General features: G+C 65.2%; 53 protein-coding genes and 3 pseudogenes (1 of these 56 cut by a window edge). 20 read left to right on the top strand and 36 right to left on the bottom strand.

The genetic code is table 11. The annotated features are described in order from the left end of the window. Positions 1-418: the 5' portion of a ferric reductase-like transmembrane domain-containing protein gene (locus JF66_RS01040; RefSeq protein WP_035873968.1), read on the bottom strand. It extends 191 nt beyond the left edge of the window; 418 of the gene's 609 nt are visible here — the first part of the coding sequence; it begins with the start codon at positions 416-418; its stop codon lies beyond the left edge, outside the window. Then, positions 415-1,398 (bottom strand): FAD:protein FMN transferase, encoded by a 984-nt coding sequence (locus JF66_RS01035; protein ID WP_081882058.1) that lies wholly within the window; start codon positions 1,396-1,398, stop codon positions 415-417. Before JF66_RS01035 ends, JF66_RS01040 begins: the two co-directional genes overlap by 4 nt. Before the next feature lie 164 nt (positions 1,399-1,562). On the opposite strand from JF66_RS01035, the gene JF66_RS24120 reads away from it, so the two are divergent. Beyond that, on the top strand, positions 1,563-1,751 hold the full coding sequence (locus JF66_RS24120; protein WP_035873965.1) for a hypothetical protein: 189 nt from the start codon (positions 1,563-1,565) through the stop codon (positions 1,749-1,751). Positions 1,752-2,029: 278 nt separating this feature from the next. Here JF66_RS24120 and rpsO read toward each other — a convergent pair whose 3' ends face one another. Beyond that, complete coding sequence (gene rpsO, locus JF66_RS01025) at positions 2,030-2,299, bottom strand: 30S ribosomal protein S15 (protein WP_035873964.1); 270 nt, start codon at positions 2,297-2,299, stop codon at positions 2,030-2,032. Positions 2,300-2,847: 548 nt separating this feature from the next. On the opposite strand from rpsO, the gene JF66_RS01020 reads away from it, so the two are divergent. Next, positions 2,848-3,903, top strand: coding sequence for a 2,3-butanediol dehydrogenase (locus JF66_RS01020; protein ID WP_035873963.1), 1,056 nt, complete (start codon positions 2,848-2,850; stop codon positions 3,901-3,903). 61 nt (positions 3,904-3,964) lie between these two features. Here JF66_RS01020 and JF66_RS01015 read toward each other — a convergent pair whose 3' ends face one another. Together JF66_RS01015 and JF66_RS01010 are read right to left on the bottom strand one after the other, a co-directional pair. Beyond that, entirely contained in the window at positions 3,965-5,113 is a 1,149-nt protein-coding gene (locus JF66_RS01015; RefSeq protein WP_035873962.1) for an AI-2E family transporter, read from the bottom strand. Between the two features lie 57 nt (positions 5,114-5,170). Then, positions 5,171-6,055 carry an LLM class flavin-dependent oxidoreductase gene (locus JF66_RS01010; RefSeq protein WP_035873958.1) on the bottom strand — a complete coding sequence of 295 codons (885 nt, stop codon included), beginning with the start codon at positions 6,053-6,055 and terminating at the stop codon, positions 5,171-5,173. Between the two features lie 54 nt (positions 6,056-6,109). Here JF66_RS01010 and JF66_RS01005 point away from each other — a divergent pair, with 54 nt between their 5' ends. Further along, positions 6,110-6,379 carry a hypothetical protein gene (locus JF66_RS01005; protein ID WP_051972955.1) on the top strand — a complete coding sequence of 90 codons (270 nt, stop codon included), beginning with the start codon at positions 6,110-6,112 and terminating at the stop codon, positions 6,377-6,379. A gap of 36 nt (positions 6,380-6,415) precedes the next feature. On the opposite strand, the gene JF66_RS01000 is transcribed toward JF66_RS01005, so the two are convergent. Further along, positions 6,416-8,164, bottom strand: coding sequence for a BCCT family transporter (locus tag JF66_RS01000; RefSeq protein WP_051972954.1), 1,749 nt, complete (start codon positions 8,162-8,164; stop codon positions 6,416-6,418). 143 nt (positions 8,165-8,307) lie between these two features. Here JF66_RS01000 and JF66_RS00995 point away from each other — a divergent pair, with 143 nt between their 5' ends. Further along, positions 8,308-8,733, top strand: a complete 426-nt coding sequence (locus tag JF66_RS00995; protein WP_035873956.1) for a pyridoxamine 5'-phosphate oxidase family protein — start codon at positions 8,308-8,310, stop codon at positions 8,731-8,733. 8 nt (positions 8,734-8,741) lie between these two features. Here JF66_RS00995 and JF66_RS00990 read toward each other — a convergent pair whose 3' ends face one another. The 3 genes and pseudogenes from JF66_RS00990 to JF66_RS00980 form a co-directional block, all read right to left on the bottom strand. Next, the gene (locus tag JF66_RS00990) at positions 8,742-9,152 is read right to left on the bottom strand and encodes a hypothetical protein (protein ID WP_035873954.1); all 411 of its coding nucleotides are present in this window, start codon (positions 9,150-9,152) and stop codon (positions 8,742-8,744) included. Between the two features lie 159 nt (positions 9,153-9,311). Further along, a pseudogene (locus JF66_RS00985) lies at positions 9,312-9,682 on the bottom strand (FKBP-type peptidyl-prolyl cis-trans isomerase). Between the two features lie 246 nt (positions 9,683-9,928). Further along, entirely contained in the window at positions 9,929-11,323 is a 1,395-nt protein-coding gene (locus JF66_RS00980; RefSeq protein WP_035873952.1) for an FAD-binding oxidoreductase, read from the bottom strand. Between the two features lie 77 nt (positions 11,324-11,400). Here JF66_RS00980 and JF66_RS00975 point away from each other — a divergent pair, with 77 nt between their 5' ends. Both JF66_RS00975 and JF66_RS00970 read left to right on the top strand, forming a co-directional pair. Further along, complete coding sequence (locus JF66_RS00975; RefSeq protein WP_231556248.1) at positions 11,401-13,035, top strand: AlkA N-terminal domain-containing protein; 1,635 nt, start codon at positions 11,401-11,403, stop codon at positions 13,033-13,035. 67 nt (positions 13,036-13,102) lie between these two features. Next, a complete protein-coding gene (locus JF66_RS00970; RefSeq protein ID WP_035873946.1) occupies positions 13,103-13,978 on the top strand; it encodes a fumarylacetoacetate hydrolase family protein in 876 nt (291 codons plus the stop codon). Positions 13,979-14,010: 32 nt separating this feature from the next. Here the strand turns inward: JF66_RS00970 and JF66_RS00965 are convergent, their stop codons facing one another. Further along, complete coding sequence (locus JF66_RS00965) at positions 14,011-15,555, bottom strand: amino acid permease (RefSeq protein WP_035873944.1); 1,545 nt, start codon at positions 15,553-15,555, stop codon at positions 14,011-14,013. 179 nt (positions 15,556-15,734) lie between these two features. Between JF66_RS00965 and JF66_RS22780 the strand changes: the two genes are divergently transcribed. From JF66_RS22780 to JF66_RS00940, 5 genes are read left to right on the top strand one after another with little or no spacing between them, the layout of a single operon-like run. After that, positions 15,735-17,102, top strand: a complete 1,368-nt coding sequence (locus JF66_RS22780; protein ID WP_035873943.1) for a glutamine synthetase family protein — start codon at positions 15,735-15,737, stop codon at positions 17,100-17,102. Then, on the top strand, positions 17,089-17,895 hold the full coding sequence (locus JF66_RS00955; RefSeq protein WP_197059276.1) for a gamma-glutamyl-gamma-aminobutyrate hydrolase family protein: 807 nt from the start codon (positions 17,089-17,091) through the stop codon (positions 17,893-17,895). Before JF66_RS22780 ends, JF66_RS00955 begins: the two co-directional genes overlap by 14 nt. Further along, complete coding sequence (locus JF66_RS00950) at positions 17,892-19,253, top strand: aldehyde dehydrogenase (RefSeq protein ID WP_035873942.1); 1,362 nt, start codon at positions 17,892-17,894, stop codon at positions 19,251-19,253. The genes JF66_RS00955 and JF66_RS00950 overlap by 4 nt, the downstream gene beginning before the upstream one ends. A gap of 31 nt (positions 19,254-19,284) precedes the next feature. Continuing rightward, positions 19,285-20,076, top strand: a complete 792-nt coding sequence (locus tag JF66_RS00945) for a 3-oxoacyl-ACP reductase (protein WP_035873941.1) — start codon at positions 19,285-19,287, stop codon at positions 20,074-20,076. A 30-nt stretch (positions 20,077-20,106) separates the two neighbouring features. Continuing rightward, the gene (locus tag JF66_RS00940) at positions 20,107-20,844 is read left to right on the top strand and encodes a FadR/GntR family transcriptional regulator (RefSeq protein ID WP_035873940.1); all 738 of its coding nucleotides are present in this window, start codon (positions 20,107-20,109) and stop codon (positions 20,842-20,844) included. Positions 20,845-20,853: 9 nt separating this feature from the next. On the opposite strand, the gene JF66_RS00935 is transcribed toward JF66_RS00940, so the two are convergent. Together JF66_RS00935 and JF66_RS00930 are read right to left on the bottom strand one after the other, a co-directional pair. After that, on the bottom strand, positions 20,854-22,362 hold the full coding sequence (locus tag JF66_RS00935; protein ID WP_081882054.1) for an NCS2 family permease: 1,509 nt from the start codon (positions 22,360-22,362) through the stop codon (positions 20,854-20,856). Positions 22,363-22,423: 61 nt separating this feature from the next. Continuing rightward, complete coding sequence (locus JF66_RS00930) at positions 22,424-23,983, bottom strand: carboxylesterase/lipase family protein (protein WP_081882053.1); 1,560 nt, start codon at positions 23,981-23,983, stop codon at positions 22,424-22,426. Positions 23,984-24,043: 60 nt separating this feature from the next. Between JF66_RS00930 and JF66_RS00925 the strand changes: the two genes are divergently transcribed. Beyond that, positions 24,044-25,321: a uracil-xanthine permease family protein gene (locus JF66_RS00925; RefSeq protein ID WP_035873936.1), complete on the top strand. Its 1,278-nt coding sequence runs from the start codon at positions 24,044-24,046 to the stop codon at positions 25,319-25,321. 95 nt (positions 25,322-25,416) lie between these two features. On the opposite strand, the gene JF66_RS00920 is transcribed toward JF66_RS00925, so the two are convergent. The 3 genes and pseudogenes from JF66_RS00920 to JF66_RS00910 all read right to left on the bottom strand — a co-directional run bounded on the left by JF66_RS00920 (position 25,417) and on the right by JF66_RS00910 (position 27,407). After that, positions 25,417-25,749 carry a hypothetical protein gene (locus JF66_RS00920; RefSeq protein WP_035873934.1) on the bottom strand — a complete coding sequence of 111 codons (333 nt, stop codon included), beginning with the start codon at positions 25,747-25,749 and terminating at the stop codon, positions 25,417-25,419. Next, positions 25,746-26,941, bottom strand: a pseudogene (locus JF66_RS00915) (anion permease). Before JF66_RS00915 ends, JF66_RS00920 begins: the two are co-directional and overlap by 4 nt. Continuing rightward, positions 26,934-27,407 carry an 8-oxo-dGTP diphosphatase gene (locus JF66_RS00910; RefSeq protein WP_081882052.1) on the bottom strand — a complete coding sequence of 158 codons (474 nt, stop codon included), beginning with the start codon at positions 27,405-27,407 and terminating at the stop codon, positions 26,934-26,936. Before JF66_RS00910 ends, JF66_RS00915 begins: the two are co-directional and overlap by 8 nt. A 56-nt stretch (positions 27,408-27,463) precedes the next feature. Between JF66_RS00910 and JF66_RS00905 the strand changes: the two genes are divergently transcribed. The 3 genes from JF66_RS00905 to JF66_RS00895 all read left to right on the top strand — a co-directional run bounded on the left by JF66_RS00905 (position 27,464) and on the right by JF66_RS00895 (position 30,068). Then, a complete protein-coding gene (locus JF66_RS00905; protein ID WP_035873933.1) occupies positions 27,464-27,718 on the top strand; it encodes a mycoredoxin in 255 nt (84 codons plus the stop codon). 80 nt (positions 27,719-27,798) lie between these two features. Next, on the top strand, positions 27,799-28,671 hold the full coding sequence (locus JF66_RS00900; RefSeq protein WP_369797926.1) for an alpha/beta fold hydrolase: 873 nt from the start codon (positions 27,799-27,801) through the stop codon (positions 28,669-28,671). After that, positions 28,668-30,068, top strand: coding sequence for a diguanylate cyclase (locus JF66_RS00895; RefSeq protein WP_035873931.1), 1,401 nt, complete (start codon positions 28,668-28,670; stop codon positions 30,066-30,068). The genes JF66_RS00900 and JF66_RS00895 overlap by 4 nt, the downstream gene beginning before the upstream one ends. Positions 30,069-30,220: 152 nt before the next feature. Here JF66_RS00895 and JF66_RS00890 read toward each other — a convergent pair whose 3' ends face one another. The 7 genes and pseudogenes from JF66_RS00890 to JF66_RS00860 form a co-directional block, all read right to left on the bottom strand. Then, positions 30,221-30,445, bottom strand: a complete 225-nt coding sequence (locus JF66_RS00890; RefSeq protein WP_035873930.1) for a hypothetical protein — start codon at positions 30,443-30,445, stop codon at positions 30,221-30,223. A gap of 47 nt (positions 30,446-30,492) precedes the next feature. Beyond that, positions 30,493-31,520, bottom strand: a pseudogene (locus JF66_RS00885) (6-phosphofructokinase). Between the two features lie 94 nt (positions 31,521-31,614). Further along, positions 31,615-33,783 (bottom strand): DEAD/DEAH box helicase, encoded by a 2,169-nt coding sequence (locus tag JF66_RS00880; RefSeq protein WP_081882051.1) that lies wholly within the window; start codon positions 33,781-33,783, stop codon positions 31,615-31,617. 252 nt (positions 33,784-34,035) lie between these two features. Continuing rightward, complete coding sequence (locus tag JF66_RS00875) at positions 34,036-34,371, bottom strand: DUF6804 family protein (protein WP_035873929.1); 336 nt, start codon at positions 34,369-34,371, stop codon at positions 34,036-34,038. After that, positions 34,371-36,239, bottom strand: coding sequence for a DUF2207 domain-containing protein (locus JF66_RS00870; protein ID WP_035873928.1), 1,869 nt, complete (start codon positions 36,237-36,239; stop codon positions 34,371-34,373). Before JF66_RS00870 ends, JF66_RS00875 begins: the two co-directional genes overlap by 1 nt. A gap of 9 nt (positions 36,240-36,248) precedes the next feature. Further along, positions 36,249-36,821, bottom strand: a complete 573-nt coding sequence (locus JF66_RS00865) for a GDSL-type esterase/lipase family protein (RefSeq protein WP_156109597.1) — start codon at positions 36,819-36,821, stop codon at positions 36,249-36,251. 65 nt (positions 36,822-36,886) lie between these two features. Next, positions 36,887-38,326 (bottom strand): SDR family oxidoreductase, encoded by a 1,440-nt coding sequence (locus JF66_RS00860; RefSeq protein ID WP_369797925.1) that lies wholly within the window; start codon positions 38,324-38,326, stop codon positions 36,887-36,889. A 202-nt stretch (positions 38,327-38,528) separates the two neighbouring features. On the opposite strand from JF66_RS00860, the gene JF66_RS00855 reads away from it, so the two are divergent. Continuing rightward, positions 38,529-38,945, top strand: coding sequence for an SHOCT domain-containing protein (locus JF66_RS00855; RefSeq protein WP_035873927.1), 417 nt, complete (start codon positions 38,529-38,531; stop codon positions 38,943-38,945). A gap of 118 nt (positions 38,946-39,063) precedes the next feature. Here the strand turns inward: JF66_RS00855 and JF66_RS00850 are convergent, their stop codons facing one another. Genes JF66_RS00850 through deoC form a run of 3 tightly spaced genes read right to left on the bottom strand, consistent with a single transcriptional unit; the run spans position 39,064 to position 42,366 of the window. Next, positions 39,064-39,927, bottom strand: a complete 864-nt coding sequence (locus JF66_RS00850; RefSeq protein ID WP_035873926.1) for an aldehyde dehydrogenase family protein — start codon at positions 39,925-39,927, stop codon at positions 39,064-39,066. Further along, complete coding sequence (locus JF66_RS00845) at positions 39,924-41,444, bottom strand: aldehyde dehydrogenase family protein (protein ID WP_035873925.1); 1,521 nt, start codon at positions 41,442-41,444, stop codon at positions 39,924-39,926. The genes JF66_RS00850 and JF66_RS00845 overlap by 4 nt, the downstream gene beginning before the upstream one ends. Positions 41,445-41,454: 10 nt before the next feature. Beyond that, positions 41,455-42,366, bottom strand: a complete 912-nt coding sequence (gene deoC, locus JF66_RS00840; protein WP_369797927.1) for a deoxyribose-phosphate aldolase — start codon at positions 42,364-42,366, stop codon at positions 41,455-41,457. Between the two features lie 3 nt (positions 42,367-42,369). Here deoC and JF66_RS25185 point away from each other — a divergent pair, with 3 nt between their 5' ends. Further along, positions 42,370-42,486 (top strand): hypothetical protein, encoded by a 117-nt coding sequence (locus tag JF66_RS25185; RefSeq protein WP_369797924.1) that lies wholly within the window; start codon positions 42,370-42,372, stop codon positions 42,484-42,486. A 64-nt stretch (positions 42,487-42,550) separates the two neighbouring features. Here JF66_RS25185 and JF66_RS00835 read toward each other — a convergent pair whose 3' ends face one another. Then, the gene (locus JF66_RS00835) at positions 42,551-43,501 is read right to left on the bottom strand and encodes a sugar-binding transcriptional regulator (RefSeq protein ID WP_035873921.1); all 951 of its coding nucleotides are present in this window, start codon (positions 43,499-43,501) and stop codon (positions 42,551-42,553) included. A 137-nt stretch (positions 43,502-43,638) separates the two neighbouring features. Between JF66_RS00835 and JF66_RS00830 the strand changes: the two genes are divergently transcribed. Continuing rightward, positions 43,639-44,580 carry an ROK family protein gene (locus JF66_RS00830; protein WP_035873920.1) on the top strand — a complete coding sequence of 314 codons (942 nt, stop codon included), beginning with the start codon at positions 43,639-43,641 and terminating at the stop codon, positions 44,578-44,580. Positions 44,581-44,596: 16 nt separating this feature from the next. On the opposite strand, the gene JF66_RS00825 is transcribed toward JF66_RS00830, so the two are convergent. The 7 genes from JF66_RS00825 to truB all read right to left on the bottom strand — a co-directional run bounded on the left by JF66_RS00825 (position 44,597) and on the right by truB (position 51,939). Then, a complete protein-coding gene (locus JF66_RS00825; RefSeq protein WP_035873919.1) occupies positions 44,597-45,814 on the bottom strand; it encodes an MFS transporter in 1,218 nt (405 codons plus the stop codon). A 37-nt stretch (positions 45,815-45,851) separates the two neighbouring features. After that, complete coding sequence (locus JF66_RS00820; RefSeq protein ID WP_035873918.1) at positions 45,852-46,499, bottom strand: ScbR family autoregulator-binding transcription factor; 648 nt, start codon at positions 46,497-46,499, stop codon at positions 45,852-45,854. 68 nt (positions 46,500-46,567) lie between these two features. Further along, positions 46,568-49,036, bottom strand: a complete 2,469-nt coding sequence (locus JF66_RS00815; RefSeq protein WP_051972951.1) for a transglycosylase domain-containing protein — start codon at positions 49,034-49,036, stop codon at positions 46,568-46,570. A gap of 168 nt (positions 49,037-49,204) precedes the next feature. Next, complete coding sequence (locus JF66_RS00810) at positions 49,205-50,155, bottom strand: bifunctional riboflavin kinase/FAD synthetase (protein ID WP_035873917.1); 951 nt, start codon at positions 50,153-50,155, stop codon at positions 49,205-49,207. Next, positions 50,152-50,595 (bottom strand): hypothetical protein, encoded by a 444-nt coding sequence (locus JF66_RS00805; protein ID WP_035873916.1) that lies wholly within the window; start codon positions 50,593-50,595, stop codon positions 50,152-50,154. The genes JF66_RS00810 and JF66_RS00805 overlap by 4 nt, the downstream gene beginning before the upstream one ends. Positions 50,596-50,638: 43 nt before the next feature. After that, positions 50,639-51,007, bottom strand: coding sequence for a hypothetical protein (locus JF66_RS00800; RefSeq protein WP_035873915.1), 369 nt, complete (start codon positions 51,005-51,007; stop codon positions 50,639-50,641). Further along, positions 51,004-51,939, bottom strand: a complete 936-nt coding sequence (truB, locus tag JF66_RS00795) for a tRNA pseudouridine(55) synthase TruB (RefSeq protein ID WP_051972950.1) — start codon at positions 51,937-51,939, stop codon at positions 51,004-51,006. The genes JF66_RS00800 and truB overlap by 4 nt, the downstream gene beginning before the upstream one ends. 94 nt (positions 51,940-52,033) lie before the next feature. Between truB and JF66_RS00790 the strand changes: the two genes are divergently transcribed. Beyond that, a complete protein-coding gene (locus JF66_RS00790; RefSeq protein ID WP_035873913.1) occupies positions 52,034-53,032 on the top strand; it encodes a ketopantoate reductase family protein in 999 nt (332 codons plus the stop codon). A 24-nt stretch (positions 53,033-53,056) separates the two neighbouring features. On the opposite strand, the gene JF66_RS00785 is transcribed toward JF66_RS00790, so the two are convergent. Then, positions 53,057-53,692, bottom strand: a complete 636-nt coding sequence (locus tag JF66_RS00785; RefSeq protein WP_051972949.1) for a hypothetical protein — start codon at positions 53,690-53,692, stop codon at positions 53,057-53,059. Positions 53,693-53,715: 23 nt separating this feature from the next. Between JF66_RS00785 and JF66_RS00780 the strand changes: the two genes are divergently transcribed. After that, entirely contained in the window at positions 53,716-54,609 is an 894-nt protein-coding gene (locus tag JF66_RS00780) for an A/G-specific adenine glycosylase (protein ID WP_051972948.1), read from the top strand. 45 nt (positions 54,610-54,654) lie between these two features. Here the strand turns inward: JF66_RS00780 and rbfA are convergent, their stop codons facing one another. Together rbfA and infB are read right to left on the bottom strand one after the other, a co-directional pair. Next, positions 54,655-55,128, bottom strand: a complete 474-nt coding sequence (gene rbfA / locus JF66_RS00775; RefSeq protein WP_035873911.1) for a 30S ribosome-binding factor RbfA — start codon at positions 55,126-55,128, stop codon at positions 54,655-54,657. A 147-nt stretch (positions 55,129-55,275) separates the two neighbouring features. Further along, positions 55,276-57,304 (bottom strand): translation initiation factor IF-2 (gene infB / locus JF66_RS00770; protein WP_035873910.1); only part of this gene is annotated, 2,029 nt, incomplete at its 5' end.

Genomic DNA, 57,304 nt, shown 5'->3' with positions numbered 1-57,304 from the left:
CGAGCGAATGCACAAGGGCGATCGGCCACAGGGCATACGTGAGCCAGTGCACGGCCCGGAACACCCGGCGACCCACCACGCGACGCAGCAGGCTCGTCAGGATCACAGCGAGCAGCAGGTCTACGCCCAGGGTGCCGAGACCGAGCCAGAACGGCTTGTACGCGCCGAGGAACGGAACGAGGACGTCGACGACGCGCAGCTGGGCGTACGAATCTCCGAGCAGCGACAGCAGATGAATGAGCAGGAATGCCGAGGCCAGCAGGGCGAGGTTTCGATGCACGAGCGCGAGGGAGAACCGGGGAACGGTGAACAGGGCCCGGCCGGACCGATTAATGATGCCGAGCAGCACCGAGGCGGTGAACAACCCGAGGGCGACAACGCCCGTGCCTCTGCCCAGGGCCCACAGCGCCTCGTTCACGATGCCACCGCCGGGGCCCCTGCTCTGACACCTGCTCTGACACCTGCTGTGACACCCACTGCGACACTTACTGCGACAGGGTGCTCGGCGGGCCAGCCACCGAGCACGGTGATGTCTCCATCCGAATGAACGAGTCGAGCGCACGCGCCGCGAGCCCTTAGCCACTGCACGGCGCCGGATCCGCACACGATGGCCGCGGTCGAGAGGGTGTTCGCGTCGAGGCAACTCGTCGCGGCGATGGTGACGGTGCGCCAGACCGGTTCCACCGGAACTCCCGTCCGCGGGTTGAGAATGTGATGCTGGGCACGCCCGTTCTTGAGCCAGCGACGCCCCTGGGTGCTGGACGTGGCGACGGCCATGCCCTCCCGGAGCGTCACGCGGGCAGCGGGGTCGGCTTCGCTGTCGCGCACGAGCACCTGCCAGCCGCCTTCCGGCGCCGGCCCAGCGGTCGCAATGTCTCCGCCGAGGCTCACCAGCACTCCGCAACCCAATTCGCGCCGCACCGTCGCGGCGATCGTATCGGCGGCCACAGCCTTCGCTGTCGCACCCAGGTCGAGTTCGCGGTGCCGCGGTACGCGGAGGGTGTTACCGACCACAGATACGCTCTTCCATCCGGGACGCGCTGAAGAGACCGCCCGGAAAACCGTGTGGTCGTCTTCGATCAGCCTGATGTCACGGTCGTACCCGGCCGCCGACACCGCCCGGCCGAGAGTGGGATCAACGAGCCCATCGGTGCTGGCGGCCGCACCCAGGGCGTGGCGCACCAGACCGGCGAGGGTATCGCTCACCTCGACTCCCCTGGTCAGCTCGCCGGTCACCCGGCGGAGCTCGGAATCGGCGTTGAACCGGCTCGACGCCCCCTCGATGTCGGCCAGCACGACGTCCGCCAGGGATCGTGCAGCCCCGAGCAGTGCCGCGTCGGTGACGACCAGCCGCGCGGTCGTGCTCCACAGCTCCCAGTCCTGTGCGGCGACAGCCATGTCACGAACCGTTCGTTGTGGCGTGGCTCGTGCGCCCGTTTCCCGGAAGAACGGGCGATGCGCCCCGTGACGGTAGGCCCTGTGACGGTAGGCCCTGTGACGGTAGGCCCTGTGACGATAGGCCCTGTGACGATGTGCCGCCTGATGAGAATGGCGAGTTCTGCGTGGGAGAAGACGGCGCAGGATTCGTGCTGCTCGCGGCGGCACTCGTGGCACTCGTGTCCGCCCAGTCGTGGATGCCGATCACGGACGCGGCGATGACCGCGAGAACACCGACCACGCCGGTGATCATCGTGCTGAGCCGCTTTCCCCGTTCGTGCAGGTTCATGTGGAGCCGCCCTTCGTCTGATTGAACGACTGTGCCACCGGTCCCTATGAGCTGATTATGAGGAGGCCACGAGCACGCCGCGTGTTACGCAGCAGGGTACGGCGAGCCACCGACACCCATGGGCGAGCGCGGCAGGGGCGGGGACGGGGACGGGGACGGGGACGGCCAGAACACACGTCAAAACACACACAGGGCACAACACACACAGGGCAAAACAAACGAGCCGCCACCTAAAAGGTGACGGCTCGTGTGTAAGAAGTTCGCGTTGTCAACGCTGCATGCAACTAGTGCGACAAAGTCTGACTAGCGACGCAGGCCGAGGCTGCCGATCAGTGTGCGGTATCGCGTGATGTCGATATCGGACAGGTAACCGAGCAGACGACGACGCTGACCAACCATAAGAAGCAGGCCACGACGTGAGTGGTGGTCGTGCTTGTGCTCTTTCAGGTGCTCCGTCAGGTCGAGAATGCGCTGCGTGAGCATTGCAATCTGAACTTCGGGGGACCCTGTGTCGCCTGGGTGGGTAGCGTACTTATCGATGATCGCCTTCTTTGCATCGGCTTCGAGTGCCATAGATGGGATCCCCTTTCTCTCACTGCGCGGTGCCCCTGGCAGGATGCCTGGGCTCTCTTTATCCGCGGCCGTTGAACGGCAACCTACATACTTTAGCAGAGTCCGGGCGCGAGCACCGCTCGTCTCCGGGCACCACCCGAATTGGGGTGACACTCTGGTCGCCGTGGCTCACCCATATTCGTAAAATCGAGGCATACTCACTTGACTACGTGACGTCGCCAGCTGTGCGCGCCGCGCGCCACATCAACCACATCTCAGGAGTTCATCGTGCAAATGACGTGCCCATACTGCGGTTCAGTGGCCAGGCTCGCGCCCAACCCCGATCGGGTGGCGCCATCACCGCTGCCCCGTTATGTGCTCAAATGCACCGGCTGCAACCGTACGAGCGTGCGCGACGAAGCGACGAAGCTCACGGCCCTCGTCAAGAGTGCGCCTCGACCGGCCCGGGTGCGTCCCGCAGAGTAAGGTAGTAGTGCAACGAAACGCCCCGCGGGGTACCATTCGGGCACCGTCGCGCCTCACGTTTCGTGCGAGGAGAAGTGTCCACAATGAAGGCAGCCCAGTTCCACGGCCCCCACGACATCCGCATTGAAGACATCCCTGAACCGCAGCTGCGACCGGGGGCCGTTGCGATCGACGTGGCCTGGTGCGGAATCTGCGGATCAGATCTGCACGAGTATCTCGACGGCCCGATCTTCGTTCCCCCGGTTGGTCACCCGCATCCGCTTTCGCACGAAGAGGCCCCCGTGACCATGGGTCACGAGTTCTCCGGAACGATCACCGCCCTCGGAGACGGCGTCACCGGCCTGACTGTCGGCGAGAACGTTGTGGTGGAACCGTACTTCGTCTGCGACGAGTGCGCACCATGTCTGGCCGGCAACTATCATCTCTGCGTGAAAATGGGGTTCATCGGCCTCTCCGGCGGCGGCGGCGGGCTCAGCGAGAAGGTCGTTGTCGACCAGCGCTGGGTTCACGCGATCGGCGACATCCCTCTGGATCAGGCCGCCCTCATCGAGCCGCTTTCGGTGGCCCACCACGCGTTCGTGCGCAGTGGCGCACAGGCAGGCGACACCGCACTCATCGGCGGCGCCGGCCCGATCGGACTCCTCGTCGCCGCCGTGCTCAAGGCACACGGGGTCACCGTGATCATGAGCGAGCTCAGTGAGGCCCGCAAGGAGAAGGCGCTCTCAACCGGAGTCGCCGACCACGTCATCGACCCGGGCAGCGAAGACCTCATTGCGCGAGTTCGGGAGCTGACCGGCGGCAACGGCGCCGACGTGTGCTTCGAGTGCACGAGCGTGAACGTCGTTCTCAACCAGCTCTTCGATGCGGTTCGCCCCGCCGGTGTGATCGTGAACGTATCCATCTGGGGCAAGCCTGCGAGCATCGACATGCAGAAACTGGTTCTCAAGGAGATCGACCTGCGAGGCACGATCGCCTACGTGCGCGACCACCCCACCACGATCAAACTCGTGCAGGACGGCAAGATCGACCTCGCCCCGTTCATCACCAGCCGCATCGGTCTCGATGATCTGCTGGCCGAGGGCTTCGACACCCTGATCAACCGCAACGAGACCGCGGTGAAGATCATCGTTCACCCGTAACCTCGCTTCGGCAGACAGAGAGGCCATCCCGGCTCGGCGGGGATGGCCTCTCTGCGTATGATCAGCGCTTGCGGGCGCTCCGCTTCGGTCGCGACGGCACTCCGGGCGACACGGGCGGTGCCGAGCGGGAGGCCACAGGATCGTTCCAGACCTTTGCGATCGACCAGGCGACGGCGGCAATCGGCACGGCGAGCACCGCACCGACGATGCCGGCCACGATCGTTCCTGCGGTCAAGGCAAACAGGATCACCAGCGGATGCAGCTTGAGCGATTGCGCCATCACCACGGGCTGAAGGAGGTTACCCTCAAGCTGGTTGACCGCGATCACGATGATGATGACGATCAGGGCAATCACGGGTCCGTTCGCCACCAGAGCGACGAGAGCGGCGAGTACCCCGGCCAGGGTGGCACCGATCAACGGAATGAAGGCGCCCAGGAAAACGATCACAGCGAGGGGCAGGGCGAGGGGCACCTGCAGGATCGCCAGGCCGATGCCGATGGCCGAGGCATCGACCAGAGCGACGATGGCCGTTCCGCGAACATAACCGCCCAGCACACGCGGAGCCGTGCTGCCGATACGGCGGCCGCGCTCAGCGCGACCACCGTTCAGCGGCGTGAGGAAGAACGCCCAGATGCGGTCGCCATCCTTGAGAAAGAAGAACAGGATCACCAGAAGGAGGACGGTGCCCGTCAGGAGCTCGGCCACCACGCCCGCCCCGGCAAGCGCCCCCGTACCGAATTGGCTGCTCGTGAAGAAATCGACGACGGCCGCACGGGCATCATCGATCTGCGTCGCCTCGATCTCGAACGGTCCCTGCGTCACGAAGAGCTGGAGCCGGTCCACACCTTCCGACGCGGAACTGAACAGTTCGTCCCATTGGTCTCGTACCGCGAAGACAATCAGGGTGATGATGGCGCCGAAGGCGGCGATACTCGCCAGCAGAGTGGTCCAGGTTGCCAGAAGGGCGGGCATCCCCCGGCGGCGCTGCCACATCACGATCGGGCTCAGCGCCGATGCCAGAATAATGGCGATAAGCACCGGGATCACCACAAGCTTGAGCTGCACGAGACCGAAAATCACCACCGCGGCCAGCGCGATGACGAGCAGGATCTGGCCACTGCGCAAGCCGAGCCAGCCGAGCCGGTCGTTCAACGGTGTGCGGGCAGGCGTGCGGGCAGGCGTCGGAGCCGGGGCGTCTTTTTCTCGCATGCCCTCCAGCCTAGACAGGTCCGCTGCCGCACCCGTCGCAGTCTGGTGACTCATCGCTCACCGGAGGCCGTCCAGGCGCCCCGCTATCTCATCCAGAATGCGGCGATCTCCGGCATAAATGCCCTGCGAACGAGGCCAATGGCTGATCACATCCGTGAAACCGAGCTCGGACGCCCGGCCGACCATCGTTTCGAACGCCCCGACACTCTGCAGGGAATAGCACCCACCGCTGTCCAGGGACAGCGATCGGTCGATGGAGAGCGGGTCTCGCCCTGCCTCGTGCGCGGCGTCGTCGAGGCGGGTCGCGAGATCGCGTACGCTCGACCACCACGCTTCACCGTCGGCACCGTCTTTCCCGGTCGTCACCCAGCCATCGCCGAACCGGGTCACCAGGCTCAGCCCCTTCGGACCGTTCGCGGCGATCAGGAAGGGCACGCGCGGGTGCTGGGCGGGCACTCCCACCATGCGTGCGTTCACCGCCGTGAACCACTCACCGGTGAAACTAATGCCACCCGCGTCCGTCTCGTGCCGCAGGAGCACGTCGAGGTCCGTCACGAATTCGGCGAAGCGCTCGTGCCGCTGCCCGGGCGTGTAATTCTCCTGGCCGAGGGTGAATGCGTCGAAGCCGGTTCCGCCGGACCCCACGCCCAGCACGAAGCGCCCGCCCGCAATGTCGTCGACCGTGGCTATTTCCTTGGCGAACGGCACCGGATGCCGAAAATTCGGCGACGAGACGAAGGTGCCGAGGCCAATCCGTGAGGTGACGCCGGCGGCCGCGGTCAGGGTCGGCATCGTCGCATGCCAGGGCTCATCCGCGAGCGATCGCCACGACAGATGGTCGTAGGTCCACGCGTGCTCGAACCCGTAGTCTTCCGCGCTGATCCAGTCGGCCCGAGCAACCCGCCACGAGCGTTGCGGGAGAATCACGATTCCGAAGCGCATGATCCGAGTTTACGGATGCTGGCACAGGTTCCCACTCGGTGGCAGAATTAAGTGATGAAAGTCATTGTGTCGCGGAGCGGCGGATTGGCGGACATCCGTCTCACGTGGGAAGTTCGCATCGACGAACAGCCCGATGCGACGAGCTGGGCGGATTTTCTCTTGTCACTGCCCTGGTCCGAAGTGACCGACAGCGAGCCCGTCACCGGCAGCTATCTGTACCGCATCAGGTGCGCGCCGTTCGAGGTCGTGCTCGTCGATGCGCGGATCACGGGCGAGTGGCGCGAGCTCGTCGACCGGGTTCAGGCTGCCAACGGCAGCGTCTGACCCAGCCGACGAACCGACGCGATCACGACACTCTCGCTACTCCTTGGGTCGACGACCCAGAATTCCTCGGCGACGACGGGTGCCCTCTTCGGTCATCGCGGCCTCCACATGGGCGTCCACCTGGTCACCGAAGTGATCGTCGAAGTTCTCCTCAAGGTGCTCCGTCACCGTCTTTCCGATGCGACGAGCGAGTTCTTCGCGGCGCTGGCGACGTTCGGCGCTGACCAGAATCTCGTGCTCCGCGCGGAACGCCTTGTAGGTCGCGATACACATACCGATCATCACCAGGCTCACCGGGATGGCCGTGAGGATGGCGCCGGTCTGCAGTGCGGCGAGCCCGCCAGCCAGGAGCAGGGCGATGGCCACAATTCCGCCGAGCGCGGCCCACATGATGCGGCTCCACTTGGGCGGGTTGGTGTCGCCGCCCGATGCGAGCATGTCGATGACGAGCGAACCCGAGTCGGCCGACGTGATGAAGAAGATCGCGATGACCAGAACTGCGATGACCGACAACACTCCCCCGAGCGGAAGACCACTCAAGAAGTCGAAGAGCACGTTTTCGGGAATGATGCCGACCTTTGGATCGAAGAGTCCACCGCCGTCGCCAGCCCATGCCTGCTTGATGACACTGCCGCCCATGACGGCGAACCAGACGAAGGTCACGAGGGTGGGCACCAGGAGCACACCGGCGATGAACTCGCGCACCGTGCGACCGCGGGAAATACGCGCGATGAAGACGCCCACGAACGGCGCCCACGAGATCCACCAGCCCCAGTAAAAGATGGTCCAGGCACCCTGCCAGTCGATGCCGGCCTGCCCGGTGAACGAGCCAGCGTCGAAGGTGAGGCCGACGACGTTCTGGAAGTATCCGCCGATCGACTCAACGAGCACACGCAGCAGGTACAGCGTTGGTCCCAGCAGGAGGACGGCCACCAAGAGCAGCCCTGCCATGCCGAGGTTGATGTTGGAGAGCCACTTGATGCCCTTGCCCACGCCACTGACGACAGACAGGGTGGCGACCGCAGTAATGACGATGATCAGGACCACGAGCAGAGTGTTGTTGACCTCGCCCACGACGCCGAGGTGGCTGAGCCCCGCAGCAATCTGCTTGACTCCGAGACCGAGCGAGGTGGCAACGCCGAAGAGGGTTCCAACGATGGCGATCACGTCGATCGCGTCACCGAGGCGACCACGAACCCGGTCGCCCAGCAGAGGCTCCAGCGCCCACCGGATTGATACCGGACGGCCCTTGCGGTGGATCGAGTAGGCCAGCGCCAGGCCGACGACGGCGTAGATCGCCCAGGCGTGGAATCCCCAGTGCAGGAACGTCTGGTTCATGGCGGCGGCAGCGAGTTCCTGCGGGCTTCCGCTCACACCCGGTTTCGGGTTCGTGAAGAACGTCAGGGGCTCCGACATGCCCCAGAAAACCAGACCGATGCCCATACCCGCGGCGAAAAGCATGGAGAACCATGACATCAGCCCGAACTCGGGGGTGTCATCGTCTTTCCCCAGCTTGATGTCACCGAAGCGGCTCACGCCCATCCAGACGGCGAAAACCACGAAGGCGGCAACCAGCACGATGTAATACGGGCCGAGGCCGGCCACGACCCAGCCTTGCAGCGTCTGGAGCGTCGTGCCTGTTCGCGTCGGAAAGACGATCGCGACGATCACGACGACGAGGATGATGCCCAGCGCCGGGAAGAACACTCGGGGCGCGGGAACGACGAAACGGCGGGTCGGGCTCTTCTCCCGTCGCTGGGGAGGGGTTTCGGACGGTGCGCTCACGGTGAACTTCTTCCAAACAATTCTCGGTCACCAGCGGGCAACACATTAGTTTACATCATATCGACCCCCGAATTGGGGCCAGTATCCGCAGGCGACCAGCGGGTCACGTTCCCACCTACGGTTCGGTCATGCCACGATGAGATATGGACATCGATGATGTAAAACCGATTCGTATTCTCACTGAAGACGAGAGTTGGAACGCTTTGCTCTCATCCAGCCTCGGTCGCCTGGCCGTGAGCGTCGGTGGCGTTCCCGATATCTTCCCGGTGAACTTCGTGGCCACCGACCGGCGGCTCCTCTTCCGAACCGCGGAGGGCACGAAGCTGCTTGAGCTCACGATCAACAACCAGGTTGCCTTCGAAACGGATGGCGTGGGCCGCGACGAGGCCTGGAGCGTCGTCGTCAAAGGTACCGCCAGCGTGCTGGAGAAACAGGCTGACATCGACACAGCGGACCAGCTGCCGCTGCATCCGCTGATCCCGACGCTGAAATACATCTACGTGGAAATCATCCCCACCGAGATGCAGGGACGACGCTTCCAGCTCGGGCCGGAGCCCGACCGGTACTAACGCACCCGTCATCGGGGTCGAGCCCCGCGCAGCACGGCGAGCACCGCAGCGGCATAGGCATCCGCTGCCTCGGCGGCGTCGAAATGCGTGGGGCCTTCTCCGAGGTCGACCTTGACCCGGAAGAGACCCGATGTGCGCTCGAGGGCGCTGAATCTCTCGCCCAGCATCTCGCGAAGCTGGTCCTCCCGAGGCAACCAGAGGGCGTTCTCAAGTGCAAGTGAATCGAGTGCCCATTCCGTCGTGCCGTTGAAGCCGAGGATGGTGCCGGTATCGAATTCGTGGGGTTCGATGGCCATACTGCTGACCGTGAAGATGTCGTGCTCAAACCCCGGTCGTTCGATTCCGAAGGCATCCCCGAAGGCAGGGCGCCACACCAGGCCGGCCTTCTGCAGAAAACGGGCGATGTCGGTGGAGATCATGCAACATTATGCAGCGCACCAGGGCGACAGCGACAGGCCCACAGCGAAACTGCGGGCGGCCTTGTCACCAGAACGGGCCACCAGGGCGACGCGAATGACGCCCTCGTGGCCCTAATGGCATTGCGCCTCGCCCCGCACGAGCGTGCGGGGCGACCGCTCCTAGCTCACGCCGAGCAGGTCGATTACGAAGATCAGGGTCTGACCTGACAGTCGGTGGCCTGAACCCGCTGGTCCATAGGCCAGGTGGGGCGGCACGACGAGCTTGCGACGCCCGCCGACCTTCATTCCGGGGATACCCTGCTGCCAGCCGGCAATGAGCGAGCGCAGCGGGAAGTTGATGGACTGGCCGCGGTTCCACGATGAGTCGAACTCGTCACCGGACGCGAACTCGACGCCGAGGTAGTGCACGTCGACCGTGGCACCGGGCGTCGCCTCAGCGCCGTCGCCCACGACGATGTCGTCGATCTCAAGCTGTTCGGGCGCTGCGCCTCCGGGAAGTCGATTTCGGGCTTGGAATTCAAATCTGTCATGGACCTATCCAACCGGATACAGGGGCAGTTCACCTAGCCAGAAATTCATCCTTGCGCGAACGCCGACAAAGTTGGACGATATAGATACATTAACTCGTCGCATCGGGAGAGTCGTCGGCATCGCCACACCACCGAAGCGGCGAGTTTCTGTTGAACGGCTCGCTTTCGAAAGCACGAGACCTGCTCGGGCCGCTCAGTTCGCTCCGAGGCCTCAACATTCTCCGAGTACCACGACCTGGCTCCCGTTCACTGTTCGAACATCGTGCCGGGGTTCAGGATGCCGAGCGGGTCGAAGACTGCCTTCAGCCGTCGCTGCAGGTCGAAACTCGTATCGCCGAGTTCGTCGGCCAGCCAGCGCCGCTTGAGCACGCCCACACCGTGTTCTCCGGTCAGGGTGCCGCCGAGAGCCAGCGCCGCACGGAACATCTCGTCGGCAGCGGCCCATACGTTGTCGGGCACGAGCGGATCCTCGGCGCGCCGGTGGGGATCCGGCGGGATCACGAAGTTGGGGTGCAGATTGCCGTCGCCCGCATGGGCGATCACGGGAATGGCCACCCCGGTGCGCGCACTGATCCGGGCGATTTCCTCGAACATCTCCTTCATCCGGGACCGCGGCACCGACACGTCTTCGATCAGCACCGTGCCGTGCTGTTCCAGGGCCGGATGCATCATGCGTCGAATGGCCAGCAATCGCTCGCCCGATTCCTGATCGGTCGAGAGCCGCACGTCTCCCCCATGCGCCCTCATCACGTCAGCCACCTGCTCGGCCTCGCCCAGGGCGTCTGGACCGTCGGTTTGCACGAGCAGGAACGCACCATCCCCCAGGTCGAGCCCAGCCGATCCGTTCGGGCCGAGGTACCGAGCGACGATGCCGAGGGCGACCGGGTCGATGAGTTCCATGACGGCCGGACGCAGCCGGGCTGCTGTGATGGCAGCGGATGCGCCGGCAGCCACCGTCACGTCCGGAAAGACGGCCGCCACGGTCACGACCGTGCCCAGCGGAATCGCGCGCACCCGCACGGTGGCTTCGACGATGACACCGAGCGTGCCTTCCGACCCCGTGAGCAGTGCCGTCAGGTCGTAGCCGGTGACTCCCTTGACCGTGCGATGCCCCGTGCGCAGCAGCGTTCCGTCCGCGAGGACGACGGTGAGGGCCAACACCGCGTCCCGCGTCACGCCGTACTTGGCACACAGCAGCCCACCGGCATTCGTGGCGATGTTGCCGCCCACGGTCGAGATGGCCTTGCTCGCCGGGTCCGGCGCGAACCACAGTCCGTGCTCGGCCAGAGCGTCGTTGAGGTGCTGATTGATCACCCCCGGTTCGACCACCGCAAGTTCGTCCTCCGGCCGGATCTCGAGAATCCGGTTCATGCCGGCCACGTTGAGCACGATTGTTCCGGCGCTGCCGCAGGCCCCGCCGGCCAGGCCGGTGCCGGCACCGCGGGTGATCACCGGCACACGGTGCTCGGTGGCGATGCGCAGCACGGCCTGGACGTGCTCGACGGTCACGGCGCGCACGACAGCCAGCGGCGTGCCGTCGGCGGTCCAGCCGGATTTGTCCGTCCGGCTCGCGTCCAGTTCCGCCGCGTCCACGCTCACGATGGCACCCAATTCCGCCTGCAGGCGTTCCAGAACAGTCATCCCTCCACACTACCCAGCGAGGATGCCATGTCCGTTTTCCGCTACCACGAGAAGGCCGGACGTGGCAGGCTCAGAACGTGACGACAACCGCATCCGTTCCATCGTCGGTCGGCGCGCTCGGTGCCCCCGCCGTGCGCACCGAGCGCGCCGACCCCACCGAGCGCACCAACCTCACGGACCCCGTCTTTGCCCAGCGCTACCGAGCCATGTCGTCACGGGACGCCCGATTCGACGGCCAATTCATCACGGGCGTGCACTCCACCGGAATCTACTGTCGTCCCAGCTGCCCCGCGGCCACCCCCAAGCCGGCGAATGTGTCCTTTTTCCTGACGGCCGCGGCCGCGCATGAGGCGGGCTTACGAGCCTGCAAGCGTTGCCTGCCCGACGCCGTTCCCGGTTCACCGGCCTGGAATATGAGTGATGACCTTGCCGCCCGCGCCATGCGCCTCATTTCCGACGGCGCCCTTGAGCGGGACGGCGTTCCCGGGCTGGCCGCCCAGCTCGGCTACACGCCGCGTCATCTCACCCGGGTGCTCGTGGCGGAGCTCGGCGCCGGACCGCTCGCCCTCGCCCGGGCTCACCGGGCGCAGACCGCACGTGTGCTGCTCGTGCACACAAAACTCTCCATCGCGGATATCGCCTTTGCCGCGGGGTTCGGCAGCGTTCGACAGTTCAACGACACGATCGCAGCCGTGTATGAACGAACCCCCACGGAGCTGCGCCGATCGCCGGGCGGTCGGCGCGCGGACCGGGCCGAGATCGACCCCGGCTTGGGCGGCACGGCGATCACCCTCCAGCTGCCGGCCAGAGCACCGTTCGATGGCCGCGGCCTGCTGAGATTCCTCGGTGCGCGCACCATCGCCGGCGTGGAGTCGGCGACCGGTGACACCTATTCCCGCTCGCTCCGGCTCCCCCACGGGCCGGCCTGTGTTCGACTCACCCTCGCCGGGACGGATGCCGCCCCGCTGGTGACCTGCACGGCCCGCCTGACCAGCATCGCCGATCTCGCACCGCTCGTGAGCCGGGTTCGCCGATTACTCGACCTCGATGCTGACTCCACGTCCATCGATCGGGCCCTGAGTACGGATCTGGCCTTGACGGCCGCGGTTCGCGCGACACCCGGTATTCGTGTTCCGGGCAGTATGGACCCCCACGAAACCCTGTTCCGCACGCTTATCGGACAGCAGGTGTCCGTGGCGGCGGCACGCACCGCGCTCTCCCGGCTGACGAGCGCGCTCGGCGAACCGCTCGCCACCGCGGGTATCGAATCCCCGCTCGGAGAGGGGACGACAGCCCTGCCCCGTCTCCTGTTCCCGAGCAGCGCACGCATCGCCGCTGATGGCAGGAAGGTGTTGCGCGGCCCGGCCGCGCGCGTCACCGCGATCCTGCGCGTTGCCGAAGAACTCGCCAACGGCGACCTCGTGATCTCCTGGGGAGACTCCCGGGCCGAACTCGAGGCCAGGCTCACAGCTCTCCCCGGCATCGGCCCATGGACAGCGGGGTACGTGGCTTTGAGGGTTCTCGGCAGCCCCGATATTCTGCTGACGAGCGATCTCGCGATCCGTCAGGGTGCCGCACATCTGGGCCTGCCGGCCAAGCCCAGGTCACTCGCCGCCCGGGGCCTCGAGTGGGCACCATGGCGCAGTTACGCGGGCATGCACCTCTGGCGCGCAGCCGGGGCCACGCCGGTTCCGTCCGTGGATCCCCTCTAATCAGGCCGTCGTCGCGTTGTGGCACTCCGACACCCGACGCAGGCGGACAGGCCGATATCCTGAAGAGGTGAAGTTTGCGCATTTGAGAAAAGACGGCCAGTCCACACCCCGCTTGGCGGTGACCTTTGGAGAAAACGCTCTATTCCTTGACGAGATCATGGAAGACGCCCCACGAGACTTGCAGGACCTGCTCGAAAAGGGCGAGCACGAAATCGACCGCGTGCGGGCGATGAGCTTCAATGCGGTTTCGGCGGGCGTCGAGTTGACCGCGATCGACACGCTGCGCCACTCCTCGGCCGTCCTGCGCCCACCGCAGATTATCGCCATCGGCGCCAACTACGCCGCCCATTCGTCGGAGCTGAGTCTGCGCCTCGAAACCTCGGCGACAGTCTTCTCCCTGTGGCCCAACTCCCTCACCGGCCACGAATCCACCATCACCTGGCCGGCCGATCTCACGTCCCAGGTCGACTACGAGGCGGAACTCGGCGTAATTATCGGCACCGCCGCCCGCAACGTGTCCGTTCACGACGCCCTCGACTACGTCTTCGGTTACACGATCGTCAACGACATCACCGCCCGCGACCTGCAGTTCTCCGAGGCACAGTGGTCCCGCTGCAAGTCCTTCGACGGCTTCACACCGACCGGGCCGATTGTCGTCACCGCTGACGAGATCGGCGACCCGCAGAATGTGTGGCTGACCACGCACGTCGACGGCCGCATCCTGCAGGATGCGTCGAGCGGCGACATGGTTCGTACGGTCGCAGAAATCATTTCGTACCTGTCGAAGACCTCGACGCTGATGCCGGGCACGCTCATCTCCACGGGAAGCCCGGGTGGAGCCGGATACAGCAGGAAGCCCCCGATCTTCCTGCGCGACGGCTCCACGGTGACGATCTCCATCGACAAGATCGGATTCCTCACCACGCACTGCCGGACCAGCTGACTACCGACCCCTGGTCGCACGCCCGCTGACGGTCACCCCTGCGGATCGTCCCGACCGTCGAGTGCGAGAAGTTCGTCTTCGACCGCACCGCCGTAGCCCTCCTTCTGCGGGTTGCCATGCAGGCCCCCGGACACGGCGTACTCCTCTTCCGGCGACAGCACGAGGCGCTTGCGCCCGTACAGGGCGAATCCGAGGAGCATGATCACGTAGACCACGGCGATTGCCAGAATAGCGGGCCTCGCCGGTTCGTTGATGAAGAATCCGAAGAAGATGGCCAGCGAGAGCACGCCGGCGATCACCGCTCCGGGGACGCCCCAGGGGCTGCGGTACGGCCGGTTCGCGTTCGGGAATTTGCGGCGCAGGATCAGGAACGACACCATCTGGAGCACGTAGGCGATCACGGCTCCCCACACGGCAATATTGAGCACAATGGCCCCGGCGACACCGCTGGCTCCGCCCAGGGCGTCCACCAGCACGAGGGCGACGAAGCCGATGATCGCACCGACAAGCAGGGCAAGCGCCGGAGTCTGACGGGTACCGGTCAGGGACAGGAACTTGGGGTAATAGCCCGCGCGCGAAAGCGAGTACATGTTGCGCCCGTAGGCGAACATGATGCCCTGGAGTGATGCCAACAGCCCGATCAGCGCGAAGAGTGCCAGCACCGCGGCGGCACCGTCACCGACGATGGCTCGAAAGCCGTCGAGGAGCGGCTCCGACGACGGGGCGATCTCCGCCGCGCCGACCACTCCGGTATTGAGGAACAGCACCAGCAGCCCGGTCACGATCAGCGTCGTGCGGGCGATCAGCCCGGCGCGCGGAATGTCGCGCACCGGATCGTGCGCCTCCTCGGCGGCCAACGGCAACTCCTCGATCCCCAGGAAAAACCACATGGCATACGGAAGCGCGAACAGAATGGGAATGACTCCGTGGGGCAGGAAGGCGGTCTGCCCGGCGTCCGGGGTGATGTTGAACAGGTTGTCCCAGCTGAACTGCCCGGAAAACGCTGCCATGGCCGAAAACACGAGCAGAATAACGATCGAGATGATGGCCACAACGATGGCAAAGCGGAACGAGATGGCGGCCCCGGCGGCATTGAGCGCAATGAAAGCGGCATACAGGAGTGCCCACCAAACCCACGCCGGAAGCGAGAATCCCAGGAGTTCGGAGGTGATTCCATCGGCGTAAGACGCCGAGAAATAAACGATCACCGCCGTCGTGGCGACATATTCAATGGTCTCGGCAAGGCCCGTGACGAATCCACCCCAGGGCCCCATGGCTGCGCGGGCGAAGGAGTACGCCCCTCCGGTGTGCGGCATGGCGGCGGCCATCTCCCCGATGCTGAAGATCATGCCGTAATACATGACGATGAGCAGGGCGAAGGCGATCAGCATGCCGCCGAAGCCGGCGAAGCCGATGCCGAAGTTCCAGCCGGAGAAATCCCCGGAGATGACCGCGGCAACAGCGAGACCCCAGAGGCCCCAGATCCCCGCGCTACGTCTCAGCTTTCTCTTGTCGAAGTAACCGGCTTTCGCGGTGGTGTAGGTCACGCCCGATACCTTCAAGGTGTCTTTTGGCATCCTGATTCCTTCGCACTCGTTGCATTGAGATTTCGTTGGGCCGACTCTACGTCCTGTAAAGGTAGGTGTATATACCTTTGGGAGATTGCTTCTCGCTCCTGACTGCCGCAAACTGATGGTCTACTGTGTTGTAATGGTGGCAAGTCACCGCAATTGACCGGCTCAATGAGGAGAAGTTCATGACACCCCGCACCCCCCATCTCACGCTCACCGAGCTGACAGACGCCGTGGCCATGGGCGACATCGACACGGTCATCGTGGCTTTCACCGATATGCAGGGCCGGCTGGTGGGTAAGCGACTCTCCGCGCGTCTTTTCGTGGAGGACGCCGCATCCCACGGCGCCGAGTGCTGTAATTACCTGCTCGCTGTCGACGTCGAGATGAACACGGTCGATGGGTACGCGATGTCGAGCTGGGAGCGCGGCTACGGGGACATGGCGATGATGCCCGACCTCACCACCCTTCGCCGCCTGCCCTGGCTCCCCGGCACCGCGATGGTCACGGCGGATCTGCACTGGCTGAACGAGACCCCGGTGGCTCCGTCGCCGCGGCAGATTCTGCGGGGCCAGTTGGCGCGTCTGGCCGAGCATGGGCTCGTGCCCTCTGTCGCCACCGAGCTCGAATTCCTCGTCTTTGACGACGGTTACCGGGATGCCTGGAAAAAGGGCTACCGAGACCTGACGCCCGCGAGCGATTACAACATCGACTATTCCATCCTGGCGTCGACCCGGATGGAACCCCTGCTCAAGGATATCCGCGTGGGCATGGAGGGTGCGGGCATGTATTGCGAGGGCGTGAAGGGCGAATGCAATCTCGGCCAGCAGGAAATCGGGTTTCGCTACGACACAGCACTTGTGACCTGTGACAACCACTCGATCTACAAGAACGGTGCCAAGGAAATTGCCGACGCGCACGGCAAGAGCCTCACGTTCATGGCCAAGTTCAACGAGCGGGAAGGCAACAGCTGCCACATCCACATCAGCCTGCGCGGCACCGACGGCAGCGCCGTCTTCGCCGATCCTGAGGCCGAGCACGGCATGTCGAAGATGTTCCGTCATTTCGTGGCCGGCCAGCTCGCCGTGATGCGTGAACTGACCCTGTTCTCGGCCCCCAACATCAACTCCTACAAACGCTATGTCGCCGACAGCTTCGCTCCGACCGCCATCGCCTGGGGCCTCGACAATCGCACTTGTGCCCTGCGTGTCGTCGGTCGCGGACTCGGGATGCGCGTAGAGAACCGGGTGCCCGGAGGTGACGTCAACCAGTACCTCGCGGTGAGTGCCTTGATAGCGGCGGGTCTGCACGGAATCGAAAACGAGTTGGAACTCGAACCGGCTTTCGAGGGCAATGCGTATGCCAGTTCCACCGCACGAGTGCCGGCGACCCTGCGCGAATCCGCCGACCTGTTCGCCGCGTCCACCGTGGCGCGTTCGGCCTTCGGCGACGAGGTCGTCGACCACTACCTCAACAACGCACGCATCGAAGTGGCCGCGTACGACTCGGCCGTCACCGACTGGGAGAGGACCCGCGGCTTTGAACGCCTCTGAGCGCACGAACAGCTCCGAGCCTCCCGACGGCTCCACGCTCCCGAACGGATCGACACCGCGACGGACGGACCCGCCCGTCATCGGTCTCACCACCTACCTCCAGCAGGCTCAGACGGGCGTCTGGGACGTGCAGGCCGCTTTTCTCCCTGCCGTGTATGTCCAGGCCGTCACCCGGGCCGGGGGCATCGCCGTGCTCCTGCCGCCGCAGCCGGTGAACACGGCAATCGCCGACCGGGTACTCGCAGGCCTGGACGGATTGATTATCACCGGCGGCAGAGACGTCGACCCGGCCAGGTACGGCGCCCAGCCGCATCCGGCCACCGATCACCCCCAACGGGATCGAGACCTGTGGGAAACGGAATTGCTGCGCCGGGCCCTTGAGCAGGATCTCCCGTTCCTGGGCATTTGCCGTGGCGCCCAGGTGCTCAACGTCGCCCTCGGCGGAACGCTGCACCAGCACCTGCCGGACATCGTGGGAAACACCGGCTACCAGGTCGGTGGCGGCACCTTCACCCAGCTGTCGGTTGACATCGATCCCCACTCGCGCCTGCATGCTCTCGTGGGAGAAGACCGGCTCGCCGTTCCCGTGTACCACCACCAGTCGATCGACCGCGTGGCCGATGGCCTCGTTGTCTCTGCCATCACCGAGCACGGCATCATCGAGGCCGTCGAGGTGACGACGAAAGCCTTCGCCCTGGCCGTGCAGTGGCACCCGGAGGAATCCGCCGAGGACCTCCGGTTGTTCGCCGGCCTCGTCGACGCCGCATCCACCTATCGAAGGGCCCAGTCATGAGCAGTTACACGGTGATCAATCCCGCTGATGAGGAATCCATCTCAACGATCGATCACGTCACGCGCGACGCGACCGACGAGGCCATCGCCCGGGCCGGCGTGGCACAGAAGGCATGGGCCCTCGTCGCCCCCGCCGACAAAGCCAGAGCCCTGCACCGGTTCGCGGCGGCCGTCGACGGTGACCGTGAAAATCTGGCCCAGACGGAGGTGCGCAATTCGGGCCACCCGGTGACTCAGGCCCGGTGGGAGGCCGGTCATGTCCGTGACGTGCTCGAGTATTACGCGGCGGCCCCCGAGCGCCTCTTCGGGCGGCAGATCCCGGTGTCCGGCGGGCTCGATGTGACCTTCCATGAGCCCCTCGGCGTCGTGGGCATCATCACCCCCTGGAATTTTCCGATGACGATCGCGGCGTGGGGTTTCGCTCCCGCGCTCGCGGCCGGCAACGCCGTGCTGCTGAAACCGGCGGAGTGGACACCCCTGTCGAGCATGCGATTGGGAGAGCTTGCCCTCGAATCCGGCCTGCCCGAAGGGCTTTTTCAGGTGCTTCCCGGCCGAGGTTCCGTGGTCGGCGATCGTTTCGTGACTCACCCGGCTGTGCGCAAGATCGTCTTCACCGGCTCGACCGCCGTGGGCAAGCAGATCATGGCCGGCTGTGCGGCTCAGGTCAAGCGGGTGACGCTCGAGCTCGGGGGCAAGAGCGCCAACATCATCTTCGGTGACGCCGACCTCGAGAAGGCAGCCGCCGCCGCCCCGTCGGGCGTTTTCGAGAATGCCGGACAGGATTGCTGCGCCCGCAGCCGCATTATCGTGCAACGCGACGTGTACGACCGCTTCATGGAACTTCTCGAACCCGCGGTAGCGGCCGTTCGAGTGGGCGATCCCCGCGATGAGACCACCGACATGGGGCCGCTGGTATCAGCGGCGCACCTCGCATCCGTTCGCTCCTACGTTCCCGATGACGCTCCCGTCGCGTTCCGCGGCGCCGCACCTGAGGGTCCCGGGTTCTGGTTTCCCCCCACGGTGCTCACGCCCGCCTCGCGCCACGATCGCTCGGTCACCGACGAGATCTTCGGTCCCGTCGTGACGGTGCTCCCCTTCGACGACGAAGCGGATGCCCTGCGGCTCGCGAACGACACCGAGTACGGGCTGTCAGGTTCGATCTGGACACGCGACGTCGGTCGGGCAATCCGGGTGGCTCGGGGCGTGGAATCCGGCAATCTGTCCGTCAACTCGCACTCGTCAGTGCGCTACTCGACGCCGTTCGGCGGATTCAAGCAATCGGGCATCGGACGCGAGCTGGGACCGGATGCCCCGCTGAGTTTCACCGATACCAAGAATGTCTTCATTGCCGTCGACTGATCCGTCGACTTTCTCAACACAGGAGCCCGACATGACCGAGATCACCGCACTCAATCTCACCCAGCGACTCGCCGGCAAGGTCGCCGTCATCACCGGCGGCGCAAGCGGCATCGGCCTGGCCACGGCCCTGCGTTTCGCCGCCGAGGGTGCCACCGTCGTGATCGGAGACATGGATGAGGTGGCCGGCGCCCGGGCAGCCCAGCGGGTCGGTGGCCTGTTCGTGAAGGTCAATGTCACCGAGGAAGAGGAGGTGAACAACCTGTTCGACACCGCCAATACAACCTATGGTTCCGTGGACATTGCCTTCAACAACGCGGGCATCTCGCCTCCCGACGACGACTCCATCGAGACCACGGAGCTGCCGGCCTGGAACCGGGTGCAGGACGTGAACCTCAAATCCGTCTACCTGTGCTGTCGGGCAGCCCTGCGGCACATGGTGCGTCAGGGTCGCGGCTCGATCATCAACACGGCCTCCTTTGTGGCGGTGCTGGGATCGGCGACGAGCCAGATCTCGTACACGGCGTCGAAGGGGGGCGTGCTCGCCATGAGCAGGGAACTCGGCGTGCAGTTCGCTCGTCAGGGGATCAGGGTCAATGCCCTCTGCCCGGGACCGGTGAACACCCCGCTCCTGCAGGAGCTCTTCGCCAAGGACCCGGAACGCGCGGCTCGACGACTCGTACACATCCCGGTGGGGCGCTTCGCCGAACCGCAGGAGCTTGCCGCCGCCGTGGCATTCCTGGCAAGCGATGACTCGTCTTTCATCACCGGATCCACGTTTATGGTGGATGGAGGGATCAGCTCGGCGTACGTCACACCCGAATGACGAGAGTGAGCAGCAGGAGGAGGCAGGCGTGTGGACGATCAGCGAGCGTTGATCAACGAGTTGTTGTTGCGACCGGTATCCGGCGGCAACGCGTTCGAGGAAACCGTGCAGCGCCTGCTGCAAACCGTGCGGCTGGGGCTTCTGGCCCCGGGCGAACGTCTGCCGGCCGAGCGCGAACTGGCTGGCCGTCTCGGCGTCAGCCGCGACACACTGCGCGTCGCCCTCGCCTCGGTAGCCGAGGCCGGATATCTCGTCTCGCGTCGCGGCCGTTACGGCGGAACCTTCGTGAGCGACGTGCTGCCCCCGCAGGCACCGGGCGGCACAGAGCCGTCCCGGCCCGTACCGGCGGCGACCCCGGAGCAGATTGAGGACACGCTCGTGTTGCGAGACATCCTGGAGGTGGGCGCGGCCCGCGTGGCGGCATCCCGAGCGCTCTCCCCCATCGAACGAAAACTGCTCTGGTCGACCCTTGCCGACACGACGGCGGCCGTCGGAGACGACTACCGCCGCCTCGATTCACGGCTCCACATCACAATCGGCGAGCTGACGGGGTCGTCGTCGCTCGTGCCGCTCATCGCCGACGTGCGCACGAGAGTCAACGCGCTCCTCGACGGCATCCCCCTGCTGGGCCCCAATATCGCCCACTCGAATGAGCAGCATGAGGCCATCGTGAGCGGAATCCTCACCGGCCAACCCGATGAGGCCGCCGAAGCCATGCGGGAGCACCTCGCCGGCACAGCCCTGCTCCTGCGCGGCTTTCTCGAGTAGGCGGCCGGCCTAAGCGCCGAGCAGCGCCTCGACCGGTCCCCGCACGAAGAACAGCACGAATCCGGCTGCGACAACCCACAGGAGCGGGCTGATCTCCTTCGCCTTGCCAGAGAAGGAGCGCACGAGCACCCAGCTGATGAACCCGGCGCCGATGCCGTTGGCGATGGAATACGTCAGCGGCATCACGATAATGGTCAGGAACACCGGCAAGACGATCGAGAATTCAGAGAAGTCGATGTGCCGGATCTGCGACACCATCATCGCGCCGACGATCACGAGCGCCGCCGCCGCCACCTCGAGGGGCACGATCTGAGTCAGCGGCGTGAAGAACATGGCCGCCAAAAACAGCACCCCGGTGACCACGTTGGCCACACCGGTGCGGGCGCCCTCTCCGATGCCGGCCCCTGACTCGATGAACACGGTATTCGACGAGGCCGATGCGGCGCCGCCGGCGACCGCGCCGATGCCCTCCACGATCAGTGCGGACTTGAGTCGGGGAAAGTTCCCGTTCTTGTCGGCCAGTCCGGCCTCGTTGGCCAGCCCGGTCATGGTGCCCATGGCGTCGAAGAAGTTGGTGAAGACCAGCGTGAAGATCAGCATCACGGCGGCCAGCATGCCGATCCGTTCGAATGCGCCGAAGCTCACCTGTCCGACCAGGCTCAGGTCAGGCAACGACATGATCTGGGTGGGAAGCACCGGGGCGTTCAGGTTCCAGCCTGCGGGGTTTGTTCCGAACGAGGGGCCCACCTTGAAGATTGCCTCCAGCACAATGGCGATGATGGTGGTCGCCACGATTCCGATCAGGAGCGCCGCCTTCACCTTGCGGGCGAGCAGCACACCGATGATGATCAGGCCGACCACGAAGACCGCGGTGGGCAGAGTGGCGACGGAACCGCCCTCACCAAGCTGCACCGGCGGGCCGCCGGGTCCGCTGGACCGCACGAATCCGGAGTCAACCAGGCCGATGAAGGCGATGAAGAGTCCGATTCCCACCGTGATCGCGATCTTCAGCTGACGCGGGACGGCGTTGAAGATGAGCTCCCGCATACCGGTGGAGGCCAGCAGCACGATGATGAGGCCGTTGATGACGACGAGGCCCATGGCTTCGGGCCAGGTCACCTGGCCGACGACGCTGACCGCCAGGAACGAGTTGATACCCAGTCCGGCTGCGAAGCCGTAGGGCAGCCGCGCGACGACGCCGAAGAGGATGGTCATCACACCAGCGGTCAGGGCTGTGACCGCAGCCACCTGTTCGGCAGGCAGCCACCCGCCGGCCACGTCGACGCTCGCCTGGTCCGCGCTGAAACCACCGAGGATGAGTGGATTGAGTATCACGATGTAGGCCATGGTCACGAAGGTGACCAGTCCCCCGCGCACTTCACGGCCCCAGGTGGAGCCGCGGCTGGTGACCTCGAAATAGCGGTCGACGCGGGCCTTGAGACCGGACGACTGCGGGGGTGCTGCCGTGGGGGGGGTGGATTCTGACGGTACTGATGGTGACGCGTTAGTCGTGGAAATCGTGTTCTCCCGGGGCCGGTCGGCGCAGATGTGGGCCCTGCGCAGATGACAAGTCTACGACTCAGACGTGCGGTACGAACGCGCCCCAGGCCAATCGGCGTTCCGACCCGGGGTCGGCCTCGACGCGATCGGTGGCATCGATGATGAGAGTTTCTCGGCTGGATTCGTCGTAGGGCGGCCAGCTTGCGGCCGGTACCCCGCACACCGCGAAGTCGATCCACCAGCCCTGCATGCGGGCTCCGATCGCCCGAAACGTGCGCCGGCCACCGAGCAGTGTCATCCCACGACCGGGCCAGCCGTTGAGTCGATCGAACAGGGGGAAGAGCTCGAGACCGTGCGTCGCGTCGAGTCCCATCAGCCGCACCAGCCGTGGCGCCGCGTCGAATCGGTAGAAGAACACCGGCGCGTACCGTGAATGCCGTTCCCCCACCTTGACGCTCGGGTACCAGAAGGAATAGTCGCCGCCGAAGTCCAGCGCGGCCCGCAGGGCGGGGATGCCCGGGTACTGTGCCTTGAGCGTCTTTCTGGCCTTCTTCGCGGTCTTCTTGAAGATGGCGCGGATGCGCCTGGGCGTCGTCGCAAGGATGTCGATCCGACCGCTGAACAGGGAACCTTCCCGGGCGTTCGTTCCGATGATCAGCGGCACGCGATGGGCACGGCCGTCCCGGAAGGCGTCCAGGGGTCGCTCCGGCAGGAATGCCCCGTCGATGACGGGGCACAACGGGATCGTGCCCGGGTCCTGATCCGGCGTGCGCAGGGTCAGCGCGGTCGTGGCCTCGGCCAGGGTCGCGGTATCGGCCTCGAGCAGCAACCGTACGGCCTGCTCCGTCGATCGGGCCTCGGTCGACTCAGCGAGACTGTCGACGAATTCACCGGCCCACCGCGCCGTGAGGTCTCGAGGATAGACGGCGTTGGGCGGCGCGCTCTGTGCGATGGCCCGGTGAAAAAGACCGGCAGCGGCCGGGACGGTCATCAGCGTGGTGACGGCGTTGGCGCCGGCCGATTCGCCGAACAGAGTGACCGCATCCGGATCTCCGCCGAACGACGCGATGTTCTGCTGCACCCACTGGAGCGCAGCCACCTGATCCCGCAGGCCCAGGTTGCTGTCGAGGGGCCGCTCCGGCGTGGAATACCGCGTGAAATCCAAATAGCCGAGCGCACCGAGGCGGTAGTTGAGGCTCACATAGACCACGCCCCCGCGTCGCACGAGGCCCTCGCCCTGGTGCGGAACCTCCCGTGACGAGCCCACGCTGTAGGCGCCTCCGTGGATGAAGACCATCACGGGGCGCAGCGCGGCGGAATCCATCGGCAGATCCGGTGCAATAACGTTCAGGTTGAGGCAGTCTTCACTCTGCGGGATGCGCGGGTGGGCACCGATGAACTGGCCCCGGTGGCTTTGCGGGGCGACCGGGCCGAACTCGTGCGCGGCTCGGATTCCGGTCCAGGGCTCCACCGAAAGCGGCGCCCGAAAGCGATTCTGTCCCACGGGGGCCGCCGCGTAGGGAATTCCCCGCCACGCGAGCACACCCCGTTCTCGAACGCCGCGCACGGAACCGGCACGTGTCGACCTGGTCAGTCGGTCGGCCTGGTCGGTCTGGGTGTTGCCGGGCGAAACCGTCATGACCCGATCCTATTTGTTTACTACGATCAGTTTGAGAGCACGACAATGAAACGAGAAACAATGGCACTGCCCTGGACCCTGCACGGTGACGGAAAATCGGTCGGAGCCCAGGAGGTCGTCGGTCCCGGCGAACGCCTCAGCTGGCCCCTCACCATCGGAATCGGTACGCAGCACGTGGTGGCCATGTTCGGCGCCACGTTCCTCGTTCCGCTGATCACTGGTTTCCCGCCGAGTACCACCCTGCTTTTCTCCGGTATAGGCACGCTGCTGTTCCTGATGATCACGGGCAACAAACTTCCCAGCTACCTCGGGTCGTCCTTCGCGTTCATCGCCCCGATCACGGCCGCCACGGCCTCCGCCGGCATGGGCGGCGCCCTCTTCGGCATCCTCGCCGTCGGCGTGCTGCTCGCGATCGTGGGGGTGGTGGTGCAGCTCACGGGGACCGGCTGGATCGACCGCCTGATGCCGCCCGTGGTCTCCGGCGCCATCGTAGCCCTGATCGGCTTCAACCTCGCCCCGGTGGCCAAGGCCAACTTCTCGGCGGCGCCGCTCACCGGAGTGATCACGCTCCTGGCCGTCATCCTGTGCACCGTGCTGTTCCGCGGCATCCTCGGGCGACTGTCGATCTTCCTCGGCGTGATCGTCGGTTACGTGGCAGCGGTGATCGGGGGTGAAGTCGACTTCAGTAAGGTCGCCTCCGCCGAGTGGGTCGGTCTTCCCCCGTTCACCGCGCCGTCGAACCCGTTCGAGAATCCGGCGGTGGTATTCGGTGTACTTCCGGCATTCCTGCCGGTTGTCCTGGTGCTCATCGCCGAGAACGTGGGCCATATCAAGGGCGTTGCCCAGATGACGGATGCGAAGGTGAATCGGCTCACCGGCCGGGCGCTGTTCGCCGACGGACTGGCCACCATGCTCGCCGGATTCGGCGGCGGAAGCGGAACGACCACGTACGGCGAGAACATCGGAGTGATGGCGGCCACCCGCATCTACTCGACCGCCGCGTATTGGGTCGCCGGGCTCACCGCCGTGCTGCTCGGGCTCTCGCCCAAGGTCGGCGCCGTCATCAACACGATCCCGGAGGGCGTACTCGGTGGTGTGACCACCGCCCTCTACGGCCTGATCGGCGTGATCGGGGTGAAGATCTGGCTTGACAACAAGGTCGACTTCTCCAAGCCCGTGAACCAGTTCACGGCGGCGACAGCCCTCATCATCGGCGTCGCTGACTTCACGTTGTCGGCGGGCACACTCACCTTCAACGGCATCGCGCTCGGAACGATCGCCGCGATCGTCATTTACCACCTGATGACATGGCTCGGTCGGGTGCGCGGAACGGCGTGACCGTCCGCCGGTCGAGGCAGGGCCGACGCGCGCGGTCTCGATCGCTCCTTCGTCGCGCCTCGACCAGCGGAACTGACCGTCCGTCGCGTCGGGCCCTAGGCGTGCAAGGTCGGAACGATGAGGTACACGCCGTAGAGCACCACGCCGGCACACAGCACGAAACAGGCACAACCGGCAACAACGGCCGCGTTCTTCTGCCACTCAGTCAGCGGGCTCGCGACCGCTGCCTTACGTGCACGTCGCGCCATCTTCGCCGCCCGCTTGGGTGACTGCACGGTGATCGCCCCCGTGAACTCCTGGGGTTCGACGAGGAGAACACGACCGCCCGTCGTCAGCAAGCGGACACCGAGCGAGAACAGCCCCACGAGCACCACTGTCGACAGCAGAGCAGAGCCGGCCACGATGGCCAATGCGTCCCACCTGATCACAACGACACCTTCGTCCGGTCGCGGCCCGGTGTTCGCCGGCGAGTCTTGGTGATCCTGACGACTCGACCGGCGTCGTCAATGTCGTTGAGCATGGTGTTGTGGGTCACCCGGTTGCGCCGGGACCAGCGGAACAACACCGCGATCACGAGGGTTCCGATGACGGCGTCCAGCACAATTCCGATCGGTCCCAACAGGGTGAGCCCCGCGGCAAAGGCACCCATGATGGCCGAGGCGGGCAGCGTGAGCACCCAGCCCAGTGCGATGCGGATCGCCATACTCCAGCGCACGGTTGCGCCCCGACGCCCGAGGCCCGATCCGATGACGGATCCGGACGCAACCTGAGTTGTGGAGAGCGCAAAGCCGAGGTGACTCGATGCGAGGATCGTGGCGGCCGAGCTCGTTTCGGCGGCGAAGCCTGAGCGGGCTTGACCTCGGTGAGGCCGGTGCCCATGGTGCGGATGATGCGCCATCCGCCGGTATACGTGCCCAGCGCAATCGCCAGGGCGCAGGCCGCGATCACCCAGAAGGTGGGACCGGTGCCGACCGCCTGAAACCCGCCCGCGATGAGGGTGAGGGTGATCACGCCCATGGTCTTCTGGGCATCGTTGGTGCCATGGGCAAGCGCGACCAGCGATGAGGAGAAGATCTGCGCACTGCGGAACGCGCCGCGGCCGTCTGGCCTGCCCGGTTCGCGGCGGGTGATCGAATACGCGAGCTTGGTGGCGATCAGGGCGATCAGGCCGGCGATGAGCGGAGCCAGCAGCGCCGGGAGCAGCACCTTGGACACCACCACCCCGTAGTCGACCGCGTTCGTGCCGATGCCGATGATCGCGGCACCGATCAGACCTCCGAACAGGGCATGGCTCGAACTCGACGGCAGCCCGCGAAGCCACGTGATCAGGTTCCACACGGTGGCGCCGATCAGACCGGCGAAGATGAGTTCCGGGGTGATGAGTACGCCGTTCTCGCCCTCGGCGATGATGCCGCCGGAAATCGTGCGGGCCACCTCCGTGGAGAGGAAGGCTCCCACGAGGTTGAGCAACGCGGCGACGCCCACCGCGACCTTCGGCTTCATGGCCCCGGTCGCAATCGGCGTCGCCATGGCGTTCGCCGTGTCGTGAAAGCCGTTGGTGAAATCGAATACCAGCGCGAGCGTGATGACGAGCACCACGATCAGGCTGAGGTCAGGCATTGGGGACCACAGTCTTGAGGTCTGCCCCGAACGTGAATGTTCTCCGGGCCGGAATCCCGCTGAGAACGCCGGGGAGCCAATGGCGGGCATCATCCCACATCTCGTCGACCGGAAGCGTGTCCACGTCGAACCAGACGGGGTTCAACTCATCGGATTCGCGCGGCGTGCCGACCCACGTCGAGCACACGAACACAGTGGATACCTGGCTCCACGACTCCCGATGCGGAAACAAGTACGTCAGAACACCGAATGGCCGCAGGTCATGGGCCTCGACCGTGAGCCCAGACTCTTCTTCGACCTCACGTACGGCCGCTTCGACGGCGCTCTCGCCGGGCTCTAGCTTGCCGCCGAGCCCCACGATGTTGCCGAGACCGAGACCCTTTTTCTTGCGTCCCAGCAGAACCTGGAGCACTCCCTCCGGTGATTGTCGGGTGAGGTAGCACACGCACACCTGGGGCAAAGTCATTAATTCATCTTAACGCTCATGGCCTCGCTCACAGCTCCACGCGTTACGCTGCCATCATGGACTTTGTACCCGCAACCGGAACGATCACGATGTTCACGACGACCTGGTGCGGTTACTGCTCGCGCCTGAAGTCACAGCTCGACCGGGTGGGCGTCGCCTATCGGGAGATCAACGTCGAGGAGGTCGAGGGCACCTCCGAACTCGTCATGAGCCTCAACGGTGGAAACCGTACGGTTCCGACCATCCTCTACCCCGACGGTTCCAGCGCCACGAACCCCTCGCTGGCACAGGTTCAGGCCAAACTCGCCTGAGCGCAGGTTCGGTGACCAGCCGACAGCCACCGTGCTTCCGATTCACGTCTCACCGACGTAGGCTTGAGTGAACTCAGAGAATGCGCAGGCATCCGCACTCTCCGCAAGCGGTGATGCTGTTTGAATGGAACACGAACATGGCCACTCAGCCGACGCACGTAGATGTTTCGCATCGAAATAACGTACACATTTCCGGCAATCCTGAGGGTCGCACACTCGTGTTTGGTCACGGGTTCGGGTGCAGCCAGGAGATGTGGCGGGGCGTCACCGACTCTCTCGCCCCTGACTTTCAGATCGTTCTCTTCGATCACGTCGGCTCCGGCGGGTCGGATCTGACCCAATACGATCATGGAAAATATGATTCGCTCCACGGGTACGCCGCGGACATCCTCGAAATCGTGGGAGAGCTCGGGCTCACCGACGTCGTGTACATCGGTCACTCTGTGGGAGCGATGATGGGAGTGCTCGCTGCCGTGCGCGACCCCGCATCGATTGCCGGACTCGTGCTCCTCAGCCCGTCCCCGTGCTACATCAACGACGGCGATTATCGGGGTGGTTTCGATCAGGCCGAACTGGACGCGCTGGTCGACGCGCTTGATATGAACTATCTCGGCTGGGCCACCGCCATGGCCCCCGTCATCATGGGAAACCCCGACCGCCCTGAACTCGGCGAGGAACTCACGGCACAATTCTGCGCCACCGACCCGGTGATGGCCCGGCACTTTGCCGAGGTCGTCTTTCTCTCGGACAACAGGCACGATCTGACCCGGGTTTCGACCCCGACCCTGATCATCCAGTCCCAGGACGATCCCATCGCCCCGCTCCACGTGGGGGAATACGTCCACCGCAAAATCACCGGCAGCACCTTTGTGGTCGTACCGGCGTCAGGTCACTGCCTCAACCTGTCCGCGCCCAGGCAGGTCGCCGCTGAGATCGCCTCCTACCTGAGATGACGGGCGTTTTCGAAGACCTGTATGAGAACGCTCCGTGCGGCTACATCGTCACAACGCCCCATGGCGTGGTCACGAGGTCGAACGGAACTTTCGCGGCCTGGATGGGTCTCTCCCCGGAGGAGCTGATCGGACGGTCCTTCGAACGGCTCCTGACGCCCGCCAGCCATATTTTCTATCAGACTCGCTTTGTGCCCGTTCTGCGACTTGCAGGCACGGTTCACGAAGTCTCCTTGACGCTTCGCTGCGCAGCGGGAAAGTCCCTCCCTGTTCTCGTCAACGCCACGACGAAATTCGCAACGGATGGTGAACCCCTTTTCGTGCGAACCGCCGTCTTCGACGCGACGGAACGCCACTATCTGGAGCACCAGCTGGTGTCCGCACGCCGGGTCGCCGAATCGTCCGAGGCCCGAGTGAGGGTGCTGCAGAACGCCTCGACGGCATTCGCCGCCTGCACGACCGCCACAGACCTGGCCGAAGCGGTCGTCACCAGCGCGCGGCAGGCCTTCCGCGCGACGAACGCCGCTGTCCTGCTCGGGGACAGCGCAGAAACTCTGGCGGTGGCCGCCGGCACCCACCCCATCGATCCCGCCCTCCCCGAAAGCATCCCCACTCCCTGGGCCGACGCTCTGACTTCCGGCGCGATCGTCACGATTTCGAGCCTTGCCGAGGCCGCACGATGCTACCCGGGATTTGAGCAGGTTCTGCGGGCCCACCGCATCGAAGCACTCAGCGTCGTGCCGTTGCGCGCAGGCACACGTGTGCTGGGCGTCCTGATCTGTTCGTACGGCCGTCAGCGCACCTTCGACGCACCCTCTACGGAACTGCATGCCGCTCTGGCCCGCCAGTCAACGGAGGCACTCGAACGGATCAGGCTTCAGGATGAACTCCGACGCCTTGCCTTGTACGACCAGTTGACGGGTCTCGCCAACCGAAAACTACTGAATCAAACGCTCGACACGATGCTCGACTCCGCCCAGCGACTGGGTTCGCCTGTGGGGTTGATATTCTTCGACCTCGACGGTTTCAAGGCCGTGAACGATCACCTCGGCCACCTCGTCGGCGATGGCGTACTCCGGGAAATCGCAGGGAGATTGCGAACCATCGTGCGTGAACAGGACGTGGTTGCCCGGTTCGGCGGCGACGAATTCGTGATCGTCTGTGAGAGCGCGCGATCTGTCGATGCTCTGGCTCTCGCGGAACGAATTCGCCTGGCGGTACGGCTGCCGTTGACGGGGAGCGCTGCCGCGCATCGTTTGACGGCCAGCGTAGGCTTGGCTGTCTACGAACCGACCGACCAGGCACACCCGAGCGCCACCGACATGCTCCGACTGGCCGACTCAGCAATGTACCAGTCAAAGCAGGCGGGAAAAGACCGGGTGACGACCCTCCGCGCGTGATGCACCCAGTGATCGGGCCCCGCTTGAGTGAATGGCGGGTTCAACCCCGTCTCGGCTCAAGTCACCCGGAGATCAGCTTGATCTGTCGTCGGCTTGATCTGTGGTCGGCTTGATCTGAGGTCAACGCGCTCTGCAACCATCGTGCTCTGCAATCAGCTCACGATCTTCGCCGCGAGTTCGCGAATGCGCTCGTCGCTCGTGGGCACCTGGGACTCGGATAGCCGCTGCGTCAGACGGAAGATCACCTCATCAAGCGGCAGACCCGCCGAATCCGCCGCAACCTGATCCAGAATCCCCTGACGCTTGGCCTCATCGGTGGCGTCGAGGCTGCCGTCCAGCACCGGCTCGTTTTGTTCATTCTGCTCATTGCTAACCATGACACCAGTCTCCCACTTCGTTGAAATCTCCGGGATCGACACGCTGATTATCCGAAGAGGACAGCGGCCTCGTCGTAGCGAGCCGGTGAGACTTTCTTGAGTCCGATTGTTGCCGCGGCGATGCTGACGACCTCGATCTCGGTTCCGCGCAGGGAGACCATGGATCCCCACTGCGAGGCATAGATCGCGTCGATGGCGGCCATGCCCAATCGAGTGGCGAGCACGCGGTCGTAGGCAGACGGTGCGCCGCCGCGCTGGGTGTGCCCCAGAACCGTGGCACGAGACTCGATTCCCGTGCGTTCTTCGATGAGCGGCGCGATGATTTCGCTGATTCCGCCAAGGCGGGGCCGATCGAAGGCGTCGAGACCCTTGTGGGAGTGTGCTTTTTCCATACCGGCCAGCAGAAAGCCCTCGGACACCACGATGACCGGCGCGCGGCCGCGATCGCGGACGTGCTCGACCCACTCGCAAATCTGTTCCATGGTCTTGGGCTGCTCGGGGATAAGAATGGCATGCGCACCGCCCGCCATGCCGGAATGCAGGGCGATCCAGCCACGTGCCGACCCATCACCTCAACGACCATGCACCGGCCATGAGATTCGGCGGTGGTACGCAGGCGGTCAATGGCCTCCGTCGCGATCTCAACGGCGGTGTTGAACCCGAACGAGTAGTCGGTCGCTTCGAGGTCATTGTCGATTGTCTTGGGCACGCCCACGATCTTCAGACCGGCCTCGGTGAGGCGGTGCGCCGCCGTGAGGGTGCCTTCCCCCCCGATAGCGATGACGGCGTCAATGCCCTCGGCGTCGAGTCTGCGCTGGATGTTTTCGGGACCGCCGTTGGCTCCCTCGAACGGATTCGTGCGTGAGCTGCCCAGAATCGTGCCGCCCTGTCTGGACAGGCCACGCACACTGTGACGGTCGAGGGTCATGAATTCGCCCTCCACGAGCCCGCGCCATCCGTTGCGAATGCCGACGAACTCGGCATCGTGCACGCGTCCGCCCTTGAGGACGGCGCCGCGAATGACGGCGTTCAGGCCGGGGCAGTCGCCGCCACTGGTGAGGATACCGATCTTCATGGTGCTCTATTCCTTCACAAAAAGATGAAAAAGTTACTGGAGACCATTTTGGTGCCCGCAGGGCCCCGACCCAAATCGGCCGGGGCACCACGATCTAGAGTCGGCCGTCGAGCGCCTGAGTCAGCAGGTACACGAGTGCGCTGGCCTGGATCGAGTCGGCCGAGGTGTCTTCCTCCTGCGATCCGTCGAGCGCCCGGGCCGCAAGGCCCTGCTTGCTGCCGATGAGATCGGCGATTCGGGCGTCAATGGTGTGAGCCGCGATGATGCGCCACGCCGTGACGGGTTCATCCTGGCCGATACGGTGCACCCGGTCGATGGCCTGCGTCTGCTCCGCCGCCGTCCAGCTGAGTTCGGCGAGCACGACGTTCGAGGCCGCCTGCAGGTTCACGCCGACGCCCGCCGCCGTGAGCGAGCACACGGCGATGGCGACATCGGGGTCGTTGTTGAACGAGTCGATCGCGGCCTGGCGTGCGACCGCGCTCTGGTCGCCGCGCAGTGACACCGTGCGCAGCTCGCGTTTGGCGAACAGGTCTTCTGCGGCATCCATCACATCGATGTGCTTCGCGAAGAAGACCACCTTGCCCACCGACCGAACGAGCTGTGCGGCGTAGTCGGCAGCGAGGCCCGCCTTCGCCTGGCCGATCTTGCGCACCATGGTGAAAACATTCTCACCGGTGGTCTGCCCCTTGGAGTCTTCCAGCTCCGCGTGGGCCACGGCGCGGATGTACGACTCGCGCTGGTGCTCGTCGGGGGCGACGGGGCCGCTGCCGGAGTGGCGCGCCGCGACGAGCGCGTTGTACCGCGTGACCAGGCGTGCGCCCAGCTCCCGCTCGGCTTTCTGGATGGAGCGACCGAGGTCGTCATCGAGCTCGACCGGCAGGTCGGCGATGCGCTTCGCGGGCAGGTCTGCTGCCACGTCGACCTTGCGGCGACGAACGATTCCCATGTCGATCACGGCGGCGCGGGCTTCCTTATAGAAACCTGGATCCGCCGGGGTCAGGCCGGTCTCTTCGAGACGCTGGAGCAGGGCCGGGGCGGGCTTGTCGCCATCGATCCAGCCGAGAAACTGCCAGATCGCCCGAAAGTCATCGACGTCGTTGATCAGAGGCGTGCCGGTGAGGGCCATCAGCAAGGGGTTGCCGCCGGGCGTGCGTCGTCGAATTTGCTCGGCGAGGGAGAGCACATGTTTGGATCGCTGGGACTGGAGGTTCTTGATGAAATGCGCCTCATCGACGACCATGCCTTTGAACCCGAGGGTTCCGAGCCAGGCCAGGTGCCGGTCGAGCACGTCGTAGTTGACGACAACCACGTCGGCGAAGGCGTCGAGCGTGTCTCCGTCTCCGTGAATCACGGTCGCGCGACGATTCGGGGTCCAGAGTTCGACCTCACGCGCCCAGTTCATCTTGACGACGTTGGGAACGATCGCGAGCAGGGGGTACGCGTTCGACACCGAGGCCGCGAGCAGGCTCTGGGCCGTCTTGCCGAGCCCGGGCTCGTCGGCCAGCAGGTAGCTGCGGTGGCCGAGGCGGGCGCTTTCGACGAACCGCGCCTGATGGCGCATCAGCTCCATACCGTGCGGCGACAGCCGGTCGAGACCGGGGGCTTCCGGCATGTCCATGCTTGCCGCCTGTCCGCCGGACCCGTATTCAAACGATTTGAACAACGGCCCCAGCAGGTCCCAATTGGCCAGACGACGCGGGCGGGCGACCGGCTGAGCCTGGGCCGCACTGAAATCGGGGGCCAGAAAGGGGTTGGCGAGTTGTCGCGCCTTGACCGAGGCCGGCACGACCTGGTTGAGCGGAACGACGGGCTGGGCTTCGGGCTCGCGCGTGATGATGAGCTCGTCTGGACTCAGCTCTGCTCCCGACTCAAGCAGCCAGTCGCGGCGGAAACGCTGCGCAACCGTCGACACGCCAGCATCGGGCTCCAGCAGCGTGATGAGGCTGGTGTCCCGAGCGGCGGTCTTGGCGAGAATCTGGGCGATGCCGTCGAGACGCTTGAGCAGCTCCGCGCGGTTGGCGTCCGTCTGCTCGGCGTCGGCTTTGACCCGTGCACGCTCTTCACGCATCAGGAGCGCGATGACCTGATACTTGGTGCGGTTCGTGGGGCCGAGCTTGGTGCCGCTTTGTGCCTTCGCCTCAACCTCACGGACCTTGCGGGCCAGGATGGGGATGATGGGAGCATCATCGTCTCGGGATCGCGGACGCATTCGTCGACCGGCGCTGCCTCGGTTGTTCGAACCGTCGGTGCGGGTATAAGCCATTGTTCTCCACTTCACAGCCGCGCGAGCCGCGCTCACGTGTTGCGGCGTCTACAGACGCCGTCGATCCCTACGCCGAACCCGGCAGCACCGCCTGTTCGCAGCTCCGAATGTCCAGAGCGCCGAATGTTCACAGCACCGAATGCTGAACTCGACAGCGCATCTCGCACTGCGGCTCATCTTTGTGTAGCGGGTGCGGTGGAGTCGGATACCGGGTTCTCCAAGCGGCACCAGTCTACGCCCTCCGGGACCGGCTCAGGCGTGCTGCACCGGCACCTTCGTTCGGATCCCCGCAAAGATGAAGATGAGAGCCGCGATGTACTGAGCGGATGCCCAGCCCTGGCCTTCGAGCGGGATGACCGCAATCGGGTTCCACAGCACGGCGATCGGAACGAGTCCGAGCAGCCACCACCAGGACTTGGCCTGAACCACGAAAACCGTGATGATCAGAGCCAGAATGCTGACGGCGTAGCGAATGATGATGTAGCCCTCGCCATCAAGCAGGGCGAGTCCCGCGAGCAGAACGATCGCCCCGAGGAGTCCGGGAGCGAGCGCGGCGCGGGTGAATGTCGGAGCAGCAGGAGTGCCCATCAGACGCCCCCTCCCCCGCCGCCGCCTCCTCCTCCGCCCGAGGAACCACCACCGCCGGTTCCCGAACCGGAGGAGCTCGTGGACGTGCCGGACCAGGACGCCGTCGTGGCGGCGGCAAAGCCGCTGACGGCACCGGCGAAGTACAGGGCACTGAAAGCGTTCGTTCCCACGTACCAGTCCGGCTGCGTACCGGACTGTTCGTAGTACCGGCCGAGCACGCGTGACCACTCCTTCTCCTGGCCGAAGAGCACCGCGAGAGGGAGCACCCGTTCGGAGAGCCTGACGACCTGCGCCGGTTCAGCTGCGGTGGCCCGGTCGAGGTCCGGCCGGTACGGCGAGCGGAGTGCGCCCTCAGGACTCTGCAACACGCGCAGTCGGTCGGCTTCCGCCAGGCCTATGTACAATTTGACACCTTTCAGGTAATCACGAAGTTCTGCGCCGCTCCGGGTGAGCGGTCGAAAATTGCCGACGAAGGCGAAGGTCGCCAGTGTCGCCAGGATGGCGACGCCGATGGTCACGGCCGGCCAGAATCCACCGACCACGGTGACCACGGCGGCCATGCTCGCCCCGAAGGCCAGCGCGACACTTGCCAGGGCAGCCACGAGCAGCCACGCGCGCAGCGCGGTGTCCTGCGCCGCTCGAAGCCCCGTGCGCAGCGAGGCCTTGCGTGCGGCGGAGAGTTCCTTCTGCAACGCCGTTGTCAGCGGCGCGCTCTTCTTCTTCAGGTCGCGCCGTTCTCCCGGCAGCAGCCGCGGAAACAGCAGGCCCAGAACCCGAAGCTCCGCCTCGTCCGCTCCGTCGGTGGTGCGGAATTCGAGCAGGTAGTGACTCTTCCTGTCGGTCTCCTCCAGGATGCGCACGTTTCCGCGCACCGCGAAGCTCACGAACTGGGCCGCTATCGCCGTGCCGCTGAGGCCGGAGACTTCTCCGGAAGTCAGCAGATTGACGCCTTTCGGCGGCAGATACTCGGCGATGATGGTGGGCCGCCCTGGCGCCCGCTTCCAGCGCCCGGCGCGCAGGAACCCGGCCAGGACCACCACGAGCACGGCCGCGAGGGCTCCGACGAGTCCCAGGGTCGGGAAGACATTGGCCGTGAACGAATCGTCGCGGGGCACAAAAGTCCCCGGTGCGAAATCGACCACGACGGTGAGGTTTTCGTAGGGCGCGAGGGAGGTTGCCCCGGCGTCGACACGCCAGCCCGAGCCATCCGCTGCTCCCGAAATCGCATCACAGGCCTGCGTGGCGCCCTCGGGGCCCCGGTAGCACGCCTGATCTTCGGTGAGCTGATCGACGAGTTCCGGAGCGACGAACACGCTCGCTGTGACCTCGGCGAACGGCTGGGCCCAGCCGGTTCCGTTGACGTCCCAGTAGAACTGCTCGCTGACGGCGTTGTCCGGGTACAGGGTCACATTGGTCTGGTCGTAGGTGATCACATAGGTGTGGGGCCCATGAACGAAGTCATCCGCCGCGATCGTAAGGTTGAGGAAGTTGCCGTCGTCGCCCGTTGTTTCACTGCTGTAGCTGCGGGGCTCGCCGTTCTCGTCCGTGACGCTCACGATGGAGACGTCGGTCGGATGACCCTGGTAATCCGTGGGGATGGCCCGGAGGATGCCGTGATTTTGATCCGTCTCGGGAAACCGGGCCGTGATCGTCTCCACCGTTGTGAGCGCTGAGCGCCCCGAGGCGTCGAGCCCCAGGGTGAAGTCGGAGTGCCAGGAATCGAAGGTGAAGTCAGCTGTGCTGCTCGCCACCGTTGATGGCGTTGTCGCCGACTCCGTGGCGTGCGCGGCAGAACCGGCGAACCCGAAGCCGACCAGAAGCAGGGTACCGAGCGTAGCGGCGAGAGCGCGGCGCATCAGTCGAGGCATGACTCCAGCCTACCCGCGAGGATCAGGCGTGTTGGATGGGAAGGGACGTTGTGGATGGTGGACGGTCGAACAGCAGTGCGAGGCCGGGCCGGAGCTCGGCCAGCCAAGCTTGATAGCCTCCGGGGTGAGATGAAGGTGGTCCTCCGAGAAGGCCGGGTTGATGTCGCCGTCGGGCAGCGCGAGGGCCGGCCACAGATCGAGATACTGCGCGTGTTGTGTCGGTGCGTACTGCCAGATATGCCGGTTGATCGATCGGATCGTGTCGGCGAAGTCACGATCTCGCGGGAAGACGGACTGCACGAGGAGCCGCGTACCGGGCAGCCCCTTGCGGAGGCGGTACAGGATGGTCTCCAGATTGCGAACAACGTACTCGTCGGACTTGCGCCAACCGAGATCATTGGTTCCCACATGGATCACGATGGCGTCCGGCGAGAGTTCGATAATGGAATCGAGTCCGGTGATGACCTCATCGGTGGTGTTGCCGCTGACCCCGAGGTTGGTCACGTCGTACTCAGGAAACCACTCAGTCCAAGCACCGCCGGCCGTCAGGCCGTCACCGACAAAGACAATGGATGCTGACATCGGACCTCCTCTACAGTTCGGTCTGGCCCGTCCGCTCCTGGCCGACGAGCCCTTCTCCGAACATACTAGGCGGCAGCAGACGACACGTCGAGGCTTTCCGCGGCCGCTGTAGCGGTGATGCGGGTCGCCATGCCGTCGAAGATAATGCTGTGGAACGGCAGGATTGCCGCCCAGTACAGTCGTCCGCCCAGACCACGGGGAAAGAACACTGCGCGCTGCCGGTAGACCGAACCGCCGCCCGCGAGCGGGATGACGGTCATCTCCAGCCAGGCCTTGCCGGGAACGCGCATTTCGGCGCGGAGCCTCAGCGAACTGCCGTGCTCGATGCTTTCCACCCGCCAGAAATCGAGCACTTCCCCGGCGTGCAGGTGGTCGGGATTTCGACGCCCGCGACGAAGCCCCACTCCGCCCACGAGCTTGTCCATGAGACCGCGCACGGCCCAGGCGAGGGGGAACGAATACCAGCCGTTTTCTCCGCCGATGCTCTCGATGACACGCCAGAGGGCCTCCGGGGCTGCGGCGGTGGTCTTCTCGCGCAGGTCGGTGTACACAACGTGGCCGGCCCATTCCGGGTCGCTCGGCAACGGGTTGCTCGACGCCCCTTCAATCGATGAGTTGCGCCAGCTCGTTTCGACGTCACCATCCCGCATCCGGCCCAGGGCCAAACGAACGGCCGTGCGATAGCTGGTGAGCCCACCCTCCGGCGACGGGATGTACTGATCGATGTCGCTCTCGTGCACGACGCAGTCGTATTGCAGTGAGGCAATGATCGGAATCGCAAGATTGCGCGGAATCGGCGTGACGAGATTGACCCACTGGGAGGCAAGCCAGGGGGTCAGCACCGGGAGGGCCGCGATCGCCCGCTGGCGCAGTCCTGCCTCGACGGCGTAGCCGTTCATCATCTGCCCGTAGCGCAGTACGTCGGGCCCACCGATGTCAAACGTGCGGTTGACATCGGAGGGCAGATCGGCAGCCTCCACGAGGTAGTACAGCACATCCCGAACGGCAATCGGCTGGATTTTGTTCCGCACCCACTTCGGCGCGGGCATATAAGGCAGAACGTCGGTGAGGTGCCGGATCATCTCGAAGGACGTCGAACCGGAACCGATCACCACTCCGGCCTGGAAAGCTATGGTCGGAACGCCAGACTCCAGCAGTATCTGGCCGACTTCCATGCGGGAACGAAGGTGAGCGGAGAGCGCGTCGGTATCGGGGTGCAGTCCGCCCAGATAAACGATGCGGGACACTCCGGCGAGTGCAGCCGCCGCTGCCACGTTCTCCGCACCCGCGTGCTCAGCCTTCTCGAAATCACCCGCCGCGCCCATCGAGTGCACCAGGTAGTAGAGCACGTCGACACCGTCGCAGGCGGCGTCCAGCGAACTCCTGTTTTCCAGGTCACCCTTCACGATCTCGACCTGGTCGGCCCACGGCACATCCCGAAGCTTCAGCGGTGTTCGCACGAGAACGCGAACCTCATATCCGGCTTCCAGGAGCCGGGGGACCAAACGTCCACCGATGTATCCGGTGCGCCCGTAACGAGGACTCTGCGCGATGTCATGCGATGAGTTTAGAGCCCCAAACTGGGCGCCGACACAATACGTAGGCATACGTCCAGCAGATCAGACCTGATCGGGGTACAGTCGTCCGCGATCGAGGTCCGCACCGCTCGGTGCGAGACCACAAAACCGATTTCGAGAGGTTATTGTCATGGACATCCTGGGAAGTTTCTGGAATTTCATTTCGTTCCTGTTCTGGTCGTTCGTCTTCGTCGCCTATCTGATTGTTTTGTTCTCCGTGGCGGCCGACATCTTCAGGGACCACAAGTTGAGTGGCTGGCTGAAGGCACTCTGGCTGGTCTTCCTCATCTTCGTTCCATTCCTCACCGTTCTGATCTACGTCATCGCGCGGGGCAACGGGATGGCAGAGCGCCAGGCCCAGAGCGCCATGCAGAACCGTGAAGCCACGGACAACTACATCCGCACTGTGGCCACGACGTCCTCCCCGAGCCAGGAGATCGCGCAGGCCAAGCAGCTGCTGGATGCGGGAACCATCACGCAGAGCGAGTTCTCGGCTATCAAGGCCCAGGCCATGGGTACGGCGTACTCGAGCAACGACACGGCCTGACATGTCGGTCACGGCCAAACGGGTCGTCCGACATCCGTCGAACGACCCGTTTGGTGCGCTGCCGAACCAGGGCTGACAGGGCCGCTGCGGGCAGATCTGGCCGCTGCTGGCGGACCTGTTAGAGAAGCGCCTTCGTGTGCCAGACGGTCTTGATCTCGGTGAAGGCCACGACGCGCGCCAGAGAGGGGGCCGCAGCATCCGGTCCCGATTCCGGCGGGAAGACCCGCTTGAGCGTGTCGGCCGCCGCAATCTGCAGGTCCACCCACTCGAGGTCTCCTGCGCCGACGAGATCGAGGGCGTTCACATCACTGTGGCTGGCGAGCCACGGTGCGATTTCGGCGGGAGAGCCGGTGAGGATGTTTACGACGCCGCCCGGGACATCGCTCGTCGCGAGCACCTCGCTGAGACTGATCGCGGAGAGCGGCGAGGTCTCGTGCGCCACGACGACGACGGTGTTGCCGGCGACGAGGGCCGGGGCGATGGCGCTGATGAGCCCGAGCAGGGATCCGCCGGACTGGGGCGCGATGATCGCGACGACGCCCGTCGGTTCCGGCACCGAGATGTTGAAGAACGGACCCGAGACGGGGTTCGCGTTACCGGCGACCTGGACGTACTTGTCAGCCCACCCCGAATACCAGACCCAGCGATCGATGGCTTCGTCGATCTGGGCAGTGGCGGCCTGCACGGAAGCCCCTTCAGACTGCACGATCTCGTCGACGAATTGTGCACGGCGACCCTCGAGCAGCTCCGCAATGCGGTAAAGCACCTGTCCGCGGTTGTACCCGGTCGCTCCCGACCAGCCGGCGAGGGCCGCGCGCGCAGCCACGACCGCGTCGCGCGCGTCCTTACGGCTCGCCTGGGCGGCGTTGGCGAGGAACTCACCCTTGTGTGACTGCACGTCGTACACCCGTCCGGACTCGCTGCGCGGAAATTTTCCACCGATGTAGAGCTTGTAGGTCTTGGGAATTGCGAGGCGGGTCACTTGGTGGCCTTCTTTCCGGCGGCAGGCTTCTTGGTGGCAGGTGCGGCGGAGCTGGCCAGCGCCGCTCGCACAGAGGGACGGACGGACGGCTTGAGGTACGCGGCCAGGCCGTGGCGGCCGCCTTCACGCCCATACCCGGATTCCTTGTAGCCGCCGAAAGGGCTGGCCGGGTCGAACTGGTTGAACGTGTTCGCCCAGATGACGCCGGCACGCAACTTGTCGGCGACCGCAAGAATGCGGCTGCCCTTGTCGCTCCAGATTCCGGCCGACAGCCCGTAGGGGGTGTTGTTGGCCTTGGCAATGGCCTCGGCCGGCGTGCGAAACGTGAGAACGGACAGCACCGGACCGAAGATCTCGTCACGGGCGATGCGGTGACTCGTCGAGACGTTCGTGAAGATCGTCGGGGCAAACCAGAAACCGTTCTCCGGGATCGCGCAGTCCGGGCTCCAGCGTTCGGCGCCTTCCTGCTCCCCGATGTCGGACAGTTCGCGAATGCGCGCGAGCTGCTCCGCACTGTTGATGGCGCCGATATCCGTGTTCTTGTCGAGGGGGTCGCCGAGACGCAGCGTTTGCATGCGGGTCTTCAGCCGGTCGATGACCTCGTCATGGATGCTCTCTTGCACGAGCAGCCGACTGCCGGCGCAACAGACGTGCCCCTGGTTGAAGAACACACCGCGAATGATGCCTTCGACGGCCTGATCGATGGGCGCGTCATCGAAGACGATGTTCGCTCCCTTGCCGCCGAGTTCGAGCGTGAGCTTCTTGTCGGTGCCGGCCACCGAACGGGCGATGGCCCGCCCGACCGCGGTCGAACCGGTGAAGGCTACCTTGTTGACGTCGGGGTGGTTGACGAGCGCCTGACCGGTATCGCCGGCGCCCGTGATGATGTTGACAACGCCGGCCGGGAGATCAGCCTGCTGCAGGATCTCAGCGAACAGCATCGCCGTCAGGGATGTGGTCTCGGCCGGCTTGAGCACAACGGTGTTGCCCGCAGCCAGAGCCGGGGCGATCTTCCACGCGAGCATGAGGAGGGGGAAATTCCACGGAATGACCTGAGCGGCAACGCCCAATGACGCCGGGTTCGGTCCGACTCCGGCGTGATCGAGCTTGTCGGCCCACCCGGCGTAGTAGAAGAACCAGGCGGCGACGAGGGGCACGTCGACGTCCCGGGTTTCCTTGATCGGCTTGCCGTTGTCGAGGCTTTCGGCCACGGCGAGCTCCCGGGCACGCTCCTGAACAAGGCGAGCGATGCGGAAGAGGTACTTGCCGCGGTCGCTGCCGGAGAGACGCGACCACGTGCGGTCGTAGGCACGGCGTGCCGCGGCAACGGCCAGATCGACGTCCGCGGCATTGGCGGACGAGATCATGGCGATCTGCTGCTCGGTGGCGGGTGAAATGGTCTGGAAGGGGGTTCCGCGTCCGGGCGTGAAGTCCCCGTCGATGAAGAGACCGTAGTCGCTCTTCAGGCTGAGGAGGGCCGTGGATTCCGGTGCGGGCGCATAGTCGAGAAAGCTCATCGGACAGTCCTTAGTCAATCGTCACGTAGTCGGGGCCGGAGTAGTGCCCGGTGGTCATCTTCTGGCGCTGCAGGAGCACGTCATTGAGCAGGCTTGAGGCACCGAAGCGGAACAGGTGCGGCTGGAGCCACTCCTCTCCGACGGTTTCGGCCACCGCCACGAGGTACTTGATGGCGTCTTTGGACGTTCGAATGCCGCCGGCGGGCTTGACACCGATCTTCTCGCCCGTCAGACGGTGCCAGTCACGGACGACCTCGAGCATAGACAACGTCACCGGGAGGGTCGCGGCCGGTGCTACCTTGCCGGTGGACGTCTTGATGAAGTCTCCCCCGGCCAGAATCGCTAACCAGCTGGCACGACGCACGTTGTCGTAGGTGTTGAGTTCGCCCGTCTCCAGGATCACCTTGAGGTGCGCAGAGCTGCCGTCCGGGCGGCGGCAGGCGTCTTTGACGGCGACGATTTCGTCGTAGACCTGGCCGAACCGGCCTGACAGGAAGGCTCCACGGTCGATGACCATGTCGATTTCGTCGGCTCCGGCGGAGACGGCATCCGCGACATCGAGCAGCTTGATTGCCAGTGACGCCCGACCGCTCGGAAAGGCCGTGGCGACCGCGGCAACCTGTACGCCCTCGTTCGTTCCGGCCGCGTGGGCCGAACCGAGTGCGGCAACCGCGGTGCCGACCATGTCGCCGTACACGCAGACCGCGGCAACCCGCGGGCAACCGGGATCGCCCGGATCGGGGATCAGGGCCTTGCCGACCAGGGATCGAACCTTGCCGGGAGTATCGGCGCCCTCGAGGGTCGTGAGGTCGATCAGGCCGATGATTGTATCGATGGCCCAACGCTTTGAGCTCGTCTTGATGGACCGGCTGCCCAGATCGGCCGCTCGCGCTTCGAGTCCGACGGCATCGATGCCGGGAATACCGTGCAGGTACCGGCGCAGGTTGGCGTCTGTGGCCTCACCACCGATCAGCGAGTGCGCTCTGCGTGCCAGTTCGGCCGGCACCAGATTACTTTCCGTCATGATTTGTCCTTACTCTGAAAAATTGTGGGTAGGTGAAATCTGTGTGTCGGTGACGTCGAGCGCCGCATGAAGTCGAGGGACATCAGACGGCATCGCCGAGAAGTACGTGGGCCGTGTCCTCGTCGGTCACCAGAACCGTGCACAATCCGCTGCCGACGACGGCCCTGGCGATGCCGTGCTTGGCCGGTCCGGCGATGACGGCAATGGCCGTTCGAGCACGGCGCAGCTGCTCCAGCTGAATGCCGACCGTGCGGCCGTCGAGCTCCGGATCGACGATGCGGCCGTTCTTGTCGATGTAACGACCGACGATGTCTCCGACCGCGCCCTTGCGCACCAGCTCGGAGATCTGGTCGACGGTCAGGTAGCCGCTGTCGACCAAGGCCGAATTCTCGTCGGCCTGACCGGCGCTGAACAGATAGGCGGACGCCGTCGCACCGAGTTCGAGCACGGCTGCCACCGTGCGGTCCGACTCGATGGCGAGCTTGGTTTCGCGTCGTTCGAATATGGCGGGACTGGGCAGCAGGGTTGCCGAGCCGTTCGCCTTCTGAGCGATGGTGACCGCGGTGGCAGCCGCAGTGCCGGTGCGCTGGTTGAGGCTGACGCCGCCATTGATCTGTACGACACTCACGCCGGGCGCCCATCCCGACTTGAGGCTCTCGGACACGTCATGCAGGGTTCGGCCCCAGCTGATGCCCAGAGTGCGGGGAACCGGTCGCAGACCTGTGAGGTAGTCCGCCGCCGCCTGGGCCGTTCGTGACTGGAGCTCCTCGTCACTCGACACTCCGGCCGAGGACACGACGATGACATCGGTCAGGCTGGTGGACTCGCGCAACCGACGTTCGATCGGCAGCCGCCGCGCGCGCGGATGAACGATTTCGATACGAATGAACCCATTCGCCTTGGCCTGCGCCAGAAGTCGGCCGACCTTCCAGCGCGTGATCCGCAGGATGACACCGATCTCGTCCTGCGTCTGGTTTTCCTCGTAGTACAGCTCGGCGGCCCGAATGGAGAGCAGCTCATCGATATCACTCATGTCTGCGTGCCTTCCCGGTTCCGCCTGAGATTCAACCCTAGGTCGCTCGCGGCACGGAAACAACAGGAGTTGCGTATCTTGCTCAGATGAGCACGCAGGTGCCGAAATCCGCCGCGGGCACAGCCTAGGCTCTGAGAATGGATAACGCACCCAGCCATCCCGTTCTCGCCATCGACATCGGCGGCACCAAGGTCGAAGCCGCCCTGGTGGACAGCCTCGGGGTCGTCGTGCCCCACACACGACACCGCGCCTCCACCGGCCCACTCGCGACGAGCGAGGAGTTGGCGGCCGCCGTCACGAGCGTGATCGTCCTCACCCTCGCGGACCTGCCCCCCGCATCCGTTCTGCTCGGCGTCGGCATCGGCTGTGCCGGTCCGATCAACCTGCCCGACGGATCCGTCTCACCGCTCAATCTGCCGGTCTGGCGGGGCTTTCCGCTGCGTGCTCTGGTGGAAGCCCTGGTGCCCGGCGTCACGGTTCGCCTGCGCCTGGACGGCCTCTGCATCACGCTTGCCGAGCATTGGGTGGGAGCGGGGCGCGGACTCGAGAATCTGATGGGCATGGTGGTGTCGACCGGGGTCGGAGGCGGACTCATCCTCGACGGAAACACCGTCAGCGGTCCGTCCGGCAATGCCGGGCACATCGGTCATATCGAGGTCGGAGGATTCGACGACCCCTGCGCCTGCGGCGGCACCGGCTGTCTGGAGGCTGTGGCGTCCGGGCCCAAAACGGTCGCTTGGGCGCGACGTCAGGGCTGGACGGGGGCGACGGGAGAGCAACTCTCCGCGTCATACGCCGCGGGCGATCCGATTGCCGTTCGGGCCGTCGCCCGAAGCGGCAGCGCGCTCGGCCAGGCCATCGCGTCCGCCACCACCCTTCTCGACCTCGATCTGGTGGCCATCGGCGGCGGATTCGCGCAGGTGACGCCGGATCTCTTCACCTTCGCGCGCGACGCGATCGCCCGGCGCACGGAGTTCGACTATGCCGGTCGGGTTCGTGTCGTGCCGTCGGCCCTTTCCGGGGACGGGCCGCTCATCGGAGCGGCGGCACTGATCCACCGCGCGGCGTTGGTCCCCTGACCGCCGGGCACCGATCCTAGCGGGGCCGGTTCAGGTCGTCTTCAAGCATATGCGGACGAGAAATGACGGCCGCGGCGACGGGCATGGCGCAGGCGGTCGCAAGCAGGAACAGCAGCGGCCAGGTCCATCCTCCGCTCATCTCGTGCAGCAGGCCGAACACGAGCGGCCCGAACGCACCGATTGTGTACCCCACGCTCTGCACGAATGCGCTCAGTGCAACCGAACCGGTGTGCGTTCGCGTGCGCAGATTGATCAGCACCAGGGCGAGCGGGAAGAAGAGCGGACCGAGACCGGCAAACACGACCCAGAGCCAGGTCAGAGTGCCCGGCGTCAGCAGGAGGCCCAGGTCGCCCGCCACGAACAGGGCGACTCCAAGATAGATCAGCCGACCCACATTCTTCATCCGGGCCGTGAGCATCGGAATGACCAGCGCACAGGGAATGCCCATGCCGGCATAGACCGCCAGGAGTGTGCCCGCCTGGGCTGCACTCACTCCCGCGGTATCGATGAGCAGCTGCGGCAACCAGGCGAAGAAGGCATACGCATTGAGGGAAGACATCGCGAACACGAGGGCGATGGCCCAGGCGATGGACGAACCCCCGATGCGGCGGAGCACCGTGGAGTCCGCCTCCTCCACCACGGGAATGGGTATCCCCTCGGTGCGATGACGCACGAGCATCGCCGTCCAGGGCACGAGGGCCAGCAGCGACAGAACCATCCACATGCCGAGCGACGTCCGCCAGCCGAAGGCGTCGGCGACCGGTACCGCCACCAGCGGCGGGATCAGCGCGCTCAGCGAGACGACGAGAACGTACAGCGACGTCATCAGCCCGACCCGGTCGGGGAAATATTTCTTCACCAGTGGGGGCAGCAGCACGTTTCCGATGCCAAGCCCGGCAAACGTGACTGCGCTGGCGACCAGCAGACTCAGCAGAGATCCGGACAGCCCCCGGGACATGTGCCCGATCAGGAGTGCCAACAGGGCGATGATGAGGAGTCGTTCAAGTCCCACCCGACGTGCGAACACGGGGGCGAATATCCCGAAGACCGCAAAACAGACCGGCGGCAACATGCCGAGCACGCCAAGGCTCACGACGTTCAGCGGGATGTCCGCGTCGATCCGGGTTGCGATCGGGGAGAGCGCGGCGACCGCGGTGCGCATGTTCGCGGCCACGAGCAGGATGCCTACGAGCGCCAGGCTCCGGCCGAAAAAGAGGCTCCGGCCCTCGCTCATGCTCGAGGTCGGGTCAGACCCGAGGACCGTGCGATGATCACTCCGCTGCGCGTTCCTCGCGGATGCGGGTCGGCAGGTCCTTCAGCTCGTCCCACCGATCGACCGGCACGAGCGAGGGCATGATGACGGCCCACATCTCGATCAGACGGTCCTCGATGTCGTCCCGTCCGGTGAGCACGTCGGAAACGACCTGCACGCCGGTGAAGGCGGAGATGATGAAGTGCGCCATCGCACAGGTATCGATCGACGGCGAAATATCGCCCTCGACGATGCCGCGACGCAGGTACTCCTCACAGGCCGCCATCCAGTCCAGGTACGGGCCGGCCACGGGCGTTTCGAAGTTCGCCGCCTCGATCGTGAGGCGCACCCCTGCGCTGACGATGGGGTCCTCGTGCAGCTGGCGGGCGAGTTCGAGCGACATGATCAGGATGGCGTGCAGCCCCGGAACGTTCTCGTCGAGGAGCGTGCGTCCGATGGCAGCGGACGCCTCGTGCTGTGCCTCGATAATCGCGATGGCCAGCGCTTCCTTGGAGTCGAAGTGAAAGTACAGCGCGCCTTTGGTCACGCCGGCTGCGGCGCTGACCTGGGCGAGGGAGGTACTGCCGTAACCCCTCTCCTGGAAAGCCGCCGCCGCTCCTCGGATGATTGCGGCGCGAGTTTCTATCGCCCGTTCTTGCTGTGCCATGCCGCTCCTTGATGAATCGCCTTGTGCCAGATTAGTCGTCCGCCGTCGCCGGGTGCGCCTCGGCGTTTTTAGCCTTGCCGGCCCCGTTGAGCGGGCGGAACGTCGGGCACGACTCCACCTCCCCCGTTGTTGGTGGGCGGCTGCGTGGGCGCCGGGGTTGGCTCCGGAACCACAACCGGGGTGCCGCTGCTCGTGAAGACGGTGATCGTCGTTCCCTTGTAGGTGCTGCCGGACGGATCAGAGCGAACCACCGTGCCGACGGGCATGTCCGATTCCGTGACGCCGCCGTCGGCGAAGCCGAACCCGGCACCTTCGATCACGGACTTGGCCCGGGCCAGCTGCATGCCGCGCACGTCGGGAACCGAGACCGGCACGCCATTAATCACCGCGGAGGTCGCATCGGGGAAGGGATCGCCGCCGTACTTCGCGTTGGCGACGCTCATCACGTCCGGCCACATGCGGTGGCGTGCGGTAGACGCAGGGCCGCTCGGAAAGCTGAATGTACGCTGGGCGAGTTTGCCCGTGAGGCTGACCACGCCGACCACCGTGGCGACCTTGCTGCTCGCACCACTCGTCCAGGTGTCGGCGCCGGAGTCGGTGGTTCCGGTCTTGCCGATCATGGGAACACGCGGCGAGGTCCCGTAATATGACGTTCGCGCGGTACCGCTGGTCATGACCCGTTGCATTGCGTAGGTCATGCCGGCGGCCACGCCGGGTTCGACCGACTGCTCGCACGTGGACTGTGGCACTGGCAGCTCCGCTCCGTCGGCGCCGGTGATCTGGTCGATGACGATCGGGCTGCACGTCGTGCCGTTGTTGGCGATTCCGGCGAACGCCACCGCCATGGTGAGCGGCGCGATCTCGTTGGTACCGATGACCGTGGCAGCGCTTTGCAGCAGGGTGCCGCCGTCGGCACGGTGTATCCCGAACGATTCGGCTCGTTTTTTTATCCCGCACAGGTCAAGGCGCTTCGCCATCCCGATGAAGCCGGTGTTGTAGGAGTTGATCGTGGACTCCAGCGCGCTGTAGTTGGCCCCCGTCTCGCTACGGGAGTCGTTTCTCGGATTCCACCCCTGGCTGTTGTAGTTCTGGGTGCCGAGGCAGCTGTCCTGGAAATCGCCCCAGTTGGCCTTGAGCCGGGAATCGACTCGCTCGCCGAGGGCGTGGCCGGTGCTGAGCCATTCCGCCAGGGTGAACACCTTGTAGGTCGACCCGGGCTGGAATCCGCTCGACCCGCCCATGTTCTTGTCCGTGTTGTAGTTGAGGCTCGTGTAGTTGGTGCCGGTCTCCAACACATCCGGGTCCTGGCTGTAGTCCTTGTTCTGCGTCATCGCCAGGATGCGACCGGTGCCGACCTCCACGCTGGAGATGACGGCGCCGATGTCGCCCCGCACGGAGACCTTCGGCACATTGCGGTTCATCGTGTCGACGGCCGCGGCCTGCACCTCGAGGTCGAGGCTCGTGTAGACGTTGTAGCCGCCGAGCCGGAAGTTGGCCAGCCTGGTCTCCTCGTCGGCGCCGAACGTCGTGTTGGTCTTGAGAACCCGGGTCACGTAGTCGCAGAAGAAGGCGTTGGCTCCGGCCGTCACGCAGCCGGTGCTCGGGGGTGTGATGATCGGCTCGATCGGCGCGGCGACGGCGGCGTCGTGGTCGGCGGCGCTGATCTTCTTGTACTGCAGCATTTCGCCGAGAATGTAGTCGCGGCGCTCCTTGTTGTCGGCGTAGCCGTTGGCGATGCCGTTCGTTTCGCTGGCCGGGCGATCAAGCTGGTACCGCACCGGGTTGTTCACGATCGCGATGAGGCTCGCGGCCTGCGGCAGCGTCAGGTTCGCCGCATTCGTGGCGAAGTAGTAGTTGGCAGCGGCTTCAATGCCATAGACGGTTCCACCGAAGCCGGTGATGTTCAGGTAGCCGCGCAGGATGTCGTCCTTGGAGTATTCCTTCTCCATGCCGATGGCCATCCGCATCTCTTTGAGCTTGCGACTGGCGGAGATCTCAATGGCGCTGTGGTAGCAGATGGCGCTTTCCTCAGGATCGGCCATCGTCTCGCACTTTTGAATCAGCACATTCTTCACGTACTGCTGGGTGATCGACGACCCACCTCGCGTGTCGCCGCCGGCGAACGTGGTGATCGCTCCGTTCACGGTGCCCTGCAGATCGATGCCGCCGTGCTCGAGAAAACGCGGATCCTCGCTGGACACGACGGCGTCTTTCGCGAAGGGACTGATGGCATCCGATCCCACCTCGACGCGGTTCTGCTCGTAGAACGAGGCCATCAGCACCGGCGTTCCATCGGCCTGGCGGGCGAAGATGTTGCTCTTCTGTGACAGTTGTTCGAGAGCCAGATAACTGGGCAGGTTTTCGAACATGTTGATGGTGTTGGTGGCCGTCATTCCGGAGAGTGCCAGCGCCGGTGTGACGGCGACCGTCACGAGCAGGGCCGCCACGGAGCTCATCGTGACCATACCAAGGATGGCGCCGAGCGCTCCCCCGAGCCGTCTGCTCCGCCCGGGAGTTGCTTCGTACTCGTCTTTCATGGTCACTCACCCCTGTGATCCTTGGTTCTGCGCGTTGGAATAGCCCAGGAAGAAGCCCCCCTGCCCCCTGGCCACCGCCCACTCTACGCACCGCACCAGAGAGTCACCCCCGCATGGCCGGGAATCCGGGCCAGACCCCCCGAACTGGGGTAACCGGTCGGTCGGAATCTATCGCGTCTTCTGCGGGTCGGTCAGGATGCCTCGCACGCGCTCCACATCATCGCGTATTTGCGCGATGAGCGGCTCAATGCCGGAATAGGCGACCATGCCCCGGATACGCTCAACAAAGGCCACATCGACGACGTGGTCGTAGAGGTCCAGGTCGGTCTCGTCGAGCACATAGGCCTCAACCTGACGCCGTTCGATGCCCTCGAACGTGGGGTTGTTGCCCACCGAGATGGCCGCTGGGTACCGTGTTCCGGAATCGGTGAGCCACCCCGCATAGACCCCATCTGCAGGAGTGAAACCTTCGGCTTCCGATTCGAGATTCGCGGTCGGAAAGCCGAGTTCACGGCCGCGGGCGGCCCCGTGCACGACGATTCCCCGCATCGTGGGCACGTGCCCGAGAAGATCTGTGGCCGTGTGCACGTCGCCGCTCCTCAGCAGGTCTCGAACCCAGGTCGACGACACACGTCGATCGTGGTGTGGTTTCACGTCGTCAATCAGGCGTACCTCGAACCCGAACCGCAGCCCCAGCTGCCGCAGGAGTTCCACGTCGCCGGCACCGCCGGCGCCGAAACGAAAATCACGCCCGACGAGCACGAACCGCGTGTGTAATGCCTGAACCAGGATGGTTTCGACGAATACGTCCGGCGGCAGGGCGGCCAGCTCACTCGTGAACTCGAGCACGACGCCGGCGTCGACACCTGTTTCGGCCAGCAGCCCGAGCTTCTGATCCGTGCTCACGAGAGCTTCGGGGCAGGAGTGTGGGGCCAGCAGGGCCAAGGGATGGCGGTCAAAGGTCACCACGACCGAGGCCAGGCCGTGCTCCGCCGCGAGACTCATCAGGTCGGCGATGATGGCGCGATGCCCAGCGTGCACCCCGTCGAACTTGCCGATGCACACGGCGGAGGCGGGCCATTCGTCCGGGACGGACGCGATGCCGTAGACGGTCTTCACGATGTGCTCTCTCTGCTCGGGACGCGCACCGGATGACGTGAGAGCCACCACATGCCCAGAATCGGCAACACGAGGGGCACGAATCCGTAGCCGCGGCCGAAGACCGACCACACGGTCTTGTGCTGGAACAGCTCGGGATAGACGAGGCTGAGTGCACCGACAACGAGTACGCCGAGAAGCTCAAAGCTGATCGTGATCCAGGCCACGCGGTACCATGCCGCGCTCCGCTGGGTCAGCGCGATCGTCGCCACGATGTAGACGACGGCCGCAACGGCAGACAGCGAGTACGACAGAGGGGCGTCGCTGAACGTCTCCGCGATCTGCACAAAGGAACGCCCCGTTGCGGCGAGGGCGAGCAGCCCGTACACGGCGATCAGGAGTCGTCCGACGCCGGTCACTCGTCTGGTTCGGGTCGCCGATTCGGTCTGGTTGTCTGTCATCGCTTGGTAATTATCGCAGTTTCCCGACCGACTCGACACCGGTTCACAGCCCTTGCACCGTCCAGATTTGCAGCATGCGATAGAGCATCACGGCGACGGATAGGCACGCGACGCCGAGAATGACAGTGCTCCACCGACTCCGCTCGATCAGCGCCCAAAACCCGGCCGCGATGGGCAGCAGAATCGCGCTGAACAGGTAGGTGTAGAACTCGAGCACGCTGCCGGTGGCCGAGTTGCCCACGAGCGGCGCCACAATGGCCACCACGAGCTGCACGAGCAGGAGCAGCTCCACGAGCGCTGTGGCGCCCATGGTCAGGTCACTCGGCTTGCGGCCCAGCAGACCGAGGGTGACGCAGAGCAGGCCGGCCGGGATCGCGACCGCCAGCTGCAGCCAGGTGAGCCACTCGATCATGCCGACTCCCCCGAAGGCTGCAACGCTGTTGTGGCAGCACCCGGTTCATCGGCCGGAAAATTGAGGATCGACTTTGCCGTGGTGCCGCGCACCTCGACCAGGCCCACGAGACGGCCGTCGGGCGCCACGGCGGCGATCGGTCCGCGCAGGACCGGGACCGCGATCACCTCGATGCGCTTTCCATGCCCCAAATCGACGGCCTGCTGTTCCGTGAGATCCAGCCGGTCGAGCAGACGGGTGGCGGCGTCCGTGGGAGAGATGATCTCCGCGGCGACGTCGAGTTGGTCGAGCAGCGAGGCGTCTTCGACGCGGAACGGGCCGATCCGGGTGCGACGCAGGCGCGTGAGATGGCCGCCGACGCCGAGTCCCGCACCGAGGTCTCGCGCAAGCGCGCGAATGTATGTGCCGGAGCCGCAGTTGACGCGCACGTCGAGGTCGAGGAAGCCATCGACCGACCGCTGGGACAGCAGCTCGAAGGAACTCACGGTGACGGGTCTCTCGGCCAGCTGCACGTCTTCACCCGCGCGCACCCGAGCGTAGGCACGCTGCCCGTCCACCTTGATGGCGCTGACGGCGCTCGGCTGCTGGCTGATGTCGCCGGTCAGAGCGGCAATGCCCGCGGCCACAGCCTCCGCGGAGATCCCGGCGACGGTATCGGCCGGTGCCCGGGTGAGTTCGTCGCCCTCCGCGTCATCCGTGGTCGTCGAGGCACCGAGGCGGATCGTGGCCAGGTATTCCTTGTCCAGGCCCACCACGAACGTCAGCAGCCTCGTCGAGCTGTTGACACCGAGAACCAGCAGGCCCGTCGCCATCGGGTCGAGTGTGCCGGCGTGGCCGACCTTGCGCGTTCCGGCCAAACGTCGTGTTCGCGCTACGGCGTCATGGCTGGTCCAGCCCTGCACTTTGTCAATGAGGAGGAGGCCGCTGTTCACCCTTGCAGGTTATCAGCGCAGGCTGGGAGTCTCAGGCCGAGAGTCTCAGGCCAGGAATCTCAGGCCAGGAGTCTCTGGCCGTAGTATGTGAGCCGTGAGGATCGCGGTAATCGGTGCGGGCGCCCTGGGCGGCCTTTTCGCGACCCTGCTCGAGGGGGCGGGCCACGAGGTAACGGTGACGGCCCGCGGTGCGGCCCTGGCGGCGATCCGGGCCGACGGCATCCGGCTGACCGGCGGGTTCGGCGAGGCGCACGCCCATCCCCGCGCACTCGAGCGATTGGTCGAGGCTCCGGAACTCGCACTCGTGTGCACGAAAGCCCAGGACGCGGCGGCGGCCATCTCCGACAATGCGGAAATGCTGGACGGATGCCCCGTGATCGTCGTGCAGAACGGCCTCGACGGCGTGCACACGGCCGAGAAGCTCCTGCCGGACTCTGATTGCTTCGGGCTGCTCGTGATCGTGGCGGCGAACTACACCGAACCCGGCCAGGTTCGGGTGACGACTCCCGCGCCGAGCTACCTCGGGCGCGGGAGCGGTGCGATCGATGCCCAGACGCTTCGATGGCAGTCCATCCTGGGCCCGGCACTCCATACCCGTCCTCTAGAGAATTTCGTCGGCTCCCAGTGGACGAAGCTCGTTGTCAACATGCTCAACGCCCTACCCGCCATCACCGGCTTGAGCGTGCAGGACGTCGTCGGCACGCCGGCTCTGCGGCGCGTGATGACGGCCAGCATGCGGGAAACCGTACGGGTGGGCCTCACCCGAGGAGTGCGCTTCGGATCCCTGCAGAAGCTGTCGGACCGGCGCCTGCGACTGTTCTGCCGCCTGCCGCTGTGGGCCGGCCAGATTCTGCCCCTGCGGATGCGCGCCAGGATGGGCCGCGTGCCGAACCTCGGTTCGACACTGCAAAGCCTCACCCGAGGTCAGCGCACGGAAATCGATTACCTCAACGGTGCCGTCGTTCGCGAAGCCGCCCGTGCCGGCGGGCGGGCCCCGGTGAACGCCCTTCTCACGACGCTCGTGCACGAGGTCGAGGCCAGCGGAAAACACCTCAGTCCGGCTCAGGTTCTGAGCCGCTTCACGGCCCGGTAGCGGCACCACAGCACAACGTGCGGGTCAACAGCGGTCCAGGAACAGCCGGGTCGGCGTCGCCGGGCTGCCGTTGTCGACCACGGCGTCGGCCTGCTCCCGAGGTGAGACCTCGGCGACGTAGAGCAGATCGGCCGCGGCCCGCTGCGCGCTGTCCGGGGCCGGATCGTCACCGGCGTGACTCTCGACCAGAATGCTGAATGACCACAGTCCGTGAAGTTCCCGGCGGTGCAGGAACCGGCCGTCGACCACCAGGATGGCGTCGGCCGGCGCGGTCAGCCAGGTCGGCTCGATCCAGGCGTCCCGCTGCGCGTCGAAGTGCTCGGTGACGAACCCGGCGCTGCCGTCCATGCGGAAGGGCTCAAGCAGCACGCGACGCAGTGCCGAATAGTCGTAGCCATACCGGTACTCCCTTTCTGGCGAGGGTGGACCGAACCGGTTCTTCTCCGCGACGGAACGCTGAAAGAAATCGAGCGACGCACGAAAGACGGTGCGGTCGTCGTCGTCGCGCAACACCGCGCCGAGATCGTCGGCGAACCGGGACCGCCCGGATTCATCGGTGCCGTCGACGGCGATGATCGTGCGACCCTTGCCGTAGTTATGCAGGATCTCATCGGCGAGGGCTCGCAGAAACTCAACGCGGGGTGTGGAGGGAAGCCTCATGAAACGAGCCTAGGTTAGAAGCGATGAACGTTGAAGCCCCTACCGACACAACCCTGAGCGTCGATCTCAATGAGTGGTTCCGCAGCAACGCCCGGGATCTGCCCTGGCGCCGGCCAGGGTTCTCCGCGTGGGGAGTGCTGGTCAGCGAATTCATGCTGCAACAGACACCCGTCACCCGGGTGATCCCGCGCCTGCACGAGTGGCTCGACCGCTGGCCGACACCGGCGCATCTCGCCGCCGTGCCGCCGAGTGAAGCGGTACGCGCCTGGGCCACTCTCGGATATCCGCGCCGGGCCCTCTGGCTCCACACCGCCGCGGTACAGATCGTGGAGCTCCACGGCGGCCGCGTACCCGAGGAGGTCGACACGCTTCTGACGCTCACCGGAGTCGGCGATTACACGGCTCGGGCGGTCGCGGCGTTTGCCTACGGTCACCGGCATCCGGTCGTCGACACGAACACCCGCCGAGTGATCGCACGCGCCGTCACGGGACACGGTGAGCCGGCGCCCCCGAGCCGCACCCGCGACCTCGACGCCATGTCGGCGCTCCTGCCGCACGACCGCACCGAAGCGGCCGTCTTCAACGCCGCCACCATGGAACTGGGCGCCACCGTGTGCACGAGCCGGCGGCCCCGGTGCGAGGACTGTCCCATTCGAGCCGTCTGCGCGTGGCGCGCGCTGGGCTACCCGGCGTACGACGGCCCGCGCAAGGTCGTGCAGAAGAAATTCGAGGGCAGCGACCGTCAGGTGCGCGGACTGATCATGGCCGAGCTTCGGTCGACCCATCGCCCGGTGACGAACGACGAGATCACCGGACTCTGGGCCGATACCGTGCAGCTCGACCGGGCGCTCGCCGGCCTCATCACCGACGGACTCGCCGTCGATGACGGGTCGGGCGGCTTCACCCTTCCGGTCTGAGGACGACCTCGTGGCGTCACGCCCTGTGGTCGTCCTCGGCGGCGCCTATCGTGCGGCGTCAGTGTCCTCGTCGACCTCGAGGTCGTCGTCTTCCTCGTACTCGCGGGGCTTTTTGTACGGGTCGGCGTCGCCCGCGTAGGTCGCGGTTCCCTTACCGTCTTCGGTAGCCGTGTCACGCTCGTGCGCCTCGCGCAGGAGGTCGTCGATGAGCGCGGCGTTCTCCGGGATACCATCGGCGATGAACTCGATGGACGGTGTGAGGCGAGCGGTGATGTTCTTGCCCACCTCGCTGCGCATCATGCCCGTGGCGGCCTTAAGTGCTGCGGCACTGTCCGTGCGCTCGTCGATGGATCCATAGACGGTGTAGAAGACCGAGGCATGCTGCAGGTCGCCGGTCACCTTCACATCGGTGATCGTCACGAAACCGAGGCGCGGGTCACGAAGACCGCGTTCCAAGCGCTTGGCGATGATGACCTTGATGCGGTCCGCCATCTTTCTCGCGCGTTCCGGATCTGCCATGACTTACTCCCTTATCGATTACTGCTGTTACCGGTTGTCAAGAACTGCTGGTCGTTAAGCACTGCGGGTCTTCGCCCGATTGCCCGGTGGACAATCGAGCGAAGACCCAGGTTGTGCAGGTCGTGCGTGTGAAGCCGTGCCGTGGGGTTAGACCCGCGGCTTTTCCTTCATTTCGATCGTCTCGATCTCGTCACCGATTTGGATGTCGTTGAACTTGCCCAGGCCGATACCACACTCGAAGTCCGTGCGGACCTCGGTGACATCGTCCTTGAAGCGGCGCAGCGACTCGATGCCCAGGTTGTCCCCCACCACGACGCCGTCGCGAATAACGCGAGCCTTGGCGTTTCGGGTGATGGTACCGGAGCGAACGATGACACCAGCGACGTTTCCGAACTTGGACGAGCTGAAGACCTCGCGGATCTCGGCGATACCGCTCTGCACCTCTTCGTACTCGGGCTTGAGCATTCCGGTGAGGGAATTCTCGATGTCCTCGAGGGCGGAGTAGATGACGGAGTAGAAGCGCACGTCGACGCCTTCACGGGCGGCACGTTCCCGTGCCTTGGTGTCGGGGCGAACGTTGAACCCGATGATGATGGCGTTGTCGACGGTGGCGAGGTTGACGTCGCTCTCCGTGACGGCACCGACACCACGGTGGATGATGCGCAGCTGAACGGAATCGTCGACCTCGATCTTGAGGAGCGACTCTTCGAGTGCTTCAACAGCACCGGACACGTCACCCTTGATGATGAGGTTGAGCGACTCGACCTTGCCCTCTTCGAGTGCACGGGTGAAGTCTTCGAGGCTGATGCGCTTGCGAGCCTTGGCCAGCAGTGCGTTGCGCTCGGCGGCTTCACGCTTCTCGGCGATCTGGCGCGCGGTGCGGTCTTCCTGAATAACAAGGAAGGTGTCACCGGCGCGAGGAACGCTCGAGAGGCCCTGAACCTGAACGGCACGGGACGGCGTCGCCGCGAGCACGGCGTTGCCGTTCTCGTCCGCCATCGCACGAACACGGCCATAGGCCGTTCCGGCGACGATCGAGTCTCCGACGTGCAGCGTTCCCGACTGGATGAGCACGGTTGCAACCGCACCGCGACCCTTGTCGAGCTTGGCCTCAATGGCCACACCACGAGCATCCTTGTTGGGGTTGGCCCGCATGTCGAGTCCAGCGTCGGCCACGAGCAGCACGGCGTCCAGAATTTCCTGGATACCGGTCTTGTTGCGCGCTGACACGTCGACGAACATGACGTCTCCACCGTATTCTTCGGCCACAAGGCCGAACTCGGTGAGCTGCTGACGAACCTTCTGCGGGTTGGCGCCGGGCTTGTCGATCTTGTTCACGGCAACGACGATCGGCACGTTGGCGGCCTGCGCGTGGTTGAGTGCCTCAATCGTCTGCGGCATGATGCCGTCATCCGCCGCCACAACGAGGATCGCGATGTCCGTCACCTGGGCACCACGAGCACGCATGGCGGTGAACGCCTCGTGGCCCGGTGTGTCGATGAAGGTGATGGCGCGATCGATGCCCTCGTGCTCGGTGACCACCTGGTAGGCACCGATGTGCTGCGTGATTCCGCCGGCTTCGCCCGCTGCAACCTTGGCGTTACGGATGGCGTCGAGCAGCGCAGTCTTACCGTGGTCGACGTGACCCATGACGGTGACGACGGGAGGACGAATCTCGAGCTGGTCGTCCGTTTCGTCTTCGAGTTCCTGATCGATGTCGATGTCGAAGGCGAGCAGGAGCTCACGGTCTTCGTCATCGGGCGAGACCATCTGGATTTTGTAGCCGAGCTCTTCACCCAGTACGTCGAACGTGGCCTCATCGAGGGACTCGGTCGCCGTGGCCATTTCACCGAGGTGGAACAGCACGGTGACCAGGTTTCCGGGGCTCGCGTCAATCTTGTCGGCGAAGTCCGTGATCGAGGCACCGCGGCGCAGACGCACAACGGTTCCGCCGTCTCCGCGGGGTACGCTCACGCCACCCAGCGACGGGGCTTCGCGCAGTTCGAACTCGGCCCTCTTCGTACGCTTGGACTTGCGTGCCTTGTTCTTGCCACCACCGCGGCCGAAGGCACCGGCGGTTCCACCACCGGGTCCACGGCCACGACCGGCGCCGCCGCCTGCAGGGCGGGGCGGACCGAAACCGGGTGCGCCGGCGGGTGCGCCACCGGGGCGACTG

It is taken from the genome of Cryobacterium sp. MLB-32 (assembly GCF_000738085.1).
Lineage (GTDB): Bacteria > Actinomycetota > Actinomycetes > Actinomycetales > Microbacteriaceae > Cryobacterium.
Note: the sequence above shows the minus strand (reverse complement) of the source record. Positions and strands in the feature narration are given on the sequence as shown.

Bases quoted from the DNA above. Each gene is read 5' to 3' on its own strand.
- JF66_RS01035 (WP_081882058.1), bottom strand. From the start codon at position 1,398: ATGGCTGTCGCCGCACAGGACTGGGAGCTGTGGAGCACGACCGCGCGG.
- rpsO (WP_035873964.1), bottom strand. From the start codon at position 2,299: ATGGCACTCGAAGCCGATGCAAAGAAGGCGATCATCGATAAGTACGCT.
- JF66_RS01020 (WP_035873963.1), top strand. From the start codon at position 2,848: ATGAAGGCAGCCCAGTTCCACGGCCCCCACGACATCCGCATTGAAGAC.
- JF66_RS01015 (WP_035873962.1), bottom strand. From the start codon at position 5,113: ATGCGAGAAAAAGACGCCCCGGCTCCGACGCCTGCCCGCACGCCTGCC.
- JF66_RS01010 (WP_035873958.1), bottom strand. From the start codon at position 6,055: ATGCGCTTCGGAATCGTGATTCTCCCGCAACGCTCGTGGCGGGTTGCT.
- JF66_RS01005 (WP_051972955.1), top strand. From the start codon at position 6,110: ATGAAAGTCATTGTGTCGCGGAGCGGCGGATTGGCGGACATCCGTCTC.
- JF66_RS00995 (WP_035873956.1), top strand. From the start codon at position 8,308: ATGGACATCGATGATGTAAAACCGATTCGTATTCTCACTGAAGACGAG.
- JF66_RS00990 (WP_035873954.1), bottom strand. From the start codon at position 9,152: ATGATCTCCACCGACATCGCCCGTTTTCTGCAGAAGGCCGGCCTGGTG.
- JF66_RS00980 (WP_035873952.1), bottom strand. From the start codon at position 11,323: ATGACTGTTCTGGAACGCCTGCAGGCGGAATTGGGTGCCATCGTGAGC.
- JF66_RS00965 (WP_035873944.1), bottom strand. From the start codon at position 15,555: ATGCCAAAAGACACCTTGAAGGTATCGGGCGTGACCTACACCACCGCG.
- JF66_RS22780 (WP_035873943.1), top strand. From the start codon at position 15,735: ATGACACCCCGCACCCCCCATCTCACGCTCACCGAGCTGACAGACGCC.
- JF66_RS00950 (WP_035873942.1), top strand. From the start codon at position 17,892: ATGAGCAGTTACACGGTGATCAATCCCGCTGATGAGGAATCCATCTCA.
- JF66_RS00945 (WP_035873941.1), top strand. From the start codon at position 19,285: ATGACCGAGATCACCGCACTCAATCTCACCCAGCGACTCGCCGGCAAG.
- JF66_RS00930 (WP_081882053.1), bottom strand. From the start codon at position 23,983: ATGACGGTTTCGCCCGGCAACACCCAGACCGACCAGGCCGACCGACTG.
- JF66_RS00925 (WP_035873936.1), top strand. From the start codon at position 24,044: ATGGCACTGCCCTGGACCCTGCACGGTGACGGAAAATCGGTCGGAGCC.
- JF66_RS00910 (WP_081882052.1), bottom strand. From the start codon at position 27,407: ATGACTTTGCCCCAGGTGTGCGTGTGCTACCTCACCCGACAATCACCG.
- JF66_RS00905 (WP_035873933.1), top strand. From the start codon at position 27,464: ATGGACTTTGTACCCGCAACCGGAACGATCACGATGTTCACGACGACC.
- JF66_RS00900 (WP_369797926.1), top strand. From the start codon at position 27,799: ATGCGCAGGCATCCGCACTCTCCGCAAGCGGTGATGCTGTTTGAATGG.
- JF66_RS00895 (WP_035873931.1), top strand. From the start codon at position 28,668: ATGACGGGCGTTTTCGAAGACCTGTATGAGAACGCTCCGTGCGGCTAC.
- JF66_RS00890 (WP_035873930.1), bottom strand. From the start codon at position 30,445: ATGGTTAGCAATGAGCAGAATGAACAAAACGAGCCGGTGCTGGACGGC.
- JF66_RS00880 (WP_081882051.1), bottom strand. From the start codon at position 33,783: ATGGCTTATACCCGCACCGACGGTTCGAACAACCGAGGCAGCGCCGGT.
- JF66_RS00875 (WP_035873929.1), bottom strand. From the start codon at position 34,371: ATGGGCACTCCTGCTGCTCCGACATTCACCCGCGCCGCGCTCGCTCCC.
- JF66_RS00870 (WP_035873928.1), bottom strand. From the start codon at position 36,239: ATGCCTCGACTGATGCGCCGCGCTCTCGCCGCTACGCTCGGTACCCTG.
- JF66_RS00865 (WP_156109597.1), bottom strand. From the start codon at position 36,821: ATGTCAGCATCCATTGTCTTTGTCGGTGACGGCCTGACGGCCGGCGGT.
- JF66_RS00855 (WP_035873927.1), top strand. From the start codon at position 38,529: ATGGACATCCTGGGAAGTTTCTGGAATTTCATTTCGTTCCTGTTCTGG.
- JF66_RS00845 (WP_035873925.1), bottom strand. From the start codon at position 41,444: ATGAGCTTTCTCGACTATGCGCCCGCACCGGAATCCACGGCCCTCCTC.
- JF66_RS00835 (WP_035873921.1), bottom strand. From the start codon at position 43,501: ATGAGTGATATCGATGAGCTGCTCTCCATTCGGGCCGCCGAGCTGTAC.
- JF66_RS00830 (WP_035873920.1), top strand. From the start codon at position 43,639: ATGGATAACGCACCCAGCCATCCCGTTCTCGCCATCGACATCGGCGGC.
- JF66_RS00825 (WP_035873919.1), bottom strand. From the start codon at position 45,814: ATGAGCGAGGGCCGGAGCCTCTTTTTCGGCCGGAGCCTGGCGCTCGTA.
- JF66_RS00820 (WP_035873918.1), bottom strand. From the start codon at position 46,499: ATGGCACAGCAAGAACGGGCGATAGAAACTCGCGCCGCAATCATCCGA.
- JF66_RS00815 (WP_051972951.1), bottom strand. From the start codon at position 49,036: ATGAAAGACGAGTACGAAGCAACTCCCGGGCGGAGCAGACGGCTCGGG.
- JF66_RS00805 (WP_035873916.1), bottom strand. From the start codon at position 50,595: ATGACAGACAACCAGACCGAATCGGCGACCCGAACCAGACGAGTGACC.
- JF66_RS00800 (WP_035873915.1), bottom strand. From the start codon at position 51,007: ATGATCGAGTGGCTCACCTGGCTGCAGCTGGCGGTCGCGATCCCGGCC.
- JF66_RS00785 (WP_051972949.1), bottom strand. From the start codon at position 53,692: ATGAGGCTTCCCTCCACACCCCGCGTTGAGTTTCTGCGAGCCCTCGCC.
- JF66_RS00780 (WP_051972948.1), top strand. From the start codon at position 53,716: ATGAACGTTGAAGCCCCTACCGACACAACCCTGAGCGTCGATCTCAAT.
- rbfA (WP_035873911.1), bottom strand. From the start codon at position 55,128: ATGGCAGATCCGGAACGCGCGAGAAAGATGGCGGACCGCATCAAGGTC.